The organism is Arthrobacter sp. BB-1 (assembly GCF_006151685.1).
Taxonomy (GTDB): domain Bacteria; phylum Actinomycetota; class Actinomycetes; order Actinomycetales; family Micrococcaceae; genus Arthrobacter.
The window spans coordinates 166,401-223,484 of record NZ_VDEV01000033.1 but is presented as its reverse complement, the minus strand read 5'-3'; the positions used below and the strand labels follow the sequence as shown (position 1 = coordinate 223,484).

The window sequence follows — 57,084 nt, the reverse complement described above, 5'->3', positions numbered from 1 at the left end:
ACGCCGAGCGAGAGTCCGATGACTACCGACAGGGCAAGGACCAGGATGAGGGTGAGGGTCATGACGCCTTGGCCTCGGCGTTTACCTCGGTGTTGACGGGCAGGGCAAGGATGGCGCTTTCGCGGGTGGGTTCCTTGGTGGCCTTGTTCCACGGCATGGCGGAGATGGCCTGGCCCATGGCGCAGGTGTTGGTGGCCGCCGAGAACGTCAGTCCGGTTCCGATGACGCCGGCGAGGGTCCGGATCTTCGGGGAGACGAACTTGCCGCCAGCCAGGCCCAGGACCACCAGGGAGCCGGCCACAAGGCGGACCTGCCGCTCCAGGTCCCAGCGGTCCTTGCCCTTGACGACGTCTCCGCCGGCCGCGGCGAAGCCGGGCGCCCCGCCGGTCAGAACGTAGGCGGTCTCAATTCCGGCCTTGGCAAGGCGCTGGCGGGCCTGCTCGGCGCGCACGCCGGACTGGCAGACCAGGACCACGCGGGAACCCAGCCGGGCGGCGAGCTCGTCGGTGTGCTCGGACAGCAGCGGCAGCGGCACGTTGTAGGAGCCGCGGATGTGCATGGACTCGAATTCTGCGGCGGAGCGCACGTCGATGACCATGAGGTCCTGGTGCTCTTTGAACCAGGACTGGAGGGTTTCCGGAGCGAGTGCGGTGACGGCGGTTGCCGTGGAAGGGGAAGTCATTGCTGGCCTCTCGATGGGGAATGGTGAATACCCCACCGAGTATTGCAGATACCCCCGGGGGTAGTCAAAACACCCCGAGGGGTATATAGTTGAGGACAAGAACCCCACCTACGGAGACTTCATGGAACTCGACTCGACTGAACTGGCCCCAGTGGTCAACCGCCTCAAGCGCGCACAGGGGCAGCTCGCCGCGGTGACGCGCATGCTGGAGGAGGGCCGGGACTGCAAGGACATCGTCACGCAGCTGGCCGCGGTATCGAAGGCCCTGGACCGGGCTGGCTTCGCCATCATCGCCAGCGGCCTGGAGCAGTGCATCGTCCGCGAGGACGCCACCATGGACAGGAAAGAGCTGGAGAAGCTCTTCCTCTCCCTCGCCTAACCAGGCGGTATCACAGAAACCGCGCCGGGTGCAGGTCCCCCAGACTGCCCCGGCGCAGTCCTCTTTAACGGGCGCAGTCCTCTTTAACGTCAGTAGCTGCCGGGGGTTTCGCTGCCGGGGCGCGGGACATATTTTGCAGCGAGGGCTTCGGAGCCCCGGGCGAGGAGGGCGACGTCGGCGCCCACCAGGATGAAGTCCGCACCTTTGTCCAGGTAGTGCTGGGCGGTGTCCGGGTTGAAGGCGTTGACCCCCGCCGGTTTCCCGGCTTCCCTCGCGGCCGCCAGGCAATGTTCGACGGCGGCGCGCACTTCGGGGTGTTCCTGCTGTCCCAGCAGGCCCATGGAGGCGGCGAGGTCGGACGGGCCCACGAAGATGGCGTCCACGCCGTCGACCTTCAGGATGTCCCCGACTGACTCCACCGCCGCCGTCGACTCGACCTGGACGGTGACACTGATCGTCTCGACTGCCCGCGCCAGGTAGTCCGGGACGCGGTTCCAACGGGCCGCACGGGCCAGGGCTGACCCGACCCCGCGCACGCCCTGCGGCGGATAGCGCGTTGCCGCCACTGCCGCCTCAGCCTCCGCCACGGAGTTGACCATGGGGATGAGCAGGTTCTGCACGCCCAGGTCCAGGTACTGCTTGATCATCACGGTGTCGTTGACCGGCGGGCGGACCAGGGTGTGGACCGGGTAGCCGTGGATGGCCTGGAGCTGGGCAAGGATGGATTCCAGGCCGTTGGGGCTGTGCTCGGCGTCCACCAGGAGCCAGTCCAGGCCGGACCCGGCGCACAGCTCGGCGATCAGCGGGCTGCCGGAGCATACCCACATCCCGGCCAGCGGACGGCCTGCCTTGCCCGTTTGCTTGGCGAGGGCGTCGCGGAAGGTGTTCCCTAGTGGAAGCGGCATGTGACGCTCCCCAGGGGCCCGTAGTCGGCGTGGATGGTGTCCCCCTTGTAAACCCAGAGCGGGCGGGTGAAGGAGCCGGCCAGGATGATGTCGCCGGCTTTCAGCGAATCCCCGTGGGCGGCGATTTTGTTGGCCAGCCAGTGCACCCCGTTGGCCGGGTGGTCCAGGACGCCTGCAGCCACCCCGGTCTCCTCCACGGTCTGGTTCTTGTACAGGATGGCGGACACCCAGCGGAGGTCCACCGCGTCGGGTTTTACGGGCCGGCCGCCCACTACCATCGCACCCATCGCCGCGTTGTCCGAGATGGTGTCCACGATGGTCCGGCCCTCCATCTCGATCCTGGAGTCGAGGATTTCGAGGGCCGGGACCACGTAGTCGGTGGCATTCAGGACATCAAAAATGGTGCAGCCCGGGCCCTTGAGCCCGTCCTTGAGGACGAACGCGAGCTCCACTTCCACCCGCGGGTGGGTGTACTGGTCCCACACCACGGAGCACCCGGTTTCCAGCACCATGTCGTCGAAGATGGCACCGTAGTCCGGTTCGGTGATGCCGGTGGCGGCCTGCATGGCCTTGGACGTGAGCCCAATCTTGCGGCCTACCAGGGTCCTGCCCGCTTCCTCGTTCCGGCGCCGCCACAGCTGCTGTACCGCGTAGGAGTCCTCCACGGTCATGTCCGGGTAGCGGGCTGTCAGTCGGGGAACGGGTTTCCGGTTGCGGCCGGCCTCAAGCAGTTCGTCCGCTATGGCCTCGATCGTGGTGGCATCCAGCATGGTTTAGACCTGCGCCCCCAGCTTGAAGCCCGTCCGGTCGCCTTCCGGGGAGCCGTCCTTGCGGGTGTAGGAGAAGCCGTCGGCGCCCACGGTGACCGCCATTTCGCTTTTCTCCTCGCGCTCGATGACGGGCTGCGGGTTGCCGTCCAGGTCCAGGACCAGGGAGGCCTCGGTGTACCAGGACGGGACCACGGGGTTGCCCCACCAGTCGCGGCGCTGGTTGTCGTGCACGTCCCAGGTGATGGTGGGGTTGTCCGGATCGCCCGTGTAGTAGTCCTGGGTGTAGATCTCCACGCGGTGGCCGTCCGGGTCCAGGATGTAGAGGTAGAACGCGTTGGATACGCCGTGCCGTCCGGGGCCGCGCTCAATCCGGTCGCTGATGCGCAGGGCGCCCATCTTGTCGCAGATCTGGATGATGTTGTGCTTCTCGTGCGTGGCGAACGCGACGTGGTGCATGCGCGGTCCGTTCCCGCCGGTGAGGGCCGTGTCGTGGACGGTCTGCTTGCGGTGCATCCACGCGGCGTACGTGACGCCGTCGGAATCCTGGATCTCCTCGGAGACCCGGAAGCCGAGGTCCTCGAGGTATTTGCGGCCGCGTGGGACGTCCGGGGTGACCTGGTTGAAGTGGTCCAGGCGGACCAGTTCACCGGCGGAGTAGAGGTCGTAGCGCTGGGTGAGGCGCTCCACATGCTCCACCTCGTAGAAGAACTCGTAGGGGAAGCCCAGCGGGTCCTCCACGCGGACAGAGTCACCGACGCCCTTGGTGAAGCCTTCCTTGCGGCGTTCGGTCCGGCAGCCGAGTTCCTTGTAATACGCTTCGGCGGCGTCCACCTCGGCGGGGGATTTCACCCGATACGCGAAGGCGGCGACGGCGGCAACGGGCCCCTTGCGGAGCACCAGGTTGTGGTGGATGAACTCTTCGAGGGTGCGCAGGTAGATGTTGTTCTCATCCTCCTCAGTCACGTGCAGGCCGAGCATGTCCACGTAGAACGCGCGGGACTTGGCGAGGTCGGTGACCACGATTTCCATGTAGGCGCAGCGGACAATGTCCGGTGCCGGGACGGAGGGGGTGGGGACGAAATTGGTCATGATGGTCTCTCTTCTTTGAAAGGTTCTTCCCCAACTGGGTCGCACTAAGTGTCGTTTTGGGTGCCCATAACGACACTTAGTGCGACCCAGTTGGGCTGCTCCGGCTTAGGCGCCGAATGTGGGGGTGTGGCCAAATTTAGGAGTATGCACAGGGCCGAGGGTGATGTGCACGGCCTGCTGGTCGGTGTAGAAGTCGATGGAGCGGTAGCCGCCCTCGTGGCCCAGGCCGGAGGCCTTGACGCCACCGAACGGGGTGCGCAGGTCCCGGACATTGTGGCTGTTCAGCCACACCATGCCGGCCTCGACGTTCTGGGAGAAGTTGTGCGCCCGGGTCAGGTTCTGCGTCCAGATGTAGGCGGCCAGGCCGTACTTGGTGTTGTTGGCCAGGGCGAGGGCTTCGTCGTCGTTCTCGAACGGGGTGATGGCCACGACGGGTCCGAAGATTTCCTCCTGGAAGATCCTGGCGTCGGGCGCGACGTCGGCGAACACCGTGGGTGCGATGTAGTTGCCTTCGGGCAGGCTTTCAGGCCGTCCGCCGCCGGCCAGCAGCCGGCCTTCGGACTTGCCGACCTCCACGTAGGAGGCCACCTTTTTGTAGTGCTCGGGGTGGACCAGGGCGCCCACCTCGGTCTTGGGATCGTGGGGGTCCCCGACCACGATGTTCTTGGCCCGGGCGGCGTACTTCTCGCAGAACTCGTCGTAGATGGCGCGTTCCACCAGGATCCGGGAGCCGGCGGTGCAGCGTTCGCCGTTGAGGGAGAAGACGCCGAACAGGGCCGAGTCGATGGCGGCGTCCAGGTCGGCATCGGCGAAGACAACGCAGGGGGACTTTCCGCCGAGCTCCATGGACAGGCCCTTCAAGTTCGCGGCGGCGTTCCGGAAGATCGTTTGGCCGGTGGTGGTCTCGCCGGTGAAGGAGATCAGTGGGACGTCCGGGTGCTTGACCAGGGCGTCGCCGGCTTCCTCGCCGAGGCCGTTGACAAGGTTGAACACGCCGTCGGGCAGGCCCGCCTCCTTGAAAATGGTGGCCCACAAGGACGCAGACAAAGGCGTGAATTCGGCCGGCTTGAGGACCACGGTATTGCCGGTGGCCAGAGCCGGCGCGAGTTTCCAGGACTCGAGCATAAACGGGGTGTTCCATGGGGTGATCAGGCCTGCCACACCGATCGGTTTGCGGTTCACGTAGTTGATCTGCGAGCCCGGGACCTTCATGGCGTCATCGAACTGGGCCACGATCAGGTCAGCGAAGAAGCGGAAATTCTCCGCCGCCCGGAGGGCCTGGCCCTTGGCCTGGGTGATGGGCAGGCCGGTATCAAAAGTCTCGAGTTCAGCGAGCCGGGACTCCTGCGCCTCAACGGCATCCGCGATCTTATTCAGCACCCGTGCGCGTTCGCGGGGCTTCATCCTGGGCCAGGGGCCGTTGGTGAAGGCTTCCCGGGCGGCGGCGACGGCGAGGTCGATGTCCTCTTTCTGGCCTGCCGCGGCGGTGGCGTAGTTCCGGTTGGACACCGGGTCCAGGACGTCGAAAGTCTTGCCCCCCACGGAGTCGACGAACTGGCCGTTGATGTAGTGCTGGATGTGGGTGGGAAGGTCCTGTGGCACGTAGTGGGTGGCGGCCTGTTCTGCAGTGAACGTCATTGTTGTTTCCTTACTGCTCTGGCGGGTCTTTGCTTTGAGGTTCAAATGGTCTTTGCCTGGGCGAGGTAGGCGTCGAGGGTGGCTGCCCGGTGTTGGCGGGCTGCTTTTTCGATGGTGTCGGCGTCGGCTCCGGTTTCGATGAGCTGGAGCAGGCCCTCGTGCTCGTCCACCGAGTCGCGGGCGCGGCCGGGGACAAAGCGGAACGTTGAGGACCGCAGTGCTGCCAGCCGGTTCCAGCCCCGGTGGACGAGGTCCAGGATGTGCGGGTTGGGGCAGTGCTCGAAAAGGACGCTGTGGAAGTCCTGGTTGAGCTGGGTGAAGCGGACGGGGTCAAAGTGCTGGAGGCACTCTCGCATCTCCTCGTTCACGGCACGGGCGCGGGCAATCGCCACGGCATCGATCAGCGGAGCGGACAGTGCCGTGGCAGCCCCCTCCACAATGCTCAGGGTCTGCATGGTGTAGAGGTATTCGGTGGGGTCGATCCCGGCCACGGTGGCGCCCACGTTGCGTTCGAACGTCACCAGGCCCTCGGCCTCCAGCCGGCGGATGGCTTCGCGGACAGGCACCACACTGAACCCGAGGTCCTTGGCGATGCTGCCCAGGACCAGCCGGTACCCGGGCGTGTACGTGCCTTCCACTATCCGGGCCTTCACGGCTTCGTAGGCCTGCTGGGACTTGCTGCCCGCGGGGGCGGGAAGTTCGGTCAGGGCTGTTTCAGTCATCAGAGCTGCCAACCGGTGTCATATTGTCCGCCTTCCACTCCTCATACCGCGCCTGCCACTGCGCGTTCATGGGGTAGAGGCCGTCCACGCTGTTTCCCTGCTTCACCATCTCGAAGATGAAGGCCTCTTCCTGCTCCTGGGTGATGCAGTCCTCCACGAGTTCTTCGGCGATGGCCGGCGGGATCACCAGGATGCCGTCCGAGTCGGCCACGATGATGTCGCCGGGCTGCACCGTCGTACCGCCGCAGGCAATGGTGATGTCCGTGTCCCATGGAACGTGGCGGCGGCCCAGCACGGCCGGGTGCGGATTCGCGAAATAGGTGGGCATGTCCAGCCCGGCCACGGCGGCGTAGTCACGGACACCGCCGTCCGTGATGATCGCCGCGGCACCGCGCACCTGGGCGCGCAGGGCCAGGATGTCGCCAACAGTTCCGGTGCCCTTTTCCCCGCGGGCCTCCATCACCAGGATTTCGCCCTCGTTCACGGAGTCGATCGCCCGCTTCTGCGCGTTGAACCCGCCGCCGTGGGTCTTGAAGAGGTCCTCGCGGTTGGGGACATAGCGCAGGGTGCGGGCCAGGCCGACGACGCGGCGGTCAGGGCGGGTGGCCTGCAGGCCGTCGATGCTGACGTTGTTAAGGCCCCGCTTGCGCAGCTGCGAGGAGAGAGTGGCCGTGGCGACGCTTTCGAGTTTGGTTTTCAGCCCGGGGGCAAGGGCGCTGGCAGGGGAAGCCAGCCCGGCAGCCTCGCGCGAACCCCACGCCTCTTCACGCTGCACGTCATCAACCTTCGGTCCGGCACCATAGTCAGCGAACGGCGTCGTGCCTTCCTCCACCCGGGTGACCAAGCGGCCCGTGGTGAGGTCACCCGCAGAAACTTCAACCTCCAGCACGTCCCCGGGCCTGGCCACGGAGGCGCCGGCGGGGGTGCCAGTGAGGATGATGTCCCCCTCCTCGAGCGTGAGCAGCTGGGACAGGTCCGCCACGAGCCGGGCGAACGGGAACAGCAGGTCCTCCGTGGTGTCATCCTGGACCAGCTGGCCGTTGTGCCAGGTGCGGATGCGCAGCCGTGCGGGGTCGACGGCGTCTGCCGGGATCAGTGCCGGGCCCACCGGGGTGAAGCCGTCGCCGCCCTTGGACCGGAGGTTGGAGCCCTTGTCCGCGTAGCGAAGGTCGTACACACCGAGATCGTTGCTGGCCGTTACCGCGGCGACGTGGCGCCACGCGTCGTCGAGGCCAACCCGGCGGGCGGGCTTGCCGATGATGAGCGCGATCTCGCCCTCGTAGCCCAGGAGTTCGCACCCGGCGGGCCGCTCTACCGAGCTGCCACTCACAGCGAGGGACGACGACGGCTTGAGGAAGTAGGAGGGCTGGGCCGGGGTGCGTCCCCGCTGGGCGGCGCGGCTGGGGTAGTTGATGTGCACCGCGATCACCTTGCGTGCCGCCGCGAGGGTGTCTCCGTTGACCTGCTCCAAAGCATCTCCTCATCGAGTACAAAATCGTATACGATCACTATCGCCTGCCGCCGGGCCCCAGTCAACCCCTTTTTCCCAGCAAATTCACCTCCCTTGTCGTCCGAGTCACAGGTGGCGTACTGTGGTGGTCAATCGCAGGGGTTTCTTATATGGAAACCCAAATTCTATTATCGAACAGCTCATTCAGCTGAAGCACCCACAACGAAGTGAGGAATCCCGTGCAGTTCCACCACCACGGTTACGTATCAGGAGACCCGCGGGTCAGGCCTGCGGCGGGAGTCGGAATCAACCGCCCTGCCGAACTCCCGGACGAAGTCGACGTTCTGATTGTGGGCACCGGACCTGCCGGCATGCTCGCAGCCGCCCAGCTGTCCCAGTTCCCCAATGTCACCACCCGGATCGTTGAGCGCCGGGAAGGCCGTCTTCCCATTGGCCAGGCGGACGGCATCCAGGCCCGGAGCGTGGAGACGTTCCAGGCGTTTGGTTTTGCCGAGCGGATCATCACCGAGGCATACAGGATCACTGAAATGGCGTTCTGGAAGCCGGACCCGGCGGACCGTTCGCGGATCGTCCGGGCCGCCCGCGCGGTGGATGACGAGATGGGAATCAGCGAGTTCCCGCACCTGATCGTGAACCAGGCCCGCGTCCTGGATTACTTCGCCGAATTCATGGCCAACTCGCCCACCCGCATGACGCCCGACTACGGCTACGAATTCCACGGCCTCGAAGTGGGCCAGGGGGAGTACCCGGTCACTGTGACCCTCGTCCACACCGCCGGCCCCAACGAGGGCCAGGAGCGCATGGTCCGCGCCAAGTATGTGGTGGGCGCTGACGGCGCGCGGAGCAAGGTACGCCAGGCCATCGGCTGCACGCTCGCCGGCGACCAGGCCAACCACGCCTGGGGCGTCATGGATGTCCTGGCCGTTACCGACTTCCCGGACATCCGCACCAAGTGCGCCATCCAGGGTGAAAAAGGCAGCATCCTGCTGATCCCCCGGGAAGGCGGCTACCTCTTCCGGATGTACGTGGACCTTGGCCAGGTGGACCCGGCCACCCACCACGCGGTGCGGAACACCACCATCGAGCAGATCATCCACAAGGCGAATGAGATCCTCCACCCCTACACGCTGGACGTGCGGAACGTTGCATGGCACAGCGTCTATGAGGTGGGCCACCGCCTGACGGACAGGTTCGACGACGTCCTCCCGGACCAGCGCGGCACGCGGACTCCGCGGGTGTTCATCACGGGCGATGCCTGCCACACCCACAGTGCCAAGGCAGGCCAGGGCATGAACGTTTCCATGCAGGACGGTTTCAACCTGGCCTGGAAGCTGGGGCACGTGCTGGAAGGCCGCAGCCCGGAGAGCCTGCTGTCCACCTACTCCGAAGAGCGCCAGGTGGTGGCGAAGAACCTTATCGACTTCGATAAGGAATGGTCCACCATGATGGCCAAGAAGCCCGAAGAGTTCGAGCACCCCTCTGACCTCGAGGACTTCTACGTCCGCACCGCCGAATTCCCGGCCGGCTTCATGACCCAGTACACAGCGTCCATGGTGACCGGGAGCAACGCCCACCAGGACCTGGCCACGGGCTTTCCCGTGGGCAAACGCTTCAAGTCGGCACCCGTGGTGCGGGTGGGCGACACCAACCCGATGCACCTGGGCCACCACGCCACTGCTGACGGCCGCTGGCGGATCTACGTTTTCGCCGACGCGGCGCCGGCCGGCGGGCACTCAAGCGTGGCGGACTTCGCCGAGTGGCTCGCGAACTCGCCGCAGTCGCCGCTGGCCGCGACGCCGTCGGACGCTGATCTGGACGCCTGGTTCGACGTGAAGGTGGTCTACCAGCAGCCGCACACGGCCGTTGACATCAACGCGGTTCCGGCGGTGTTCAAGCCGCAGGTGGGCCCGTTCAAGCTGACCGACTACGAGAAGGTGTACGCCACCGACCCCAATGCGGACATCTTCGACCTGCGGGGCCTGGACCGCGGGGGCGTGGTGGTGGTGGTCCGCCCGGACCAGTACGTTGCCAACGTCCTGCCGCTCACGGCGATGGCGGAGCTGGCGGAGTTCTTCGCCGGCCTCCTGAAGCCGCGCCAGGGGGCGGGTCAGCCGCTGACGGTCTGAGCAGTCCTGTACTCCGCGGCTGCGTAGACGCCCAGGATCCGCACCTCGGTGGTGAAGAAGTCCAGTTCCTCGAGGGCCAGCTTCAGCGGCAGGTCCTCGGGGTGGCCTTCGACGTCGGCCATAAACATGGTGGCGGCGAATTCATTGCCCACCATGTAGCTTTCCAGCCGGGTCATGTTCACGCCGTTCGTGGCGAAACCGCCCAGCGCCTTGTACAGGGCGGAGGGGACGTTGCGGACGCGGAACACAAAGCTGGTGACCGCCGGTCCGGGAAGCTCATCCCGCGCCGGTAGCGTCTTTTCCCGGGCCAGGACCACAAAGCGCGTGGTGTTGGAGGGATCGTCCTCAACCCGCTTGGCCAGGACTTCGAGGCCGTAGATCTGCGCGGCGAGCGGGGGAGCGAGGGACAGCTTGCGCGGATCGTTCCACTCGGCTACTTCCCGGGCGGACCCGGCGGTGTCTCCGGCGATGACGGGCTTGAGGCCGTGCTCGCGGATCAGCTTCCGGCACTGGCCCAGGGCGTGGATGTGGCTGTGCACCTCCGTGGCACCCTCGATAGTGCTGCCCGGGATGCCCAGCAGGTCGAAGTGGATGGGCAGGAAAAACTCGCCCACGATCTGCAGGTTGGACTGGGGCAGCAGGATGTGGATGTCCGCCACCCGGCCGGCAATCGAGTTCTCGATGGGGATCATGGCAAGCTCGGTCTCGCCGCTGGACACAAGCTCAAACGCATCCTCGAAGCTCGCGCAGGGCACGCTTTCCATGTCCGGGAACATATGCTTGCACGCGATATTGGAGTTGGCGCCGGGCTCACCCTGGTACGCAATCTTCGAGGCCATGATCCGTATGCTTTCACGCGTTACGCCCGGCTGCCCAACTGGGTAGCGCTAAGTGTCGTTTTGGGCGGTCAAAACGACACTTGGCGCTACCTAGTTGGGAGGGGACGGGACTAAACGGGAGTGACGCGCAGCCAGACGTATTGGCGGGGGAGGAGCGTGACGCCCTCGCCCATCTGCAGCGCGGCTTCGGAGAGGAGGTCGACGGCGGCCGTTGAGAATCCGGAGAAGGTTTCAGCGGGCAGGGACTGGGGCTGGTCGCTGAAGTTGGCCAGCGCCAGGACGCGCGTTTCGCCCCCTGCTGCTGCGCTTGCGGGGCGCTGGTAGGCAAGGACGGACCGGTTGCGGGTATCGAAATCGATCAGCGTGGTGCCGGCGAGTTCCGGGGTGGCGGCCCGGACGTCGATCATCCGCTTCAGGCCGGCGTACACCGCCCCCGCTGGCGTCGAAGCATCGTGCCTGAGGGCGTACTGCCCAGCAGGATAGTGGGGCCGGTGCACCCAGCGGCTGTCGGCGTCGTGCCCTTCTTCTTCCGCATACCCGTAGTCGTTGAGCTGGCCCACCTCGTCACCCAGGTACAGGAGCGGAATGCCCCCGGTGCTGAAGGCAACCGAGTGGGCCAGGAGGATCCGCTCCACCGCCTCAGCCGGGTCCACCTCCATGCCGCACAAGGACGCCGTGGTGCCTGAGATCCGGCAGTCACCGGTCTTGGGGTTGTCCTGGAAGGGGACGCCGCGGGCGAAGCTGCCCGGGAACCGGTTGACGTAGAAGGAGTTCAGGAAACGGCGGTGTTCAAAGCCGTTGACGCCGAGTTCCGCCGCGTCCTCGTCGGCGAACGTCCAGCCGATGTCATCGTGGCTGCGCACGTAGTTGACCCAGGAGGTGCCGGCCGGGATGTTGTGCCGCCGTTCCAGCGCCTGGGCCAGCAGCGAGACGTCCCGGGTGGCCAGGGATTCCCAGATGAGCGCCATCTGCAGCGGGTTGTAGGAGAGCTGGCATTCGGCCGGATCAATGTAGAGCGCCACCTCGTCCGGGTGCACGATCGCCTCGGATTTGAACAGCAGCGACGGCGCGGCCAGCCGGCACACGGCGTTGAAGGCCTGGAGGAGGATATGCGCCTCGGGCAGGTTTTCGCAGGGGGTGCCCAGCTGTTTCCAGATGAACGCCACGGCATCCATGCGCAGGATGTCCACGCCCTGGTTTGCCAGGAACAGCATTTCACCGGCCATGGCCCGGAAAACGTCCGGGTTGGAGTAGTTCAGGTCCCATTGGTAGGTGTGGAAGGTGGCCCAGACCCAGCGGCCGTCCTCCATCTGGATGAAGGATCCCGGGTGGTTCTCCGGAAAGATCTCGCGCACGTTCTGCTCGAAGGCGTCGGGCATGGTCCGGTCCGGGAAGATCCAGTAGTAATCGCTGAACTCCGGGTCGCCTGCGGCGGCCCGTCTGGCCCACTCGTGTTCGTCACTGGTGTGGTTGAAGATGAAGTCCACCACCAGGCTGATGCCGTGGGCGCGGAACTCGGCGGCAAGCTCACGGAGCTGTTCCATGGTGCCCAGCTTGGGGTTGACCTGCCGGTAGCTGGAAACGGCGTAGCCGCCGTCGGAGTGCGGCTCGGGCGCCAGGAACAGCGGCATGAGGTGGAGGTAGGTGAGGCCCAGTTCCTTGAAGTACGGGATATGGCTGCGCAAACCCTCCAGGCTTTCGGCGTACCTGTCCACGTAGCAGACGCCGCCCAGCATGTTGTTGGACAGGAACCAGCCGCTGTTGGCCTCCCGTTCGGCGTCCAGTGCCTTCAGCTCGGCCGGACGTTCCTCCCACGAACGTGCACCCTGGACCACCAAGGCGGCAAGCTGGTCCTGCCAGTCCGGCCGGGATCCGTACAAGGTGCGGAAGAGCCGGCATAGGTCGGCGAAGTGTGCGTCGAGCCGCTGCTGAAAGCCGTGGTCTGTGGCGATGCCCGCCTGCGCGAGGGCGCCGACCACGTGCTGCCGCACTGTTTCGTCCACACTGACGAATTCCTGCATTGAAGAACCCCTTCCGACCTCCCACCGGCGGATCCGGCAGGCACTCTACGGCAGTATGCCACGGCAGGTGCCGCGGTGCGGCCGGCGGGGGTGGGGCTAGGAGCGGCCGACGGCGGGCGCCCCGGTTTTGCGCGACGCTACGGTTATTTCCGCCACGCGTTCCAGGCGGGGGTTCAGGTTGTCGCCGCCGTACACCACGCCCCGCTGCCACCACAGCTTCAAACCTTCCGGCACCACTTCAAGGCATGCCAGGTTGTTGTCGAACCAGGGGCCCTTGATGCCCGACCAGCGGAACGGCGGGTCCGGAACCTTGGCCGACCGTGCCGCCAGCGCTCCGACCGGCGCGGCCAGCCCGTAGGACATGACGGCACCGAAGGACCGCATCAGCCGGGGGAGCGGATTGCGGATGGGTGAGCAGACAGCCTGGAGGATGCGGCTGCCCGAGGACCGGTCCACTTCGGAGACGTAGGAAAAGTGCACGTCGCCGGACAGGAACGTGACAGTCTCCGGTGCCGGACCACGCGTCCCCGCTGCCACCTCCGCGGCCATGGCGGCCACCCGCCGGAAGCTGTTTTGGAAAGCGGCCCAGTGCTCCAGGTCCGCAGCCTGGCGCAATTTTTCGCCTACCCGCGCCGGGAATTTCCCCCAGGCGCCTTCGGAGACTGCCTCATCCCAGGCTTCAAGGTGGTGCAGGCCCATCGGCAGGAGGAACGGCAAGGACGTGGCAACGAACAGATGGCGGAAACCGCCCTCCATCCGCCGGTCGAGCCAGGCCATCTCGGCGTCGTCCAGCAGCGCGCGGCGGTCCGGGTCCAGGTTCCGGGCGGCCCGGGAATCAACCACTATCAGGCGGGTGTCCCCAAAGTCCCGGTAGAAGCTCCACCGGTATGTCTCGGGATCCTTGTCCGTCCGTTCGGCCAGCCCGTCCAACTCGGCGCTGAGGTCCGGCTCATCGTCCCAGCGGTGGGAGGCAATCTTCTGCCAGATGGCGTCCGCCGCTCGCTCCCGGGGCGACAGGTTTCCCAGGTGCTGGTAGACCCAGTACGAGGCCAGGCCCGCCACAATGCGCCCATGCCACCAGGTGGTGGCCCGCATCGCCTCCTGCCAGGTCCGTGAGGCGTTCCAGTCGTCCCGGATGTCGTGGTCGTCAAAAATCATGGCGCTGGGCAGGGTGGACAGCAGCCACCTGTTCGCGGGGTCGGACCACGCCAGGTAGTAGAGGTGTGCGTACTCCTCGTAGTCCTTGAGCTCCTCGCCGGGAGGCGCCTTGATGTCACGCCGGGCCTTGATGAATTCCTGCATCTGGTCGCTGGTGGAATCCGCGTAGACCTGGTCTCCAAGGAATGCCACCAAGTCCGGCCACGGCTCCTTGCCGCCGGAACTCATTGCCAGTGCATACGCCCGCAGCGCGTCCACCCCGTGCCTCCGGTTTCCGGATTCGTCGTGCGGGACGCTGGTGCGGCAGGAGCCGTACGCCAGGCGGAGCGGCTTGCCGGGTTTGAGCGTGGCGATCACCGGAGCCGGGAAGCCGTCTCCGGGTTCCGGCCACGCATGCACTCCGTCGATTGCCACGGCATAGGGCGTCACGGATCCGGGATCCAGACCGTCCACTTCCACCAGGGCATAGTGGTGGCCGTGGACGGCGAAGGTCCGGGTTTGCCACTCCCCGGCGCCGGCGCGCACCGTCACCCGCGCGTTGTTCCGGGTTTCCAGCCAGATGCTCGCCGAGGTCTGGTCCACATACCGCATCATGGGTCCGAGCACCAGTGCTGGGGTATTCATCCCTCAGTTGTACCTGCTGGAACCGGCCCCGGCTATGGGAAAAACCGCAGCTGCGGGCCGCGGTCCCCATCCCGGAGGCCGGGCGCGGCTAGCCTTCGCCGAACCAGTCGCGGGCCGGGTTGGTGACCTCCGGCGCCGAGCGCTGCAGTCCGGGCTGGGCCGCCCACTTCACGCCGTTGGCCAGGACCCGCTGGATCTGGGGGTGGTGGTACACCGGGTATTCCTGGTCGCCGGGGCTGAAGTAGAAGATGCGCCCCTTGCCCCGGGTGAACGTGACGCCGGAACGGAACACCTCGCCGCCCGCGAAGGAGCTGATGAAGATCAGGTCGTCCGGGTCCGGGATGTCGAACAGCTCGCCGTACATCTCCTGCTCGGGGATAACGATGGGGCTGTCCACGCCTTCGGCAATCGGGTGTGATGGCTTCACTGTCCACACGAGCTCGCGCTCGCCGTCGTTCCGCCAGGCGAGTGAGCAGCTGGTGCCCAGCAGCCTGGTGAACACCTTGGCGAAGTGCCCCGAGTGGAGCACTATCAGGCCCATGCCGCCGAGGACGTGCCGGTGGACGCGTTCGACGACGGCGTCACTCACCTCGTGGTGGGCCATGTGCCCCCACCAGAGCAGGACGTCCGTCTCGGCGAGCACCTCCTCGTCCAGGCCGTGCTCATCGTCGGTGGCCAGGACCGCCGTCGTGATCTCCGCCTCCGGGTAATAGGAGCGGAGCCCCGCGGCGATGGCACCGTGGATGCCGTCAGGGTAGATCTCCCCGATGTGGGACGGCTCGTTGATGGCTTCGTGGACACCCTCGTTCCACACACGGATCCTCAGTTTGTCGTTCATTTAGAGCCGAACCTCCCTCTGTTCCAGCGCGGACTGGTAGCACGCGTCGATGATCTGTGCCCGGTAGAGCGCCAAGGATCCGTCATGCTCACCCCAGACTGCCTCGCCGCCCCGGACTGCCGTGACGAAGTCTTCCACTACTGCGTCGTGGGCGCGGCCCGGCAGTACCGGCGGGACGTAATCGGCGGATTCGCCGTCCTTGTCCGTGAACACCCGGAGCTGGCCGACGGGCGGGAAGGGCGCACCCTGCACCTTGAGCTCGGCGCCGCCGTCGGTTCCGTAAATAGTGAAGTCCAGGAGATCGTCCGTCTCACGGTAGGTGGCCCAGCTGGCTTCGATCACGAGGGTTCCACCGCCCTCAAGCCGGAGGAACGCCGAGGCGAAATCCTCCACTTCGAATGCATGGCTGGTGGCCTGCGCCGAGTAGCGGTTCCCGCCGCCCCTGCCCTGCGGGCCCAGCTCCGAATGGGTGGCGGCAGATACCGCCACCACTTTCGGTTCGCCCAGGAGGTGCAGGGCGTAGTCCAGGGCATGGACGCCGATATCGGCCAGCGGTCCGCCGCCGGCAAGCTCCGGGTTGGTGAACCAGCTGCCCAGCGTCGGGATGCCGGAGCGGCGCAGCCAGGATGCCTTGGCGTAGTACGGCCGGCCCAGCCCGCCGTCGTCGATGACACCCTTGAGCGCCTGGATGTCGCCGCGGCGGCGGTGGTTGAAGGCGACGTCGAGGACGCGCCCCGCCTTGCGGGCTGCATCCACCATGGCCTGGCCTTCGACGGCGTTGCGCGCGATGGGCTTCTCGCTCAGCACATGGATGCCCCGCTCCAACGCGGCGACGGCGATGGGTGCATGCAGGAAGGTGGGCACTGCCACGCTGATCGCGTCCAGGCCGCCGTGGTCAAGCATCTCTTCCCAGTCCGCGAAGGCGTTGGGAATGGAATATTCGGCCTGCAGGGAGTCGCGGAGTTCCTGCTCCATTCCGGCCAGCGAAACGATTCGTACGCCGTCCAGGGCGTGGTAGGCCATCAGGTGCTGCTGGCCGGCCCAGCCGATGCCGACCACGCCCACCCTCAGTTCCTCTGATCGCGGTTCTTCGCGGGAAGCGGCATGCTGTCCTGGGGACTGCTCGTGGCTCACGGATTTTCCTTATCTTGTGTGGTGTTACTGGTACTTGGGTTGGGGTTTCTAGCCTTTTACGGCACCGGCAGTCATGCCGGACACGATACGCCTTTGGCAAAGGAGCACAAGGATGACCAGAGGGACGGTGATAATCACCGACGCCGCACTGATGGTGCCCAGCGGCTGGTCAAACTCGCTGGTACCGCTGAAGAACGCGATTGCCACCGGAACGGGTCGGGACTCCGGTGAGGTGGTCAGCGTGACGGCCAGCAGGAATTCATTCCACACCGAGATGAACACGAGGATCGCGGTGGTTGCCAGGCCCGGGACAGCCAGCGGCAGGATGACCTTGCGGAAGGCCATAAACGGCGTGGCCCCGTCAATGTACGCCGATTCCTCAAGCTCGCGCGGGATTTCCCTGAAGAAGGACGTCAAGGTGTAGATGGCCAGCGGCAGCGCGAACGTCAGCTTCGGGATGATGAGGCCCAGCAGGGTGTCATAGAGCCCGATCTCCCGCCAGATGGAGAAGATCGGGGCCGCGATGGCGATGGCCGGGAACGTGGTGACCGAGAGGATCAGGGTCAGGATCAAGGCCTTGCGGCGCATCTTGAGCCTGGCCAGGGCGTAGGCGGCGAAGGACGCGAACACCAGCGCCACCGTAGTGGTGACGACGGCGATAATCACCGAGTTGCGCAGGGCCAGGAGGAACTCGGGGTTCTGGAACACCGCCAGATAATTCTCCAGGGTGGGCTGGCTCGGAAAGAGTTCCCCCTTGGACAGGCTGGGCCCGGTCTTCAGGGAGGTGTTGACCAGCCAGTAGAACGGTATGAGTGAAAAGCCCATAACCGCAACCACAAAGACCCACACGATGGGGTGCAGCTTCGCCTCGCCCCGGAGACGCCGCCTCGGTGCCTTGCGCTCGGCGGCCGGTGCCGCCGTCGCCCGCTGTGCTGTCAAGGTGCTCATTGTTCCTCCTTGGCCACTTCGCGGATGTTGCCCCCGGCGAAGCGGATGTAGACCACCGAAACGGCCATGACGGTGAGGAAAGTCAGGATGGACAGGGCCGATCCCTCGCCCACCAGGCGGTTTTCGCGGAGCTGGGTGTAGGCCAGCATCGACATGGACTCGGTGCCGTTGGCGCCGCGGGTCAGCACGAATGGAAGGTCGAAAACCCGCAGGGCATCCATGGTGCGGAAGATCGCCGCGAGCACAATCGCCGGACGCAGCAGCGGCAGGGTGATGTCGGTGAAGGTCTGCCACTTGCTGGCCCCGTCAAGTTCTGCTGCCTCGTAGGTCTCGGCGGAGATGACCTGGAGGCCGGCAAGGATGATCAGCGCAGCGAACGGCGTTGTCTTCCAGACGTCGGCCAGGATGATCACCGCCATGGCGTAGCCATGTTCGCCGAGCCACACCACATCCCCGCCAGGCAGACCCAGCATCGAAAGGACGTTCGTGACGAGTCCCAGGTTGGGCTGGAACATCGTTTCCCACGTGATGGCGCTGACCACCGTCACCACCGCGTAAGGCAGCAGCACAACGGTGCGCAGCAGCGCACGGCCCCTGAACGCCAGGTTCAGCAGCAAGGCCATGGCCGTCCCGAGGACCAGTTCGAGCGAGACCGAGAGTCCGGCGAAGAGGAAGGTCTGGCCGAACGCAGCCCACCATTGGGGGCCGCTGAGGGCGCTGATGTAGTTTTCCAGGCCCACAAACCGGGACAAGCCTGCGGTGCGAACGCTGTACTGGTTCAGCGACAGCCAGAGTGCGTAGCCAATGGGGACTGCCGCCACCAGGGCCATCAGGACCAGGGACGGGGCGGTCATCCGGAATGCGAGCCTCCGCTCCGCCCGGTCGCGGCCGTTCACGCCGCGCGTGGCCACCCCGTGACTGTTCCCGTTACCGGGGGAAAGGGACTTGGTGGCCATGGTCAGAAGCTCGCCTTTGCGGCCTTCAGCTCTTCGGCCATCGTCCTCACGGCGTCCTCGGTTGTGGCGGTGCCGGAGAGCACGGCGTACACGTTCTTGTAGATCGCCTGCGAGATCTGCGGGTAGACGGGGGAGATGGGCCGTGGCTTGGCACCCTTGACGGAGGCGAGCAGTTCGGTGGCAAACGGCATCTTCGCCAGGACATCCGCGTCCGAGTAGGCTGCCTCGTTGACGGGAGCCTGCGAGAAGTCCATGGCTACGTGCGTCTGCCAGTCCGGGGTGGTGGCGAAGTCGATGAAGGCAACGGCTGCGGCCTGGTTGGTCGAATGGGCCGAGATTGCCAGGTTCCAGCCGCCCAGGACGCCGGAGGCCTTGCCGCCTTCCCATGCCGGCAGCGGGGCGACGCCAAAGGTCCCGGCCAGCGGGGTGGCATTGAGGAGGCGGTAGACGTGCGGCCAGTTGCGCTGGTAGCCAAAGTTGCCCGATTCGTAGGCCAGGCGCGCGGGGTCCTCGTTGTAGGTCAGCACCGCACGGTCCGCCGCACCGTCCTTGAGGCCCTTCACCATGAAGTCAAGTACCTCACGGGTTTCGGGGGAGTCGATCTTGACCTCGCCCTGGCTGTCCAGCACTTCTCCGCCGGCGCTGTAGAGCATTTCAAGGAAGTTCACGGTGAGGCCTTCGTACTGCTTGCCCTGGTAGACGAAGCTGTTGCCCGGCGCCCCGGCTGCCTCACTGTAGAGCTGCTGCCACGTTTCCGGCTTGGCTACTTTGTCCTTCTGGTAGTAGATGAGCCCCGCGTTCGTGAAGAACGGGGAGGCCCAGTACTTGTCCTCGTACTTGGTGGTCTCAACGGTGGACGGAATGAGCCTGTCCATGTTGGCTTCGACGAGTTTGGTCTGGTCCAGGAGCCAGCCCTGCGAGGCGAACTCCGAGGTCCAGATGACGTCAGTGAGGAAGATATCGCATTCGGTGGACTTGCCCTCGAGCCGCTGCACGGCCTGCGTGCGGGCTTCGTCGGTGGTGGCCCCGATTTCGGTGTATTTGGCCGTGACCTTGCCGTTCGCCTTGGTGAAGGCCTCGGCCGTGCCTTTGTAGATGCCGGAGGCGTCTTTGCCGCCGCATACGTTGAGGTTGCCGGCTGCGCTGGCTGCCGACGACGGATCGGCAGCTGCCGCTTGGTCCGCGCCTTGGGGGGCCGCGCCACCGCCGCACCCGCTGAGCGCGAGGCCTACGGCTATTGCCGCAGCGGCGGCAACGGTGAGGCGCGGGGAAGTACGTCGAATCAAGTCCACAAGTGGCTCCTTTGCCGGGCTGGCGTCATTTTCGAGTTGCTTTGGAATCGATTCCAAGGTGTGCCGCGATGGCTGCTTCTGTTGTTTGGAATCGATTCCAAAGAAGTGTGACAGGCGCCACGCGAGGCTGTCAACCCTCCGTCAGCTGTTGGTGGAGTCCCTGACCACGAGCTCATGAGGGAGGAATGTCCTGCCCCTGCGGTGCGGGCCCGGTGTGGTCATCCTGGCGAGGAGGGCCTCAAAGGCCAGGCGGCCCATCTCGTAGGCCGGCTGCCTGATGGTGGTCAGTTCCGGGATGCACATTTCCGCCTGCACGGAATCGTCAAAACCTGCCACTGCGATGTCCTCCGGAACCCGCAGCCCGGCGTCGGTAATTGCGCGGACGCATCCTGCGGCTACCGTATCGCTGCCGCAGAAGACGGCGTCGGGAAGCGGCTCCGCCTTCAGGAGGTCCTTGGCTTGGACGCGCCCGGTGCGGAAGTCGAAGTCTCCCTCCACGAAGAGTATCTGGTCCGCGGGCAGGCCTGCCTCGGCGGCCGCCAGCCGGAAGCCCTCCTCGCGCAGCCGGCCGGAGCGTGCTGCCCTGTTGCCGATCATCGCCAGCCGGCGGCCGCCCGTCTTGATGAGGTGCCGGGTGATGTCGAAGGCGGCCTGGCGGTCATCGATGGCAACGCCGAAGGCGGCCTCGGCATTGGCGATCTCGCAGACCTGGACGACGCTTTGCTGCTCGGCCATGTCCCCGATGTCCTCATCGGGCATCGTTGGTGAAAACATCACCAGGCCGTCCACGGAGCCATTGCGCAGCATGTCCACCAGCTGCTGCTCCCGTTCGGGGTCCCCGGCGGTCGGGGCAATAAGGCTGACATAGCCGGAGAGTGCCGCGGCATCGCTGATCCCCCGGAACACTTCGCTGATGATGGGGGAATTGAGGTTTTTGGCCAGCGCCAGAATGCGCATGGTCCGGTCCCGCCGCAGGTCGCGGGCGGAGGCGAGCGGGCGGTAGTTGAGCTGGCGGATGGCCTCGGTGACCTTTTCCTTGCTGGACTCGCTGACGGCCGGACTTCCGTTCAGGACCCGGGAGACGGTGCCCACGGACACCCCTGCCGTCTTCGCGACGTCCTGCACTGTCGCTCGCGCCATCTCCGTCTTTCCTCCCGCGACCAGTGTTATGGGTCACCGCTGCCCCACCCGTGCCGCGCGTCGCAGCGGCGGGGGTGTCCCCAGCTTAGCCGCCCGCCCAAGGGTGCGTCCGCTGACGGGGGCCTTGTCCCACGGTTCGGCGGCCGGGGCGGCTGCCACCGGGCCGTTCCGTCCGGCCACCTATGATGGCTGTCATGACCGAACGCGCCCGGGACGAGGCTGCCGGAAAACTCGAGCGGGTAATCGCCGCCCAATTGCGGCACTACCGCACTTCCCAGGGCATGTCCTCTGCCGAGCTTGCTGCCCGCACCGGGATGTCCAAGGCGATGATCTCGAAGATTGAAACCGCCAGCACCTCTTGTTCCCTGACCACGCTGCAACGCCTCGCGGACGGGCTTAAGATCCCGGTGACTGCGCTGTTCCGCGGTGCGGACACGGACCGGGACGCCACCTTCACCAAGAGCGGGGAGGGCAGCCTCACAGTGCGCAGCGGCACCCAGCACGGGCACGAATACCGCGTCCTCGGCACCCTCAAGGACCGAACGGACGCGCTGGAGCCGACCCTGGTGACGCTGACGGACGCCTCGGACGTTTTCCCGCTCTTCCAGCACCCTGGGACGGAGTTCATCTACATGCTTGCCGGCAGGATGGTGTACGGGCACGGCCGGTACGAATACACCATGGAACCCGGCGACTCGCTCCTGCTTGACGGCGAGGGGCCGCACGGCCCCCTGGAACTCCAGGAGCTTCCCATCAAGTTCCTTGCCGTCGCTGCCAGGTAGGTCCCATTCCACGTCACGACAGGACATCGCCTGCGGCTGTGGTCCTCAGCTGTGAATGTTGGCGGTAAATGGCGGTCTTTCTGTGGCGCTAAGTCTCGCCCTGCTAGTCCGCAAGCGCTCTTGACCTCCTGTAGAACGCCGCTCGGGACATTCCGAGATCCCCCGCAACCTGCGCAGCGGGCTCGCCACCTTTGACCAGGCGAACAGCGCTCCTGATCTGACTATCAGTAACCAGGCGGGGCCTGCCGCCAAGGTCCCTGCCAGCTTCTCTTCGCAACATAGAGTCCATCGGTGTCGCTGTGTCGACGTCCCCCTCCGCCCAGGTTGAGGACGCGCAGGGCGGCGCCCCTACTGCGGAGTTCATCGGCAAACGCGAGCATGTTTTGGGTGGATCGCCTGAGCCGTTCCAGAGTCGTGATGACGAGGGTGTCACCCTCCATAAGGGCATCAAGCGCTCTTGATCAGGCTCTGGTCGCGGCGCGCGTGCTCCGGAGACGCCCTGGTCGATGTAGGGGTGATCGCGTCGAACGCCGGCGGCCAATAGATCCACCCGCTGCCGGTCCGTGGACTGCTGCCGTGTCGAAACTCGTGCACAGCCAATAAGCTTCGACATGACTGCCTCGGATGTGTCTCATAACTAATGATTTGTTCGCCGATTCGAGTAGAAGGTTTCGATACATAGTTATGAGAATCGCCGGACGCAGAGAAAGTCACATGATTTCACGGGAACTAGGATCCCGCGGGACAGGGCCAATGAGACGTCTCGTATCCCATGGGTTACGAGACGTAGGCTACCGCCAGATCTCTCGGGCTAGTTAGACCCGGGCAGTGAAAAGCTGCCTCAAATCTGGCGTTTCCTCAACACTGCTTCAGGGCGCTCCTGTCATTTCGGGGGATTGCATGAGTCGAAACTGATCTCCGTACAACTCTTCATTGTCACGGGTTCTGCGCCGGAGGAGACTTGAGGCGACGGCATCCCATCCAGGGCCGCCCGCGGGGCCACCCGGCTGCAGGGCCTCACGGTCCCCCTGTAGCGGCTTGGTGGATCGATGAGCTCCATGACACCCCTCGACGAGGCCACTCAGCGGCCGCGCCATCTCCTGCCCCTGGTAGCTATCGCACTGATTGGATGTCTCGGCGGCTGCCAGTATGAGTCCGACGATGCCCCCCTCCCGTCGGCCAGTACTGCGACTACGGAGGTTCGCACACCCCCACAGCTTCCGGCGGACGGCGGCGACACTCGCACGGTCCCACCTCTGCCGAAGAATGGCGACATCGACGCCGGCACATACCTCGTCCTCGTCCCCGGCTACACGGAGCCTTTCGAGATCACCGTCCCAGACGGCTGGAAGTCCTTCGACGGCGACAGCGTGATCAAGGACGACCCTGGTCACCCGGATGAATGGGCCGTTTACCTCACTTTTTGGCCCGCCGACTATGTGGCGACGGACGCATGCGCGTGGGTGGGCAAGCTCGCCGAGGTCGACTCGTCGCCTAAGGCCTTCGTCGATGCGATGGCGGCGCAGACGTCAACGGCAAGCACCCCTGCCGTCGAGGTCATGGTGGGCAATTACTCCGGCTTCGAGTTCGACCACTCCGTCGAGGGCGACGCGGACACCACAGCCTGCGACGGCGGCAAGTTATGCATCCACTCAGGATCCTCATACGAATGCTCACGCTGGTACTCAAGCGTGGCTGAGCGCGAGACCTACCGGGTGGTCGACTTGAATGGCCAGCGCGCTGTGATCGCGGTGAGCCAACTCCACGAATCGATCAACCCGGAGCTGACGAGAGAGGCGCGCGCCGTCTTCGACTCCATCGTGTTCAGGTCCGACAAGTGACCAGCCGATGCGATAGACGATCCCGCTCGCGGGCGCCGACTCCGTCTCTTAACCCACCTGGGTGTCTCATGGCCTCAGTGTCTCGAAACGCAAGGGTTTCGAGACACCGGAAGGTCGCAGATAAGGCAACCTCGCGGAGAGGTTCATCGGGCGGGGCATACGGGAATTAGTAAGGAGGACCGCGCTACGCCATGATTTTTTCAAACCAGCCGCGCGTCGACCGACCGGCTACCGGGACGCTGTGCGGGCAGGCCCTTTACGGGTGATGCCGGGCCCGGGGCTTTGGATAGCAAAGGGTCATCCGTGCCGAACTTTTCTCGCCTGGATCTGCTATTTTGCCTAGGGCCGCTAGCCTTGGCAGGTGGAAATTCGCGCGGTTCTTTTTGATCTTGACAACACACTGTTCGACCATCCGGCATCCGCCACCGCCGGGGTGGCAGGATTCCTCAAGCATCTAGGAGCTGAGTTTTCCGAGGAATTGCGCTTTTCTTGGTTCGAAATCGAACAGGCCTGCTACGACCAGTTCCTCCGAAAGGAGATTTCTTTCGATGAGCAGCGGCGTGAGCGGCTGCGCCGCTTCCTCCCCTTTGCCCGGGTTACGGTCCCCGAATCGGAAGGAATGCTTGACGAGCTCTTCCTGGCCTACCTCAGTAGTTATGAGAATGGATGGACGGCGTTTCCAGACGCCGTTCCCGTTCTGCGCGGACTACGCAAGGATCGTATGCCAGTCAGCGTCCTCACTAACGGAAATGACGACGGGACTGCTGACGTTTTAGTTGACTCGTGGGGTTGATAGTTTTAGGCGGCTAACGCCACGTTGTTGATTGTCTCAAACTCGATCGGGGGTAGTTTACCGAGGGCTTTCTGCCGTCGCCGGCGGTGGTAGGTTCGCTCGATCCAGGTGGTGATGGCCAAGCGTAATTCTTGGCGGGTATCCCACCGTTTCCGGTTCAGCACGTTCTTCTGCAAAAGGGCGAAGAACGATTCCATGGCCGCGTTGTCGCCGCACGCGCCGACCCTGCCCATCGAGCCATTCAAGCCGCTGGCGTGCAGCCCCGAGACGAACTTGCGGGACCGGAACTGACTACCCCGATCGGAGTGCACCACGGTCCCTGACGGGCTCCTGAGCGCCACGGCGTGGGCCAACGCGGCCACCGCCAAGGACGCTTTCATCCGGCCGTCCATGGAGTACCCCACGATCCGGTTCGAATGCAGGTCCTTGATCGCGCACAGGTAGAGCTTGCCCTCTCCGGTGGGGTGCTCGGTGATGTCCGTGACCCACTTCGTATCCGGCGCCGCGGCGCTGAAGTCCCGCTCGAGCAGGTCATCGTGGACCGGCGGACCAGCCTTACGCCCTCCGACCCGTTTGCGGTGGATGACCGAGAGGATGCCATTGGCCGAGCAGAGCCGCCAAATCCGGCGTTCACTGGCCACCGCTTTATCGCCGGCGTTGAGCTCGTCGGCGATGAACCGGTAGCCGAATGCCGGGTCATCAGCGTGGACGTCGATCGCAGCGTTGATGAGATGTGCTTCCTCCCAATCCCGAACCGGGACGGGGTTGGATTTCCACTTGTAGAAGTCCTGTTTGGAGAAGTTCAGTACCCGGCAGGTCACCGCGACGGGAACACCGTCAGCGGCAAGGTCAAGGACCAGCGGGAACATCATTTTGGGTTGATGTCCCTGGACAGATAAGCGACAGCCCGGCGCATGACTTCGGCTTCCTGTTCCAGAAGCTTGATGCGCTTTTTCGCTTCACGCAGCTCGGCGGATTCTTCCTTCGCGGCCCTGGTCTTGGGGCCCTCTTCCTCGTCAGCCTTCTTCAGCCAACGGTGCAGCGCAGCCGGTGAAACGCCGAAGTCCTTGGCGATCGTGGTCAGGGGCGCTTCGCCCTTGCGGGCAACCGCGACCACGTCACGGTGGAATTCTTCGGGAAAGGCCTTGGGCATGATGAACATCCTTCCACCCGCGAGGTTAATCCTCACAGGTCAGGAGTCAACCAAACCGTCAGCAGTCCCGACCAGCAGAGGGCGAAAGTAAAGAAAATAGGTCTCGAACCACTCGTGGACAGGATTTTCACTTCGGAACTGATCGGCCACGCCAAACCCGCATCAGAGGCCTTCCTAGAACCGTGCAAGGAACTGAATGTATCGCCAGCCCAGGTTCTATACGTCGGTGACAATTACACCGTCGACGTTGAAGGCGCCCGGAATGCCGGGTTACAAGCCGTACACCTCGCCCGGGGGAGCAACCCATCAGAGGGTTCAATTCAAAGCTTGGCGGAACCGCGTTCCATTCTTTCGAAGAATCCCAGCAGACGTTGTTAAGTGTCCGCGGCAGGTTCCCTGGGAGGGCGTGAACTACTGGTTCATTGCCGCGATCCTGGTTACAGCCGGATTTGTTGGAAGACTGCTCTACGTACGGGAAGCCTCCGCCGCATAACCCTAGGGTAATGAGAGGCCTTGGTGCCACGGGATCCATGGTTCCGCTCATGATCAGTCCTCCCCGCCAGGCAACACCCGGCGTGTCAGGCCAACCACGGATCCACCGCTATTCCGGCAGTCCCGCCGGCCGAGACCAGGGTGGAGGGAAGTCCGCGACAATCTGCTCGGTCAGAATCATGCCGCCGAAGTCAGCGCGTGCCTTTGCCAGTGTTTCCGGTTCGGGGTCGATAGTGGCATACCAGGGCTGCAGATCTTTGGCCTGCACGAGATGCTTTCCCCCGCCAAGGTCAGTGATGTTCCAGTCGGAGAGGTCGTTGGCGTGTTTCAGGTGGGCGTCGGTGAGGAGCTGGATTCCGTGGACATCGGGGATGTACTGGCCGTTCAGGTGCCTGTTGTAGCGGACGTGATGTTCCTCGACGTGAGGAAGAGCTGGCCCGGCACCGGCGAGGTCACTCCAGGAGATGGTGAGCGCTTTGCTATGTCGTATGAACGCCAGATCGGTGTCCACTGGGAACGCGGTCATGGCCCGGCTGACCTGGGCCAAGCGGTCCTGCCAGGACATCGTGTCGTCCATAACCCCGTAACAGGTCCGTCCCAGGGGACTCATCGAAGCTGATGTGAAGCGGCGTGGTTTGGACCGCAGGTAGGTCACGCCAGCCATGGCGAATTTGATCGCGCCGGCAGCCAGCACGGGCCCCACGTCAGGGTTCTTGGAGCGAATCTGATGGATGTTGCGGTAGAGGTAGACGTCGGCTCCCTCGAAGCGCCCCCACGCCGTGGCGGCGTCGCAGATCTGTGCCGTCAGGGCCTCCGGGACGTGCCAGGTGCGGCGTTCTTCCTCGGCGTCCAATAGGGTCAGATCCTTAGTCTGGTAGGACACGAACGCGGTCAGCTGCTGCGGGACCTGTCCGCCGCTCAACCATTCCGGGAAAAACGCCTCCGCAGCAGCGGTCACTCGTCCGGATTTCCCGAGCGTCTGCAAATGTTGGGCGAAAGCAGCCAACCAGGAGCGCACTCCCTCCTCGCGCCCTGCCCTGCTCAATAATGCCACCGGACCGGCATCCGAATCCGAGACTCCTCCCGCGAACACGTCATCCCAACCGGAGTCCAGAACGGCCTGGTTCGCCACCTGGACCGCAGCCTCAACTGCCTCAAAGACATCCTTCAAGCCACGGGGCCGGAACTGCAGCCACAGTTCTTCATACTGGGCCTTCCGCCACGCCTTAAACAGCGAAGTCCAGACAACCTCAACCTCGGCTCCCGGCATCCGCCCCCCCGATCCGCAGTTTTTCCACAAGTCTCCCGCGAACCTACCTGATTCCATTGAGTGAGGACAGGCCGATTCTGATGCCCACTCATACCTCAGTGTCCGAACCACCAGAATGAGTCCACCTATTACCGGGTGAATACTGACGGCAGAAATACGCCGCTGCCGGTAGTCGAGTATCCCGTTGGCGTTCCTAATCTGGGGTGTCTCAAAACCTTTCTGCCTCGAATCCCTATAGATTCAAGACAGCCAGCGAGCAGTGGTGCGACAAAGAGCGATCACAAAACGCCGCCATTTATCAGCAAACTCCACAGGCCCCAGCCGCACCCCCGATAACTCCTCGAGTAACCCTTCAGCGGGTTGGTTTTCGGCAGGTTAATCATCCAGTGCGGCAAGCCGCGCTCTCCGTCATCCAGATTTAACATTTCCTGCGCCCTCTTGAAACACCACTTTGACTACTGTGGTTCAACAATGTTTCATATCAAGTAACAGCAAGCGAACAGGACAGTTCCGATGACAAGTGTCGCGACACCTGAAGTACCAACAGAGGCACCCCTGGCGGAGGGCGCCGCCCGTATTTCCCTTGCAGACATCGCCAAGGCACACGACGTCCGGTTCCTCCTGGCCACCTTTGTGGACATGACGGGGAAGCCCTGCGCCAAGCTGGTCCCGGTGGAAGCCGCCGATGAACTCGAAAACGGAGCGATGGGTTTTGCCGGCTACGCTGCCGGCCTGATGGGCCAGAAGCCGCAGGACCCGGACCTGATCGCCATCCCGGATCCCGCGTCCTTCACCCCGGTTCCCTTCATCAAGGAGGGCCTGGCCATCATCCACTGCGACCCGCACGTGGACGGCAAGCCCTGGCCCTACGCCCCGCGCGTCATCCTCAAGAACACGCTCGCCCGCCTGGCAGGCCAGGGCATGCAGGCAAAAGTGGGCGCCGAGGTTGAATACTTCCTGGTGAAGAAGAACGACGACGGGACGCTGAGTACCGCCGATGACAAGGACGATTCGCCCCGCCCCTGCTACGACGCCCGCGGCGTGACCCGCATGTACGACCACCTGACCTCCATCTCCGGGGCGATGAACAGCCTGGGCTGGGGCAACTACGCCAACGACCACGAGGACGCCGCCGGCCAGTTCGAGCAGAACTTCAACTACGCCGACGCCCTCACCACCGCGGACCGTGTGGTGTCCCTCCGTTACATCCTGAACATCCTGGCCGGGCAGCGGGGCATGACCGCCACGTTCATGCCCAAGCCCTTCACGGACCGCACCGGTACCGGCCTGCACTTCCACCTTTCCCTGTGGCAAGGCGCCAGCGCGCTGTTCCCCGCAGAGGGAACGGACGACGACGGCCGCGGCCTTGGGCTCTCCGGCCTCGCCTATTCGTTCATTGCCGGCATCCTGGACCACGCCCCCGCGCTGCAGGCCTTCCTCGCCCCCACCGTGAACTCGTACAAGCGGACCGGCGCCACCACCAGCTCCTCCGGCGCCACCTGGTCTCCGCGGAAGGCCTCCTTCGGCGGCAACGACCGCACCCACATGATCCGGGTGCCGGACAACAAGCGGATCGAACTGCGCTCCGGTGACGGTTCAGCCAACCCGTACCTTGCCATCGCCACTGCCATTGCCGCCGGACTGGACGGCGTGGAGAAGTCGCTGGACCCGGGCATGCCGTCCGGGCCAGGGGAGTCCAGGCCCGCCGCGCATTCCCTCCCGGCCACCCTGCTCCATGCGGTGGAAGCGCTGCGCAAGGACCCGGTGATCCTGGCCAGCCTCAGCGGCGACCCCGCCGTCGGCAGCTATTACGCGGACGCCAAGGAAGAGGAATTCCTCACCTGGCACAACCAGGTCAGTGACTGGGAAATCCGCACGTACCTCACCTCAATCTGATCCCCTACCACCCAAGCAAAGGACCACTATGTGCGGAATCGCCGCGCTGCAGCTGCGCAACCCCTCGCTGCATCCCCGGATGGGCAGCCTGCTGTCCTCGATGCTCTGCCAGATCGTGGACCGCGGACCGGACTCAGCCGGCCTTGCCGTCTACAACACGCCCGGCCTCGTCCAGGAGGGCTCCTCCACCCTGAGCCTCCTGGGCAAGGACCAGGGAATGACGACGGCGGCAATCACCGCCGGCGTCGCGTCTCTCCTCCCGTCTGAAGCACAGGCAGCCGTCAAAGTGGTGGGCGATACCACCCTGGTGAGTGCCGCCGTCGGCACTGACCTGCTGGTGAAGGCCGTCAGCGAAACCCTGCCGGAGGCCACCATCATCGGCCGCGGCGAGCACGTTGCCGTGATGAAGAGCGTGGGCCACCCGATGGAGATCGCCGCCGAGCACGGCCTGGAGGCGATGGCCGGAAGCCAGGGCGTGTCCCACACCCGGATGGCCACCGAGTCCGCCGTCACCGCCGGCGGCTCGCACCCCTTCTCCGTTGCGGACGACCTGTGCCTGGTCCACAACGGTTCCTTCTCCAACCACGCCACGGTCCGCCGTGACCTTAAGCGCGAGGGCGTGGTGTTCGACTCGGAAAACGACACCGAGGTGGGCGCCCGCTACGTCGCCTCCCGGCTGAAGCAGGGCGACACCCTTGAGGAAGCCCTGGTGAACCTGGGCAAGGTCCTGGACGGTTTCTACACCCTGGTGGTCACCACCGCGGACAGCATGGCCGTGGTCCGCGACCCCATCGCCTGCAAGCCCGCCATCATCGCGGAAACGGACGACTACGTGGCCATGGCCTCCGAGTACCGGGCACTGGCATCCCTGCCCGGCATCAACAACGCCCGCATCTTTGAACCGGAACCCGGAAAGGTCTACACATGGTCACTCTGACAGCCCCCGAAACCCTTGCCCCTGCAGCTGCCAGCGCGGAACAGGCAACGGCCGTTGACCTGGCCGCCAGCACCGTCCGGGAACTCAACGAGGCTATCCACAACGCGGCAGACGGGAAGTCCTGGGTAGTGGCCAACCCGGGCGGGAAGCACAGCATGGCCGTCGGCATCGATGCGGATATCACGGTGACCATCGACGGCCACGCCGGGTACTACGCAGCCGGGATGCACCAAAAGGGGAGCGTGGCCATCAACGGCAATGCCGGCGTCGGACTGGCGGAAAACATCATGTCCGGGAAGGTCCACGTCAAGGGTGACGCGTCCCAGTCCGCAGCGGCCACCGGCCATGGCGGCCTGGTTGTAATCGACGGGAACGCCGGTGCCCGCTGCGGGATTTCGATGAAGGGCGTGGACATTGTGGTGGGCGGCAACATAGGCCACATGTCCGCGTTCATGGCCCAGGCCGGCCGGCTGGTGGTCTGTGGTGACGCCGGCGACGCGCTGGGCGACTCCATCTACGAGGCCCGGATCTACGTCAAGGGCTCGGTGGCCTCGCTCGGCGCCGACTGCATCGAAAAGCCGGTGCGCGAAGAGCACCTGGCCGAACTCGCGGAACTGCTGGCCGCTGCCGGCCGCACGGACAACCCGGCCGAATTCAAGCGCTACGGCTCAGCCCGGAACCTCTACCACTTCCACGTCGACAACTCGACTGCCTACTAGGAGGCCTTCATGACCATCACCTCCCTTCCCGCTCCTGCCGATATCGCTGCGCTGGGCCTCCGCGAGTCCGCCACGTTCGACCGCGCCACCATTGCGGACATCCAGCGTGCCGCCGCCACCGGCGTCTACGACATCCGCGGCTGGGGCGCCAAGCGCAAGGTCCCGCACTTTGACGACCTGCTCTTCCTCGGCGCCTCCATGTCCCGCTACCCGCTGGAGGGCTACCGCGAAAAGTGCGATACCGACGTCGTCCTCGGGGACCGGCACGCCACCCGTCCGCTGCACCTTCAGACCCCCGTGACCATCGCCGGCATGAGCTTCGGTGCCCTGTCCGCCAACGCCAAGGAGGCGCTGGGCCGCGGCGCGTCCGAGGTGGGCACCTCCACCACCACGGGCGACGGCGGCATGACACCGGAGGAGCGCGGCCAGTCCAAGCACCTGGTGTACCAGTACCTGCCCTCCCGCTACGGCATGAACCCGGACGACCTGCGCAAGGCCGACGCCATCGAGATCGTGCTGGGCCAGGGCGCCAAGCCCGGCGGCGGCGGCATGCTCCTGGGCCAGAAGATCACCGAGCGCGTGGCCGGAATGCGCACCCTGCCCGTGGGCATCGACCAGCGCTCCGCCAGCCGCCACCCGGACTGGACCGGCCCGGACGACCTGGAAATCAAGATTGGCGAGCTGCGCGAAATCACCGACTGGAAGACCCCCATCTACGTCAAGGTTGGCGCGTCCCGGCCGTACTACGACACCGCGCTCGCCGTGAAGTCGGGTGCGGACGTGGTGGTGGTGGACGGCATGCAGGGCGGCACCGCGGCGACGCAGCAGGTGTTCATCGAGAATGTGGGCATCCCCACGCTCGCCGCCATCCCGCAGGCGGTGCAGGCGCTGCAGGAACTCGGGGTGCACCGCAAGGTCCAGCTGATCGTTTCCGGCGGAATCCGCACCGGGGCGGACGTGGCCAAGGCCATGGCCCTGGGTGCCGACGCGGTGGCTATTGGCACGGCAGCCCTCATCGCGCTCGGCGACAACGATCCCCGCTACGCCGCCGAATACGCGGAACTGGGTTCCGCGGCCGGCTTCTACGACGACTTCCAGGACGGCCGCGACCCCGCCGGCATCACCACCCAGGACCCGGAGCTGTCCTCCCGCCTGGAGCCGGTGGCTGCGGGCAAGCGCCTGGCCAACTACCTGCGCGTCCTCACCATGGAGGCCCAGACCATTGCCCGGGCCTGCGGCAAGTCCCACCTGCACAACCTTGAGCCCGAGGACCTGGTGGCGCTGACCATCGAGGCCTCCGCCATGGCCCGCGTGCCGCTGGCGGGCACCAGTTGGATTCCCGGAGTGCAGGGGAGCTTCTGATGCCTGCGGCTTTATCCGACGCCTCAGATTATGTGGTGGTGGGCGCCGGACTGGCGGGGGCCGCAACGGCCTGGCAGCTGGCCTCCCGCGGCCACCAGATCACCCTGTTGGAGCGTGACGTTCCGGCCGCCCACGACGGCAGTTCCCACGGCTCCGCCCGGATCTTCCGCTACGCCTACCCGGATGCTTTTTATACCCGGGCCGTGCTGGAGTCGAAGGAGCTGTGGAACGGGCTGACCGCCGCATCCGGAAGCGAGCTGATCACGCCGTCCGGCGCCGCGGATTACGGCCCGGAGCGCAATCCGCGGCTCCTGGCCTCGGTGCTTGCTGCTGAGGGCATTGAGCACGAGCTGCTCTCCGCGGCCGACGCCCGCAAGCGCTGGCCGCAGATCGCCTTCGATACGGAGGTCCTCTGGCATCCCGGCGCCGGGGTGGTTGATGCGGAAGCCGCCGTCAACGCCATGGTGGGCCTCGCCGTCGGGCATGGCGCCAGGCTGCTGACCGGCTGGGAGCTGCACAGCGTGGAGCGGAACGGCAGCGGTTACCGGCTGCATTCCAGCACGGGGGAAACGGTGGACGCGGGCAATGTGGTGGTCAGCGCCGGCGGCTGGCTGCCGGGGTTGCTGGGGCGGTTGGCCCTGCCGGCGGGTTTCCTGGCCGGTCTTCCCGAGATCACGGTCCGCCAGGAGCAGGCGTTCCACTTCACATACAGGGATTACGACGGCGGTGCAGCCTCGGGTGCCGCTGCCTGGCCCACGTTCATCCACAAGGCCGCCGATATCCAGGCCTACGGCCTGCCGGGTGGACGCGACGCCGGCTTTGCCGGCCAGAAAGTCGCCGAATACAACGGCGGCAAGCTCATCCCTTCCGCGGCACACCAGACCGGTGAGGTGGACCCGGCCAACCGGGCGCGGGTGGTGGACTACGTCCGCCGCTACCTGCCCGGGCTGGACCCCGAACCGGATGCCGAGACCACCTGCCTGTTCACCAACACGCCGGACGAGGACTTCGTGATCGACCGGGCGGACAACCTTACGGTGCTCTCGCCGTGCTCGGGGCATGGTGCCAAGTTCGCGCCGCTCATCGGCCAGTGGGCCGCGGACCTGGCCACCGGTGCGGGGCCGGTTCCGGGCCGGTTCCGGGCCGCGACGTCAACACCTGCCACCATCCAGGACGGAAACCAGTGAGCATTCCACAAACAGTCCCCACGGCGGAGGCCTTGCCTTCCGGCCGGACGAGCGCCCCCACTGTCACCAGCCTGCTGCAGGACATCTCCACCATCGGCAGGGATGCATCCCGGGGCGGATATTCGCGGCCGGTGTTCTCCACGGCGGAAACGGACCTGCGCAGCTGGTTCATTGACCAGGCAGAACGGCGCGGCCTGGATGTCCACACCGACCACAACGGCATCATCTGGGCCTGGTGGGACACCGCCGCCGGCATTCGCCAGGACGCGGTCGTCACCGGCAGCCACCTGGATTCCGTCCCCGGCGGAGGCGAGTACGACGGTCCGCTGGGGGTCGCCTCGGCGCTGGTCGCCGTCGACCTCCTCAAAGCCCGCGGCCTCCGTCCCCGGAGGCCGCTGGCCATCGCCGTCTTTCCCGAAGAGGAAGGCTCCCGCTTCGGTGTGGCCTGCCTGGGGTCACGGCTCCTGACAGGCGGGCTGGATTCGGACAAGGCCCGCCGGCTGAAGGATCCGGACGGCAACACCTATGCGGACGTTGCAGCGGCGAACGGCCAGGATCCGCGGCTGGTCGGCGCCGACTACAAGGCCCTGCAACAGCTCGGCGTGTTCGTGGAACTGCATGTGGAGCAGGGGAGGGGCCTGGCTGACCTGAACCGGCCCGTGGCGATCGGCTCGTCCATCCTGGGCCACGGACGGTGGAAGCTCAGCATTTCCGGGCAAGGCAACCACGCCGGCACCACCCTCATGAAGGACCGCAAGGATCCCATGATCGCAGCGGCCAAGGTGATGGTGGCCATCCGGGACACTGCCCGCAAGTACCGCGATGCGCGGGCCACCGTGGGCCGGCTCCAGCCTGTCCCCGGGGGCACCAACGTCATTGCCTCCCGCGTGGACCTGTGGATCGACGTGCGGCATCCGGACGACTCCGTCACGGCAGCGCTGGTGGAGGCCATCGGGCTCACCGCCCAGGTCCTGGCCGCCGAGGAAGGCTGCGCTGCCAGCCTCACCACTGAGTCGCTCAGCCCCACCGTGCACTTCGACGCCGGACTGCGGGACCGGTTGCGCGCGTTGTTGCCGGACGCGCCGGTCCTGGACACCGGGGCAGGGCACGACGCCGGCGTGCTGGCTTCGCAGATCCCCACCGCCATGTTGTTCGTCAGGAATCCGACGGGCATCTCGCATTCCCCCGAGGAGCTGGTGGAGGACCGGGACGCGGAGGCGGGCGCGCTCGCCCTGGCCGACTCCCTGGCCGGGCTGGCAGGGGCGGCGCGGATCATCGCGTAACGCCGCCTTCGTCCCCTGAAGGCCTGGACGAAGGCCTGTTACGCAAACGCATCAAGGGGAGGGCCGCGATCCGGCCCTCCCCTTGATGGTCTTACGTGTCGCCCAAACTACGGGGCGGCCAGTTGGTCCAGCACGGTGAAGGGATTCTCGGCTCCCCCGTTCGGAGCCACCACGATCCTGCGGTCCAGGGTGTGGCTGCCGCCGGCGGGGATCTCAACCTGGAACTTGCTCATGATCCAGTTGCGGAAGCCGTATCCGGTGAACTTGCCGCTCTCCGCGGTGTAGACCAGGCCGTACGTCTGCTGGTCCGCACCTGTCCCGGTCTGGCCGATCCAGTTGCCGCTGGGCTCATAGCTGGCTGCCGTGCCCGTATTGATCACGGGGTGGCCGGCCACCCCGCTGCGCTGGCCGGTGCCGTCGTGGTCCATGGCGTCACCAACCCAGAGCGGGAGCGCTGCCTGGGTTGTGTTCCGGAATTCCGATCTCGCCGTGATCCACGGGTCCTCGGCGTTGGCCGAATAGGTGGTGGTCACCACCAGTCCCGGGTGCTCGGCGGAGGTGCCCGATGCCCGGACAACGGCGCGCTCGCCGGAGTTCTCCAGGATTTCCACGGAATCAGTGCGGACCTGGGTCTGCGCCCAGGCGTTCCCTCCCGTAGGTTCAGCTGTTGCAACGTACGGCAGGTTGATCCAGTCCAGCTGGTCCGGCTGGCCGGTGATGGCCATGTCCAGCGGCTTGCCGACGGTGGACTGGTCCAGTTGCGGATCATTGAACATCTTGGAAATGGCGAGGGCCAGTTTCCTGTTTTCGATCACGATGTCCTGGACGCCGGCTTCCACGAGGCTGCCGGTCAGGCGCTTGCCCGTGCTGGCATCCACGTTCACCGGGCGCAGTTCGAGGTCCACGGTGCGAGACTGCCCGGCCGGTACTTCGATCTGTTTGGTGGCTGTGGCCGAGCCGAGCTGGGCCGCCTGGACAGTGTAGGTGCCGGCGCCCTGTTCAAGGCCCAGCCGGTACGTTCCGTCAGTTGCGGTGGTGGTGGTGCCCGCCATGACGCCGTCACGCATCACTTGGACGCCGATGCCGGACGCTGCTTCACCGGTGCCCGCGTGGGTCACCCGCCCCGAAACAGAGGACCAGCGCTCCGCGGCAGTGCCGCCCGGCGTGAAGGCGTAGAGGTTGCCGTCCAACGCGCCCGCCACGACGGTGTTGCCGCTGACGGCCGGGCCTGCAGCCACCCAGGTGCCGATGTTGTGATGCCAGAGGGGCTGGCCGGTGCGGGAATCCAGGGCGTAGAAGTTCCCGTTGTTGGCTCCGACGAAGAGGGTGTCACCGCTCAGGGCCGGGGAGGTGTGCACGCCTCCCCGGTACTGCTCACCCGGAAGCAACCGGTCCCACAGCACTGCGCCGGTGGTGGCGTCCAGGGCGGTCACGGCGCCCGAGGGGAAGCCCATGTAGATGACATTTCCGGCAATGGTGGGCGCGGCGGGGGTAGCGTTGCCGTTGACCAGCGACGGGTGCTGGCTCCTGTAGGTCCACAGGGTCTGGCCGGTGGCGCCGTCCCGGGCAATGATGCCGTTGCCGGAGCCGATGTAGACGCGGCCGTTGCCTGCGGAGGGGATGCCGTCCTGCCAGCCGCCCAGGGTGGCAGCGCCCGTCCACAGCGGCTGGCCCGTGGCAAGGTCGTAGGCCATGACCCGGTCTGCCGTCTGGTTGCCCACGTAGACGCGGCCATCGGATACGGCGGGTGTTCCGTCGCTCATCGTGCTGCCACTCATGGGGGACGCCCAGACCCGCGAGCCGGTCTTCACGTCCAGGGCCAGCAGCAGCCCCTGCTTCGCCTCGCCGTGGCGCGTCTGGTAGGGGTAAAGGACCTTGCCGTCGGCCACAGTGACTCCGTAGTAGCCGTACGTGCGCTGGTTGTAGCCTTCGGGCGCGGGCTCCGGATCGTGCTGCCACTTCAGCTGCCCGGTGGCAGCGTCGACGGCGAAGAGGCTGCCACGGAGGGTGGGAACAAAGACCAGCCCGTCGGAGACGGCGATGCTTCCGTGCACCGAGGACGGCACCTTGTAGCTCCACAGCTGCTTCCCGGTGGCCTGGTCCACGGCGTGCACCGCGCTGTTGCCATCGCCGTTTTCATCACGTGTGCCGGCGTAGACCACGCCGTTGACGAGTGCGGGTGAACCCGTCAGGAAAGTGCCCTCCGTCCGGTAGGACCAGGCCAGGCGCTGTCCCGCATCAATGCGGTCCGCTGCGACGCCGGTGTGACCCTGGTCGCCGTGGTGCTGTGACCAGTCGGCGCCCTTCACCGGGGTGATGGCCTTTTCGGCGGTAAAGGTGAAGGTGGAGGTCTTGTTCCACGATGCTCCGGTGGCATCCGTGGCCTGCACCTCGACCGTGTGCTTGCCGGCCTTGCGGAGGTCACCCTGCAGGTCGGAGTGCCAGGTGAACTCTCCGGTGGATGCCAGCGGGCGCCAGTTTCCGCCGTCGATCCTGAACTGGACCTTGACGGGAGCGTCCGTTGTGTCATAGGCGTTGGCCTGGATGCCCGGAAAACCGTCCAGGGGGATGCTGCTGCCGTCAGCCGGGCTGGTGATGGTCAGGTCCTTCTCCGCGCCGTAATTGCGGACCGGGTTCTCGAAGGATTCGTCCGTCATGGAGACGTACCGGAAGCCGCGGGGTGAGTTGTCGATGGTGTAGGAGCTTGAGGTCGTCTGGACGTGCTTGGCGGTGCTGGCGAACGCACTGTCCGGCTCCACGTCGTTGGAGTGCTCGTGGCCCACCAGGATGAGCTGCGCCTTGTACTGCTCGAGCAGGGCGCCGTACTGGTCGTACATGTTCTGCGAGCCAAAGGGCACGTTCATCGGCTGGTGGGTCAGGACTACCAGCTCCTTGTCCCCGACGTTCTTTGCCAGGTCCTGCCTGGCCCACTCCAGCTGCTCGTCGAAGGGCGCGCTGCCGTTGTTCTCAAGCACCAGGAAGTGGCGGTTCCCGTAGTCGAAGGAGTACCACTCGGGGCCCACGTGGTTGCGGTAGTTGTTGATGCGGTTGGCGTAACCGGTGCCGGAAGTGTACTCGTGGTTGCCCACGGCCGGCCACACCGGAACCTTCGACAGGGAAGTGGCGGCCTTGTAGGTGTTGAATTCCGCGTCGGTGGCGTTGTTGGTGAGGTCGCCGCTTACCTGGATGAAGCCGAGTTCCTGGCCGGTGGCGTTGATTTCCTGGATTTGTTCCGGGAGCTGCGCATTCACATGCGGGTCGGCGATGTTGCCGAAGGTGAAGTTGCTGCGTTCAGACTTTGCATCCTTGGTCAGCGCGAAATCCGCGGTCTTCTTCTCGTCCGCTGCCAGCAGGCCCAGGTTGCGGTAGAAGCGGGGCGCCATGAATTCGTCCGTGCCCACGGAGTATCCCGCGGGCTGGGTGACGAAGACTATGTCTGTGTTCCGCCGCTCGGTGCGCGTTTCCAGGCTGTACTTGCCGTTCGCATCGGTTACCGCAACGGTCGCACCGTCGGACACCGAGACGCCGGGAAGGGCCGGCTCTCCCGGGTCGAAGGCGTCATTGCCGTTGCGGTCCTCGAAGACCGTGCCGGAGACCGCTGCGGATGGCGGGTTAAGCGCCTCGCCGACGGCGGTGCTCACCGGTGCGGCGATGACAAGGCCGCCGAGGGCGGCTGTGCTGGCATAGAGGGCCAGGCGTAGGTTGCGCTTCCCGGAACCCGCTTGGGGGTCGGGTGCCGGGCGTGTGAGTTTCATGCGAAAAGGAACCTTTCAATGAACCAGAAGAGACCAACAGCTGCGACCGTGATGGTCGCCCCACGCAACACCGGAACGGACCAGCCGCTCCGGCGCACGAGCAGGATCAGGGGAAAGGCGGCCAGGAGCAGCAGTGCCTGCCCCGCCTCAATTCCGACGTTGAAGCTGAGCAGGGACGTGACCAGGCTCCAACTGAAGTCATCGGTGACGCGGAGGGATCCGGCGAAGCCCAGTCCGTGCAGCAAACCGAAGACGAACACCACCGGCAGCCGCCGGCGCGTTGCGCCAAGCAGGTTTTCGATGGCCACAAAGGCAATAGACAGGGCGATCAGCGGTTCCACCACCACTGAGGGGATGTTGATCCAGCCGAGGAGCGCGCTGATGAGGGTCACGCTATGGGCCAGGGTAAACATGGAGGCCACCCCCAGCAGGCTCCGCAGGTTGGCCGCACCCAGAACCAGTGCGACGACGAACAGCACATGGTCCAAACCCGACAGGATATGTTCCACGCCCATGGCCCCGAAGCGGGCGGCTGCCGTTGCCACGGATCCGCCTCCCACGGTGAATTCCGCGTGGCCGCTGTCCAGGACCGTCTGGCCTTCCTGACCGCCCAGCGCGTACTCCACAACGTTCGAATGGTCGTCGGCCGCGGCGTCGGAGGCGCTGAAGACTCCGTATTTGATCTGGTACGAGCCCGGGACCGCCCCGCAGCCGTACGCGAGGTCCAGCTCGGCGTAGGGAACCCCGTCACGGCTCCTGATGGCAGTGCCTTCCAAAGCGGGCCTGCACGCTGCCCCGTCGAGGAAAATGGTGACGCGCTCCGAGAGGTACGCTTCGACGTTGCCCCGCGCGGCGGTCAGGAGGGCACCTCTCTGGGCGTCGTCGCTGGCCGACAAGGCTTCGGGCCCAAGGTCCACCGCCCGAGCGAGCATTTCGTATTCGAGGCTCAGGGCGTAGGAGACCTCTGCGCCGTTGGCCGTGATCTTCGAGTAGCCTGTGGAATCCCTGACATGGGCGTAGGCGGGAAGGCCCCCGGAGACCAGGAACACGGCGACCAATAACAGAAGCCCGGCGCCTCGGCGCAGCAGGGACATGGGTGGCACAGGGATGCTCAATTCAAGGTGCGGAGTAATGGGTAGTCCCAATCCACACCGTGCCACTAACAGGACTGTGAATGTGCAGTGAACGGCAGGGAGCCGGCGTGCGGACATCAGCTCAGGTTTGGCTCAAGGGGCCCTGCGTTGGTGCTGCCCGTCCCGCAGTTCCTGCCCTGCTCCTGCGATCAGCGGGACGGCTGAAACTCGGATGCGGATGACTGAAACGATGATTTAACACACCCGAAACCCACCCCTTCATGGCCGCCATACAGTTGGAACCAGACGGCAATAGCTGCCCTCCGATGAACGTGGTACTGACTCCGCGTCCCTCCTCCGGAGTGGCCTCAACGGGCGATTTCCGTTCTCTCTTCGCATCACGAAAGGGGTTTCCCATGGATTCGGGAAATGTCGCTTGGATACTGGCCAGCTCGGCGCTGGTCTGCATGATGATCCCCGCCCTGGCCCTGTTCTACGGGGGCATGGTGGGGTCGCGCCGCATTCTCAACATGATGATGATGTGCTTCGGCGGCGCCAGCCTGGTGGCCGTCCTTTGGGCACTGTTCGGGTACTCGATGGCGTTCGGGAACTCGGTAGGCGGACTGGGGCTGATCGGTGACGTCACCGAGTTCCCCGGCATGGGGCAGCTGCTGGCCGTGGATGAGGAGGCGTCCATCCCGGTCATCCTGTTCGCTGCCTTCCAGCTGTTCTTCGCCTGCGTCACCACGGCACTCGTGGCGGGCGCTGCAGCGGGCCGCATGAAATTCGGCGCCTGGATGCTGTTCGCCGGCATCTGGGCCACCATCGTCTACTTCCCCATCGCGCACTGGGTCTTCGCCTTCTCTTCGGCGGACGGCAGCGTGACCGGCGGCTGGATCGCCAGCGGGATCAAGGCCATCGACTTCGCCGGCGGCACCGCCGTGCACATGAACGCCGGTGCGGCCGCCCTCGCCCTGGCACTGGTGCTCGGCAAGAGCTCCGGGTGGCCGAAAGTGGAACACGCCAAGCCGCACAGCCGCCCGCTGGTGCTGGTGGGCGCAGGCCTCCTCTGGGTCGGTTGGTTCGGCTTCAACGCCGGCTCGGCGCTGTCCGCCGGCCAGTCGGCGTCGGTGGTCTTCCTGAACACCGCCGTCGCTGCCTCGGCAGGCCTCCTCGCCTGGGCCCTCGTTGAGCGGCTTCGCCACGGAGCTGCCACCAGCATGGGCGCCGCGTCCGGCCTGATCTCGGCGCTGGTGGCCATCACTCCCGCCTGTGGTTCTGTCAGCCCGCTCGGCGCTGTGGCCATCGGCGCGATTGCCGGGGCCGTGTGCTCGCTGGCCATCGAACTCAAGTTCCGCCTCGGCTTCGATGACTCGCTGGATGTGGTTGGTGTCCACCTGGTGGGCGGCATCCTCGGCACCCTGCTGATCGGCCTCTTCGCCACCGATGCTGCCCCGAACGGAGTCAGCGGGCTCTTCTACGGCGGCGGCGTGGAACTGCTGGGCGTCCAGGCGCTCGCAACAGTCACCGTGCTGGCCTACTCGTTCGGCATCACCTGGATCCTGGCGAAGATCCTCGACCGGACCATCGGCCTGCGCATTAAGCCGGAAGACGAGATGCGCGGGATCGACCTCGCCGCCCACTCCGAACTCGCCTACCTCACGGATGAAGATCCGGTGGAGCTGGGTTCCCCGCAGCGCAGCTAGCGGACCGACAAAATCCCGGATGCAGGCCATCCGGATGACGAGTCAGGCAGAGGGCCAACCTCCGGACCGGTGCCAGCAGCAGCTGGCTTATAGTTCCGGGGGCTGGCCCTTTGTCGTGCCTGATGTTCGGTGCAGGGACTCACCCATGTGCCCTGTCCTGTCCGCCATGGCGTGCCCGGAAGGCGTAGACCAGCAGGGCGATGCCCGCCAGGATCATGACGGCAACCACAACATAGTCCGCGGCGAGGAGCAGCGCCGTGGACTGCAGCGCGAAAATCATCCCGAGCACTGCAAGGACGGCGGCGGGAATCAAGGGCCACTTCATCCGGTCGGCCTGACCGGCCGATTGGACCGGAAGAACGGACAGCACGCCAAAGGTGGCGGCAAGGCCCAGGAACAGGACGGCGGCGGTGGGCATGCCCTGCACTTGCGGCGGGAGGGCCACGATGAGTGCCAGCGTGAACATCACCCCGCACGGGATCACGGCCCACCAGTTGGCTGGCTGGCGAAGGTAAACCGCGGCAAATCCGGCGGCCATGAACAGGAACAGGAAGCTCGCTCCCGCGGCACCCCCTGTGAGTTGGGTGACGGCAACCACCGCCGCCAGGCCCAGGAACACCGATCCGGGGATCGCCGCCCACCAGTACTCCCGGCCGCGGATGAAGAGGGACACGAACACAGCCCCTATCGCGGTGAAGATCATAATGGGCACATAGGCCGCGCTCTCGACCACGTCGAGCAGGTCCAGCAGCAGCAGCACGCCGACCGCAATCAGGATGACGCCGGTAATGATGCTTGTGTTTGCCGATTTCACTGTTTGCCTCCAGGAATTCGGCAGGCGCCCCAGCCGCTCTGCCCGTTTCAGGTTAAGGCGCAGCCCGAACCGTACGTAGGGCACAAAGCCCCGCCTTCACCGCTACTCCTGGAAAAGCCCCGCAAGGTCTTCCGCCGTGATGGCTCCGCCAGCCAGGGCGTCGCCCTCCATGACATCGGAAAACAGCTGCGACTTGCGGGCCTTCAGCGCCATGACCTTTTCCTCGATGGTGTCCTTGGCCACCAGCCGGTAGACCATCACATTCCGGGCCTGCCCGATCCGGTGGGTCCGGTCCACGGCCTGCGCCTCCGACGCCGGGTTCCACCAGGGATCCAGCAGGAACACGTAGTCCGCCTCGGTGAGGTTGAGACCAAACCCGCCGGCCTTCAGCGAAATCAGGAACACCGGCGCGCTGCCGTTCTTGAACTCGTTGACCACGTCCGCACGGTTGCGGGTGCCGCCGTCGAGGTAGCAGTACTCAATCTTTTCCTCGTCCAGCCGCTCCCGCACCTTGCCCAGGAAGCCGGTGAACTGGCTGAAAATGAGCGCGCGGTGGCCCTCCGCCACCAGGTCCTCCAGCTGCTCGAACAGCACGTCAAGCTTGCTGGAGCGCACGCCGGAGAGCGACGGGTCAATCAGCGAGGCGTCCAGGCTGAGCTGCCGCAGCAGCGTGAGCGACTGGAAGATGGTGAACCGGTTCTTGTTCACGTCCTCGATCAGGCCCAGGATCTTCTGCCGCTCGCGCTGCAGGTGGGTCTGGTACACCTTCTGGTGGCGCGGGTTCAGCACCACCTCCAGGATCTGCTCCTGCTTGGGCGGCAGGTCCTTGATCACCTGGTCCTTGGTGCGGCGCATCATCAGCGGACGGACCCGCCGGCGCAGCTTGTCCAGCTGGGCCCTGTCGCCGTTCTTCTCCACCGGCTTCTGGTAGTACTCGGCGAAGCGCTTGGGGCTGGAGAACAGCCCGGGCGCAACGATCGAGGTCAGGGCCCAGAACTCCATGAGGTTGTTTTCCAGGGGCGTGCCCGTGATGGCCAGCTTGAACGCCGCCGGCAGTTTCCGGGCGCACTGGTACGCCTTGGACTGGTGGTTCTTCACGAACTGCGCCTCATCCAGCACCAGGCCGGACCACGTGCGGGAGGCGTACGTTTCGTAGTCGATCCGGAACAGGGCGTAGGACGTGATCACGATGTCCACCCCGGCCAGGACCACCGCGGGATCCTGCCCGCTCTTCCCGAACGTCTCGCTGACGGCATGGACCTTCAGGCCGGGCGCAAAGCGCGCCGCCTCCGCGGCCCAGTTGCCCACCACACTGGTGGGCGCAACCACCAAAAAGGGAGCACCGGCGTCGGACGCGGAATCCTGCCCAGCAGCGGCCAGCGACAGCTCCTTCGCGGCGCACATCAGGGCCAGCGCCTGAACGGTCTTGCCCAGGCCCATGTCATCCGCGAGGATGCCGCCCAGGCTGTGCCGGTACAGGAAGGTGAGCCAGTTGAAGCCCTCCAGCTGGTACGGGCGCAGGTCCGCGTTAAGCGTGTCCGGCAGGGGGAGGCCGTCCATGCCACCCTCCAGCAGGCCGCCCACCGCGGACCGCCACGCGGCCGCCTGCTCGTCCACCACCCCCAGCTGGGCCAGCTCATCCCAGAGGCCGGCCTGGAAGCGGCTGATTTGCAGCGGCGCATCCTTGTTGTCCTGCAGCGAGCGGGCTTCCTCGATGAGCGCGCGCAGCTGGTGCAGCTCGGGCAGGTCCAGGGAGAAGTAGGCGCCGCTGGGCAGCAGCATCTTGGTCTGCCCGGCGGCCAGGGCGGAGAACACGGCGGCGAAGGAGACGGGCTGGCCCTCCAGCGAGATCTGGATGCCGAGATCGAACCAGTCGCGCTGCTCGGTGGCCTTGGTGGAGATGGAGACCACGGGTGCTTCCTCGGCCTCGCGGTACTCCGCGATCTCGCCCACGGTGTCCACCTCTACGTCGGGGGCCTCACGCAGGCGCGGCAGGACCTCCTCGGTGAAGGCCAGGGTGTCCAGGCCCTTCAGCTCGGCGGATGCCGCGAGCCGGGGAGTGCCCCAGCCGTCGGTGGCGGACTCGCCGAGCGCCGGCACCGTGTCCCACGGCTGGCCGACGCCTTCCAGGATGCGGGCTTCGGCGGCGTCGTCGCGGTAGCCGTGGTCGCCGGGGTGGCGCCAGAGGGGCTGGGCAGTGACCATGGTCCCGGTTTTGTAGTGCCACTCCCAGTGCAGCCGCACCCGGTGGTCCGCGCCGTAGTTTGCCAACAGGGACAGGGTGGGGACGGCAAGCGCCGGCAGCTCAACGGACTCGTCCCGGGCAGTCACCCGGGCCGTCTGCTTGAGCTTGGGGTAGAAACCTGTCAGGAAGCGCGATTCGTCCTTGGCCGGAATATGCAGGGTGCTGCCCGCCGTCACGAACGCCAGCAGCTCCTCGCTCAAGCCGCTTTCAAGCGGTGCAAGGGTGATGGTCCCGTCCGGGTCCGGGACACCCGGCAGCGACGCTTCCCCGGAGGTGAAGAAGATCCCGTGCGCCGGACGGCCGATGGTACCCACCGACGCAGGATCAACCTCCGCCCCCTCAACGGTGATAGTGGGAGCCAGCTCCAGCCCGCCGTCGGACGCCTGCTCCGTGGCAGGGGCTCCCGCAGCGGGTTCAGTCGCGGGGGTTCCGTAACGGCCCAGGTTAAGGCCGACGGCGGCAGGGACTTCGGCGAGCCGAACCGGCTCGCTGCCGCGGGAGTGAACCAGGGCGAGGCCGATCTTGCGGGCGTCCGCCAGCAGGCTCCACAGGTTCTTGCCGGCATAGGAGTTCAGGCCGAGCCAGAAGCCGGAGGAGTTGTACGTCCGGCCGGCAGCGGCGGAATGGCCGGCCAGGAACTCCTGCATCCACTCCACGTGCGCCGGGTTGCACTCGCGCCGGAAGTTCAGGTAATTCAGCGTGGTCCAGGAGACGTCGCCGCGGATCCACTTGCCCTTGGCACCCATGATGACCGGGCGGGCCTTGAGCTGGCGGACGCTGCGGAGCGGATCCCGCCGGCCCGTGTAGGAGAAATGCGGGGCGGGTTCTTCGACCTCGAATTGGAGCGCCAGCGGAACACCGGCGCCGGAGGGGGCGGTTCCCGGCTGCGAGATCAGCGGGCTGAGGGCCTGCTCCCAGTCGGAGAGGCCCGGTCCGGAGGGGTTGCGGGACACCTGAGCGGACGTTGACGGCGTCAGTAGCTGCACGCGGATGGCGGGGCTGTCCTCGGCGGCGAAGAGCAGGGCGGCCACGTGCTTGCAGTCCTTCCGGACCGGGCAGCTGCACACGCCCACGGTGCAGCTCCAGCCGCCGCCCTTGCGGACCAGCTTGGCGGTGGTGGAGTAGGGCACGTCGGCCCCGCCGCGGACCTTGCCCAGCATGAGCCCGGTGGCGGCGTCGAACGAGATGCCCGAGACACGGCTGCCCATGGCGTACGCCAGCCCGGCCGCCAGGGAACGGTCGTTGATGGCGGGGGTTTGTATTGCCAGTGCCGTACTTTCGTCCGGTTGGGATGGAATGGTGCGCGCTACTTTCAGCAGGCTGCGGCGGGGCCGCGGCCGGTGGGTGGTTATCTGATCCATCTTAGTTCGCCGGCAGGGCGGGGCGTGCCGCGACTCCAGCGGCTCCCGCGTGCCCGGCCTCTCCTCTCTGGCCCCTCCCGTCCGGGGCGGAAACTTCGCCGCCCCACAAACTTCGCCCGACGTTCATTTCTTCCTCAGCAAAGGGCCGGCCCGCCCGACGTAGCGTGAAAACGTACCCAGCACCACCCGTAAACAGCAGTGAGGATTGCCATGATCACCAGCCAGCAGCCCGTCGTCCTGACCAGCAGCAGCATCGATTCAAGCGACGAGGACGTCGTGGAGGCCAATGTCAGCATCGTGGATGCCATGCACACTGCCCTGCTCCGGACCGAGGAGATGTCCCCCGTGGCCGTCCGCAGCTACTACGTGGACTTTTACCTCACCCAGGCACTGGAGGGTGGTTTCGCCCAGTACGTGTTCACCGCCGTCGACAGGTCCGAAACGGACACGCTGATCCGCGAAGGCATGGCCGGCATGGGCGCCGCCGCCCACTTGGACCTTTTCAACAGGGCAGTTGAGGCGTTCGACGACCTCTCGGAAGAGGACGAGGAGCACTACCTCGACGGCGGGCTGGATGACACCGAGGACACGCCCGACGGCGTCCTCCGGATGGAGGAGCTCGACGGCGAGTTCGAGGAACTGCTGGAGAGCGAGAACATCACTGCCCTGAACGCGGCATGGCTGCGCGGCCAGAGCGAACTGCTGGTGCTCGACGACGAAGAGGTCGGCGCATACATCGAGCGTCTGGTGTCAATGATCCCCGACCTGCCCGAGCGCAAGGCCCAGGCCGAAGCGGAAGCGCTGGAGGAAGCCCCCGACTTTGAGATCATCATCCGCGAGCTCTGCAGCATCGCGGGGTATGAGCTCCTCAAGATCACCATGGGCGACCCTAACTACATGCACGACGGCGAGCGCGTCCTGGCGTGGCACTTCTCCACCGACCACGGCGATTTCCTCATGGTCGAGGAAGAGGACGAGGCCTTCATGATTAACCCGGAGACCCAGGAGATCGTGGCCGCGGTGGAGTTCGAGGAAGCCGACACCGAGATGGCCAACGCCTAAGGGCATTGCAGGCCCGGGCCGCCATCTGCCAGGGTGCCCGGGCCCGTCAGCTGTTCTGTTCCAACGCCGTGACCAGGATGTCCAGCAGTTCGTCGTCCACTTGGTCCGCGGAAGTCAGGCGCACCTTCCGGGTGAAGGGGTCGTCCGCGCGGGCCCTTGCCGCCTGGATCCTGCCTTCAGCCGGGGCGTCGAGCCGTAGGGTCACGTCCACTGCGGTATTGGTGGTGCGGGTGACCTGGGCAAACTTGCGCCGCGGGCTGTGCAGTGAGACGTAGCCCTTCCGCATCTGGACCTGCACGCCTTCGGTGGCGGACGCCCAGCCCAGGATGGCATCCGCGATGGGCCGCAACTGGGGGTGGTGGGCGTACTGGCCGTCGATCAGCTCATCGGCGTCCCGCAGCATGAAGTCCGGGTAGCCGAACATCTCCCATGACACTGCATACCGGGCGTACCCAGTGACCCCGAAGCTGTCCCGCATCCAGGTGCGGAGCCCGCCGTCGTCCTTGATTCCGGCGGCGCGGGCCTGCTCTACCCAGTGCGCAGTGTCCTTGCCGGTCTTCCGCAGAAGCAGCGCCCTGTTGTTGTCCACCATCAGCCGCCAGGTGCCGGCCTTCTTTGTCGCTTCCGGATCCGTGGGCATGGATCGATCGTAGCGCGGCCCGCTTCCGGCCGCCCGGCCGCCGGCGCAGCCCACGGCAGCAGGGGCCAAAAAAGAATTTCCGGCCACCCGTAACCTTTCCGCCGTCCCCTGCGATGTAGGAGGTGATGGGTCCGCCAGCAGGGCCCGGATTGAACGTGTTGTCTAGGTTTTTGGAGTCTCTTATGTCGTTGTTCACCGTTCTTGCCACCAGCAAAGTAGCCGCCGGAGTCCTGGCAGCAGGCACCATTGCCGTCGGCGGAACCGGCGCCGCCGCCGTTTCCGGTGTCCTCCCCGCCGAGGCACAGCAGACCGCCCACAACCTTTTCGGCGCACCGGCGCCGAAGGCCGCAGCAGAAGCTGCCGCGGACGCACAGGCAACCGCCGAGGCTGCCGCTGACGCCGCCGCCGGCACCGAGGCCTCCGCTGCTGCCACCGCCGATGCTGAAGCCGCAGGCGACGCCACCGTCACGGACCGCAACGTGTCAGGCCAGGCCTCCGCCTCCGCCGGCGCCAACACCGCCGTTGATGCCGCCGGCGCCGCAGCCCTGGGCCTGTGCACCGCCTTCACCAACGGCGGCCTGGACGCTTCAGCCGAGGGCTTCTCCTCGCTGGTGATCGCCGCTGAAGGCGAGGCGAACATCGGAAGCTTCTGCGCCGACGTCGTTGCCGAGGCTGACACCGCCGCCGAGGCCGGCGCCGCCGCCACGGGGTCTGCAGCTGTTGATGCTGAACTTCCCGAGGCGCCTGCTGTTCCGGCAGTTCCCGCGGTTCCCGGCGTCGACGGCGAGCCGGCCGTTCCCGCCATCCCCGCTGTCCCCGCCGAGGGCGGCAACGTAGTGGACGCCCCTTCCGTTTCAGTCCGCTAAGGGCCAGTCGCTAGTCTGTACTGCGGGAACGGCTTTGCACCGTTCCCGCAGTACAGAAGTCCGGGACTGCACGAACGCCAGCCGCACGCGCGGCGGTCTGCCCCGGCCAGATGCCGAATGACGGCAGGCAACACCATGGAGACTGGCAGTCCGAACCGGAAACCGGGACAGGCGTGAGCCGCGCCCCGGGATGGAGGAGCCGCTGGTGCTAAGCACTTTGGCCCAAGAAGAGACCGACATATTTGAGGGCACGGCCGGAACAGATCCGGCTGTGCTGTTCGGTGCTGCCTACCGGTCCTTCGCCGGCCCCGTCCAGGGGTACCTCCGGGCCCGCGGGGTGGACGATCCTGAAGCGGTAACGCAGGACGTGTTCCTTGCCTTCTATCCGAAAATCGGCGCTCTCACCGGCGGGCTCCAGGGCGCCAAGTCACTGCTTTTTTCCATTGCGCATGCGCGGATGGTTGATTACTACCGGCGGCTGGAGCGCCGGCCCCAGCTGAGCCCCTACGATCCCGAACAGGACGCACGGACCACGCCGTCCGCAGAACACACCGTGGAACTCCAGGGCGGTGCCGCCGCACTGCTGGACGGACTCAGCGAGGAACACCAGGAAGTACTGGCCCTCCGTGTCGTGGCAGACCTGTCCGTGGAACAGGTGGCAGGCATCATGGGCAAAAGCACGGGAGCCGTCAAGCAGCTCCAGCGCAGGGCACTGCACAACCTCAAGGCACAGACGCTTCAAAGAAACCAGGCGAAATCATGAGTGACACCGCAGCATCCCGCAGCGACGCGTTCGTCAGCCAGCTGCTCCTCGAAGCAGGCATGGACGACGACGGCCAGCTCCTCCCCGCGCTGCTGGAGCTTCGTGCGCTCGCGGACGCTGCGCCGGAGCCCTCCGCCGCGGTCGCTGCCCTGATGGCGCCTGCCGGGGCTGCGGCCCCCCAGGCCGCAACCCTTGATGAAATTCCCCGTACGGATGAACTGGCTGCACGCCGCCGGGCCAAGCGGCGCCTCGCGCTCACCACGGTCTCCGTGGCAGTCTCGCTGAGTGCGGGCGGCGCTGTTGCGGCGGCTTCGGACCAGGGGATCCGCGAGTCCTTCGCCCAGCTGGGCCACAGCATCACCTCGTTTGTCACCGGCTCCACGGGAGGACCCGCCGGCAACCAGGCCGAGGAACCCGCCGCACCCCGTCCGGCGAATCCCGCCGGCCCGGCAACCGCCCCGGCTGCACCAGCCCCCGGACCGGAGTCCGTTCCGGCCGGGGAACACCCGGCCGCTGCGCCGTCCGGCGGGCCCGCAGTCCCGGAGACGGCCCCCGGCAAGGCAGCACAGGACAAGCCCGCGGACGTCCCGGGGTCCGGCACGCTGCCCTCCGCCGTTCCGGAGGACCTCGCGGACGGACTCAGCCGTCCGCCGGTCGCGGTCCCTGGGCCGTCGGACATCCCGCTGCCCCGTACGCTGCCCCCTGTGCCGCTACCCTAAGCGCTGTTCTGAGGCTTGCCCTTAATAGGCCGCTGTGCCGCCTGCCTTGACCATGGCGCCCGACGGGGCGGCCAGGTACCAGACGTTATTGACCCCCTGGCCCAGGATGTCGCCGGGCTTGGTGTCCTTGGCGTAGTAGTACAGCGGCAGTCCCTCCAGCGTCACCTGCTTCTTCCCGTCCGGCGTCGCGATGGTGCCGAGCGTCCCCGTGACGCCATCCGCGGACGGCCGTTCGGCGGTTGTGGTGACCGGTGGCCAGGCCGCCAGGCACGCGTCCGTGCAGGCGCTGGTTCCCGAGTCCTTTACATCCTTCGTGAAGAAGTAGACGCTCATGCCCTTCGCATCCACAACGATGGCCCCTGCGGTTGAAGACGCCGTCTTGAGGTGGACGGCGGTGCTCGCGGTTGCAGGGGCCGCAGGTGAACCGGACGTGGCCGCCGGAGCGGTGGTTGCCGGTGCGGTTCCGGTGCTGCCGCCGCAGGCAGCAAGCGCCGCGGACAGGGCCAGGACGGCGAGGCCTGCGCCCAAGTTGTGTTTCATGGGGTTGCTCCTTGGCTGGGCCCGGCGTCGGATCACCGGACGCTAACCCGTACGACGCACCGGGACCAGGAATGGTTCACCCCCGCCTACCTGCGTGATGAACCTTCTGCCGGGCCGCGGCGTCTTTACGGGCGTATAAAAGAACTGTGGAAGAACCCCGGCAGGAGGGACGCCGTGCCGCTTGATGAGGACGTGGTGAAGTCCATCTACCGCGACCACGGCCCCGCCCTGCGCCGCTTTGTGCTGGGGGTTTCCCGGGATCCGCAGCTCGCCGAGGATGTGGTCCAGGAAACCGTGCTGCGCGTCTGGCAGCAAACGCCCGAGATCACCGGAAGCCTGCGCAGCTACCTGTACCGGACCGCCCGGAACATCATGATCGACAACTACCGCAGGGCGCAGCGCCGCCCCGCCGAAATGCTGGAGGGCGACGTTACCGAGCCGGCCGCCGTTATGGAAAGAGTGGACGAGCTCCTCAACCGGGTGCTGGTCGAGGAAGCCCTGGTCCGGCTCAGCAAGGAACACCGGGACGTCCTGGTGGCCCTGCATTACCGGCGCTTCACTGTCAACGAGGCCGCAGTCCAGCTCAACATCCCCAGCGGAACGGTCAAGTCGCGCGCCTACTATGCCGTGCGGGCGCTGCGCACCATCCTGGACGAGATGGGGGTGGAACGGTGAACAGCGCCGAACCGCACAGGCTGCTGGGCGCCTACCTCCTGGGCGGCCTGGACGCGCCGGACGTGGAGGCGTTCGAGGCCCACCTGCAGGAGTGCGGGACATGCCGGAAGGAACTTGCCGGCCTGGAGAAGATCCCCATGCTGCTGGACGCCCTCCCCGTGCCGGACGCCGTGGCGCTCACGGCTGCGCCGGGGAGGGCGCCGGATCCGCTGCCGTCCCCCGATCCGGTGCCGCTGCTCCGCAAACTGGCGCACCGCCGTCGGACATTACGACGGCGGTGGACGGCGCTGGCAGCCGCCGCGGCTGCCGCCTGCCTTGCCCTGGGCCTGGCCGGCGGTCCGCTCATGGTCCGGCCGCCGCAGCCGGACGCCACGTATTCCGTGCAGTCCGGCGGCGGCCTCCAGTTCAGCGTCGACCTCGCCCGGAAGACCTGGGGAACGGAACTCGCCGTGAACGGCAGCAGCCTCCCGGCCGACGGGACGTTGTCCCTGTGGGTCCGGGACCGCGACGGCGGTGAGGACCGGGCGTGCGCGTGGACGGCCACGCCCAGCGGCAGGGTCAAGATCACCGGGGCCACGCCGCTTCAGCTGGGGAGCATCGCAAGCGTTGAACTGCGCGACGCCACCGAACACGCCGTGGCGGTCATCACCGTCCCCTGAGGCCTGGCCCTGGCTGCGGCCTGCGTGGGGCATTAGTGGTTCATCTTGCCCAGCTTGGCCCGCACCATCATGAACACCCCGTAGCAGATCAGGCCTGCCCCCACGGCGGCCAGGAGGTAGACGCCGAGTGGCTGGTCGCGCAGGGCCCGGAGGCCGCCGTCGAGCCCGGTGGAGTCCTCCGGATGGGCCTGCAGGGTTGCGACGGCGATCAGCAGGCCGGTCAGCAGCAGTACCGTTCCCTTGGCCACGTATCCCGTGACTCCGAGGACCGTAACGGCGGTCCGCGCCGACGGGGAAGCCGGCATGACCAGGTGCTTTTCGAAGGATTTTTTCAGGCCGCGGATGCCGTAGACGACTCCCGTGACGGCGATGGCGGCGCCCAGCAGCACCAGCAAAGCCACACCGCCGGGTGCTTTCAGCAGGGTGAAGGTGAGATCAGAGGCGGCCTTTTGGTTGTCTGCGCCGGAACCTGTTCCCCTGGCGAAGGACATAAGCGTCAGCGCGAGCCCGGTGAAAACGAGGGCCTGGGCGCCGGCCTTCGCCTTCTTTCCGGCTTTTTCCTTGGTGGGCAGGCGGTTGTAGTCAAAGATGGCATCGCTGAGCTGCCAGAGTGCCAGCCCCGCGCAGGCCGCGAAGCTCGCCCACAGGAGGAACGGTCCTGCGGGCTGGGTGGCGAGCTCGGCAACCGCACCGCTGAAATCAGCGTTCCCCGTGCCTCCAAACGCCAACCGGATGGCGATCGCGCCGACCAGCAGGTGCAGGATGCCGCTCGCCGCGAACCCGGCCCTCGCCAGCAGTTCCAGGGTCCGCGAGTTGGTGACGTTCTCAGCCGCGTCGACGGCCTGCTTCATTTCCTTTTTGATGGCTGTTCCTTTGTGCATGTGCTGAGCTGGCGTGCGCCCCCCGCACACAGGGCAATCGTGCCACGCCAAGACAGTCCGGAACAGTGGCCGCCCCACGGCACCCGGAGTGGGTGCGCGGGCAGCCCGGCAACGGACGGCAGGCGATGGGGAGGAATCCCCATCGCCCGGCAACGGGCGCTGTGCAAGCATGTGACCAGCGACTGAACACGCACCAGTTCCTGCCGGGGGAAACACCATGACTTTTTACGGCGCTGACGTCAGCCAGCTGCGGGCATTGGCCAGGGCGGCCGATCAGGCGGCGTCCATGCTGGGCACCCGGGCAACGTCACTCCACAGCCAGATCCAGTCGGCACCGTGGAAGGGCGACGACGCGGAGCGCTTCCGGCAGGAGTGGAGCGGAAGCCACCGCCCCGGCCTGGAGAAGGTCGCCTCCAGCCTGCGGGAGAACGCCAGGCTCCTGCTGCTGCACGCGGAGGAACAGGAAAAGTCCTCCTCGGCTTCCCCAACCGGAGGCGGAAACAGCTTCTGGGGCAGCGTAACGTCGCTGGCCGGCCGGGCCGGGGGATGGCCGGCGGACCAGGCCGCTGCCGCCGCAGCCGCAGCTGAACATCGCCGGGAGCTGCAGGCGGACCTGGAGCAGTTGCTTGACGCCGGCCCGGTGGAGCAAGCCGCCTGGTGGGGCAGCCTGTCCGCGGCCGACCGGAGATACCTGATCGTGGGCGGGGACGGGGACGGGCCGTTCGCCGTGGACCTGATGCGCATGGACGGCGGAATCCCCTCGTCCGTGCAGGCGCTGGCGCGGGAACACCTCCAGGAGCTGGCCAAGGCGGACATCCCTGTCTACTCCGAGACGGGAACGGCGTCGATTGAGGCCCGGGTGGCCTGGGTCCACGGCGGCGCCGAAGTGGGGACGGAAGTGGTGGAGAACGTTGACGGCTCCGCCACCATGAAGGTCTACGGGAACATGGGGCTGGGTGTCAACGACACCGCGGGAGCCGCCGGGGTCACCCTCACTGGCCAGGTGTCCCGGGAATACACGTTCGGGAGCGTGGAAGAGGCCATGGCTGCCCGGGAGCAGATGTACCGGGACCTTCCGCCGGACAGCGTAGGCGAGATCAGGGATGTTGCTGGCAACCCGCCCGGCTACATCCTGGACACCATCAACGAAGCCGCCGGAGACAACGGCTCCACCGGCCAGGCGGACAAGGCCAAGGGCACGCTCTCCCTGGAGGCCGGGACGGAAACCGGCGCCGCCACCGGCTCCGCGAAGCTGGACCTGGGGTACGAACGGAACCTCACGGACGGGACCGCGACGGCGGCGGGCGAGGTTTCTGCCCAGGGCAAGCTGAACCTGGACGGCCGGGTGTTCGAGGCTTCGGGCAAGGGCGGGCTGCAGGTTTCCCTGGACAAGGACAACAACATCGACTCGGTGTCTGTATCCCTGGACGGAACGGTGGCGCGGGGGATCGAGGCAGGTACGGACGTCAAGGCGGCCAAGATCGAATCCTCGGTCAGCGTGGGGACACAGGGCACCGTGAAAATCGACGTGGACTACTCCCCGGAGAACAGGCCAGTCATTGACAGCTACCTCCGCAACGTCGCCCTGGGGAATGAGTACGACGCCGCCCGCGACGCCGCCAGGCTGTATGAGGCCGGGTCCGCAACCATCCAGGTCAATAACGTGGTCACTGCCTCCACCGGGGCGGGCCTCGACGTGAAGCTCGGCGAGGTGGAGGTCAAGACCGAGAACAAGGCAACCACCAACGTGTCCACGTACTATAAGGTGCCCAACGACACCAGGCTCGAGAGGCTGTGACCATGTCCGTGCACATCGAATCCCCGCTGGGGTTCACGGCAGACTTTCCGGAGCACACCCAGGTCCTGGCCGATTCCACGGCCGGCCCCAACACTGGGCAGTACGGTCTGTTGGGCGGCGTCCTGGTCACCGTTGTCAAGGACGATACCTCCGTGCACGGCGCCCCGCCGGCCACCGGCTGGGCCCACCTGATGTCGGAGTTCTACCTGGAGGAGCGGGGCGGGACCCTCTTGGCCGAGGGCGGACTGGACCTTCCAGGGAAGGCAGCATACGCCGTGGTGGTGGGCTACAACGACGCCGGAGGGTCGCCAAAGGTCGCGGCCACGGTGGGCGTGTGGCAAAACGCGCAGTTCATCGGCGTGGTGGTCATCTGGCCGTCCACCGACCCGTCCCTGGAGCCGCGGCTGGGCATGCTGAAGGAGATTGTGGCCGGCATCAGCCCGGCCTGACAGCCTTGTCCCTAGCGCCGGCGGTAACAGAGATCGAAGATCAGCCGCCCGGCCTCGTGGGCCTTGGCCTCGAAGCTGGTCCGGATCCTGCCTTCGAAACGGGGCGCCCAGCCTCCGGTCTCGTCGATTCCCTCGTTGGGTCCGGTGTGCTCGGTGCTCACCGGTGCACGGCCCTCCCTGACCGGCGCTCCGCCCACCACGGACTCGACGCCGGACTGCCACACCTGGGTCAGGGGGCTTTCCGGCCCCCGGCGCTCGCCGGTGTGCAGGTTTTCAAAATCCTTGGAACCCGCCAGGACATCCCGGACGTGGACGGCGTAGTTGGACCAGTCGGTGGCGATCCGCCACAGCCCGCCCGGCTTCAGCGCGCGGGCTGCGAGGTCCGCGAACTCTGGCTGGATGAGGCGGCGCTTGTGGTGCCGGGACTTGTGCCACGGATCGGGAAAAAAGACCCACAGTTCGCTGACGGAGCCCGCCGGGAGCATCGTAGCCAGGACCTCGGGCGCGTTGGCCTCCACCACCCGGACATTCCTGAGGCCGCGGCTGTTGATCTTGATGATGGTGTTGGCCAGGCCCGGGGTGTAGACCTCAACGGCCAGGAAATCGGTGTCCGGGTTCTGCTCGGCGGCGTGGCACACGGCATCGCCCAGGCCAGAGCCGATCTCCACAATGAGGGGAGCCTTGCGGCCGAACTCGGCTTCGGCGTCGAACGTGTAGTCGGGGTGGACCGAGGTGTTCGCAACGTGGCGCGGGACGTCCACCGCCCACCGTTCGGCGTGCTCTTCCCAGGCCGCCTGCCGGCGGCCCTGCAGGCGCGTGCCGCGGCGGACGAAGCTGACCGGCCGGCCGCCGTACGTGCCAAAGGAAGCCTGCGTCCCCGGGGTGACGGGCCTCGGGACATGCGGCTGCTGGGGGTTTTCTGGGGATTCGCTCATCCCTTCCAGAATAGCGGCGCCGGAGGGGAACAACTTATGGAGACCGCTCGAGGAACAGCCAGACGCCCACGTACACGGCAACGAGGGCAGTGGATAGGCACAACGACGCTACCGAGAACGTCCGGCCGGGGGTCCTCTGCTCCGACCGCTTCACAGCGTGGAATGCCAGGGCCAAGGAAGCTGACATGAGAACGGAAGGCAGACTCAGGATGAGGATGTCGACTGCCCATGGCGGCAAGGGAGACCAACGAAAGGAGAAGGCCAGCACTGCGACGAGCATATGCACGAGGGCAGTAACAAAGAGGGAGGCAGGGGCAGCAATTGCAAGGACCAGGCTGGCGGCAGCCGGCCAGATCACCGGGCGATCCCGGCATGAGGGTGTGAGGAGTGACGGCCCCGACGGTACTCCCTCCTCTGCGGATGACTTCGGATCAGGGCGTGGAGGGCCGGGACCGGGTTCAGGTGCTGCCACGATGTTCCTCCTCTGATTGCCGTGCAGCTGCTGGTTCCAGCGTAGGCGTGGGGCGGAACTGCCAGAAGGCACCGCGGTCCCTATGTGGATAACCCAGGGAGGCAACCCAGCCTGCAAGAATGGGCGGATGAGGGAAGCGACCGACGCCGAGGCAAGGAACCGCCGGGCTGGTGGCCCTGCGGCAAAGGAGCAACCAGGGTTCCTGGTGGACGCCGAGGTTGACGAGACCCCGGCACCGGCACCCACCCGGGTTGGGAGCCGCCGGCAGCTCGTGTACCTGGGGCTGTGCCTGGTCCTGGTGGGACTCAACCTGCGGACGGTCTTTTCCAGCTTCTCCGCGGTCCTTCCCGAGGTAACTGCCCAGGCTGCCCTCCCCGGCTGGGCTGTGGTGGTGCTGACCACTGTCCCCGTCACGCTCCTGGGCGTGTTCGCACCCCTGGCCCCGGTCCTGGCGAGGCGGTTCGGTGCCGAGCGGGTGCTCCTGGGCGCCATGGCGCTCCTCACAGCAGGACTGTTGCTGCGCCCCGCCGGACTGGGCCTGGCAGCAACAGGACAGGGCGCCGGCCACCTGCCCGCGCTCCTGGCCGGGACGGCTGCCTGCGGGGCAGCCATCGCCCTGTGCAACGTGCTGCTGCCCGGGCTGGTCAAGCGGGACTTCCCGCACCGGCTGGGCCTGATGGGCGGGCTCTACACCACCGCCATCTGCGCCTCCGCGGCGTTGGGCGCCGGCTTCACCTACCCGGTCTACACGGCTACGGGGGAGTGGACCCTGGCGCTGTGGTCCTGGGCGGTGCCTGCCGCCGTCGTGCTTGTGCTGTTCCTCCCCGTGGCACTCCGCCAGCCGCGCATCCGGCACCAGGCCGTCCGGGAGGGCGTGAACGTGTGGCGCTCCCCGGTGGCCTGGCAGGTGACCATCTTCATGGTGCTGCAGGCCATGATGTCCTTCAGCGTCTTCGCGTGGCTGGCGCCGATCCTGCGCGAGCGGGGCGTGGACGGGGGAGCGGCGGGACTGATCGTCTCGGGGTCCATCGTGCTGCAGATGCTCGGCTCGCTGTTCGCGCCCGCACTGGCCGCCAGGTTGAAGGACCAGCGCGCCATCAACACCATCGTTGCTTTGATGACCGGCGCCGGCTTCGCGCTGAGCGTCTTCGGTCCCCTGGAGCTTGTCTGGGTGTGGGCCGGCCTGCTGGGACTGGGCCAGGGAAGCCTCACCGCAGTGGCGCT

49 protein-coding genes and 1 pseudogene (2 of these 50 running past the window's edge) are annotated in these 57,084 nt (G+C 66.2%); 22 read left to right on the top strand and 28 right to left on the bottom strand.

What is annotated here, in order from left to right:
• Positions 1–62, bottom strand: the beginning of a protein-coding gene (locus FHJ30_RS18675) for a sulfite exporter TauE/SafE family protein (protein WP_139030738.1). Its footprint begins 841 nt before the window's first position; 62 of the gene's 903 nt are visible here — the first part of the coding sequence; the start codon lies at positions 60–62; its stop codon lies beyond the left edge, outside the window.
• Positions 59–682, bottom strand: a complete 624-nt coding sequence (locus tag FHJ30_RS18670; protein WP_139030737.1) for a rhodanese-like domain-containing protein — start codon at positions 680–682, stop codon at positions 59–61. Before FHJ30_RS18670 ends, FHJ30_RS18675 begins: the two co-directional genes overlap by 4 nt.
• Before the next feature lie 121 nt (positions 683–803).
• Here FHJ30_RS18670 and FHJ30_RS18665 point away from each other — a divergent pair, with 121 nt between their 5' ends.
• The gene (locus FHJ30_RS18665; RefSeq protein WP_104999301.1) at positions 804–1,061 is read left to right on the top strand and encodes a metal-sensitive transcriptional regulator; all 258 of its coding nucleotides are present in this window, start codon (positions 804–806) and stop codon (positions 1,059–1,061) included.
• An 89-nt stretch (positions 1,062–1,150) separates the two neighbouring features.
• Here FHJ30_RS18665 and FHJ30_RS18660 read toward each other — a convergent pair whose 3' ends face one another.
• From FHJ30_RS18660 to FHJ30_RS18635, 6 genes are all read right to left on the bottom strand, one after another.
• Positions 1,151–1,966 carry an HpcH/HpaI aldolase/citrate lyase family protein gene (locus FHJ30_RS18660; RefSeq protein WP_171059130.1) on the bottom strand — a complete coding sequence of 272 codons (816 nt, stop codon included), beginning with the start codon at positions 1,964–1,966 and terminating at the stop codon, positions 1,151–1,153.
• On the bottom strand, positions 1,951–2,736 hold the full coding sequence (gene hpaH / locus FHJ30_RS18655) for a 2-oxo-hept-4-ene-1,7-dioate hydratase (protein ID WP_139030736.1): 786 nt from the start codon (positions 2,734–2,736) through the stop codon (positions 1,951–1,953). The genes FHJ30_RS18660 and hpaH overlap by 16 nt, the downstream gene beginning before the upstream one ends.
• Positions 2,737–2,739: 3 nt before the next feature.
• On the bottom strand, positions 2,740–3,825 hold the full coding sequence (gene hpaD / locus FHJ30_RS18650) for a 3,4-dihydroxyphenylacetate 2,3-dioxygenase (protein ID WP_139030735.1): 1,086 nt from the start codon (positions 3,823–3,825) through the stop codon (positions 2,740–2,742).
• Between the two features lie 105 nt (positions 3,826–3,930).
• Complete coding sequence (hpaE, locus tag FHJ30_RS18645; RefSeq protein WP_139030734.1) at positions 3,931–5,463, bottom strand: 5-carboxymethyl-2-hydroxymuconate semialdehyde dehydrogenase; 1,533 nt, start codon at positions 5,461–5,463, stop codon at positions 3,931–3,933.
• 41 nt (positions 5,464–5,504) lie between these two features.
• Positions 5,505–6,185 carry a GntR family transcriptional regulator gene (locus tag FHJ30_RS18640; RefSeq protein ID WP_139030733.1) on the bottom strand — a complete coding sequence of 227 codons (681 nt, stop codon included), beginning with the start codon at positions 6,183–6,185 and terminating at the stop codon, positions 5,505–5,507.
• The gene (locus tag FHJ30_RS18635; protein WP_139030732.1) at positions 6,178–7,656 is read right to left on the bottom strand and encodes a fumarylacetoacetate hydrolase family protein; all 1,479 of its coding nucleotides are present in this window, start codon (positions 7,654–7,656) and stop codon (positions 6,178–6,180) included. Before FHJ30_RS18635 ends, FHJ30_RS18640 begins: the two co-directional genes overlap by 8 nt.
• Positions 7,657–7,874: 218 nt before the next feature.
• Between FHJ30_RS18635 and FHJ30_RS18630 the strand changes: the two genes are divergently transcribed.
• On the top strand, positions 7,875–9,782 hold the full coding sequence (locus tag FHJ30_RS18630) for an FAD-binding monooxygenase (protein ID WP_139030786.1): 1,908 nt from the start codon (positions 7,875–7,877) through the stop codon (positions 9,780–9,782).
• Here the strand turns inward: FHJ30_RS18630 and FHJ30_RS18625 are convergent.
• From FHJ30_RS18625 to FHJ30_RS18585, 9 genes are all read right to left on the bottom strand, one after another.
• Positions 9,764–10,621: a prephenate dehydratase gene (locus tag FHJ30_RS18625; RefSeq protein ID WP_139030731.1), complete on the bottom strand. Its 858-nt coding sequence runs from the start codon at positions 10,619–10,621 to the stop codon at positions 9,764–9,766. The genes FHJ30_RS18630 and FHJ30_RS18625 overlap by 19 nt on opposite strands.
• Before the next feature lie 110 nt (positions 10,622–10,731).
• The gene (locus tag FHJ30_RS18620; protein WP_139030730.1) at positions 10,732–12,642 is read right to left on the bottom strand and encodes an amylosucrase; all 1,911 of its coding nucleotides are present in this window, start codon (positions 12,640–12,642) and stop codon (positions 10,732–10,734) included.
• A gap of 96 nt (positions 12,643–12,738) precedes the next feature.
• Positions 12,739–14,424, bottom strand: a complete 1,686-nt coding sequence (locus FHJ30_RS18615) for an alkaline phosphatase D family protein (protein WP_139030729.1) — start codon at positions 14,422–14,424, stop codon at positions 12,739–12,741.
• Positions 14,425–14,512: 88 nt separating this feature from the next.
• Positions 14,513–15,262 carry a ThuA domain-containing protein gene (locus tag FHJ30_RS18610; protein ID WP_139030728.1) on the bottom strand — a complete coding sequence of 250 codons (750 nt, stop codon included), beginning with the start codon at positions 15,260–15,262 and terminating at the stop codon, positions 14,513–14,515.
• On the bottom strand, positions 15,263–16,396 hold the full coding sequence (locus FHJ30_RS18605; protein ID WP_139030727.1) for a Gfo/Idh/MocA family protein: 1,134 nt from the start codon (positions 16,394–16,396) through the stop codon (positions 15,263–15,265).
• A gap of 48 nt (positions 16,397–16,444) precedes the next feature.
• Positions 16,445–17,344, bottom strand: coding sequence for a carbohydrate ABC transporter permease (locus FHJ30_RS18600; RefSeq protein WP_139030726.1), 900 nt, complete (start codon positions 17,342–17,344; stop codon positions 16,445–16,447).
• Entirely contained in the window at positions 17,341–18,300 is a 960-nt protein-coding gene (locus tag FHJ30_RS18595) for a carbohydrate ABC transporter permease (RefSeq protein WP_171059129.1), read from the bottom strand. The genes FHJ30_RS18600 and FHJ30_RS18595 overlap by 4 nt, the downstream gene beginning before the upstream one ends.
• Positions 18,301–18,302: 2 nt before the next feature.
• Positions 18,303–19,592: an ABC transporter substrate-binding protein gene (locus FHJ30_RS18590; RefSeq protein WP_240793759.1), complete on the bottom strand. Its 1,290-nt coding sequence runs from the start codon at positions 19,590–19,592 to the stop codon at positions 18,303–18,305.
• Positions 19,593–19,733: 141 nt separating this feature from the next.
• A complete protein-coding gene (locus FHJ30_RS18585) occupies positions 19,734–20,732 on the bottom strand; it encodes a LacI family DNA-binding transcriptional regulator (RefSeq protein ID WP_139030725.1) in 999 nt (332 codons plus the stop codon).
• Between the two features lie 194 nt (positions 20,733–20,926).
• Here FHJ30_RS18585 and FHJ30_RS18580 point away from each other — a divergent pair, with 194 nt between their 5' ends.
• Positions 20,927–21,514: an XRE family transcriptional regulator gene (locus FHJ30_RS18580; protein WP_228404521.1), complete on the top strand. Its 588-nt coding sequence runs from the start codon at positions 20,927–20,929 to the stop codon at positions 21,512–21,514.
• A gap of 103 nt (positions 21,515–21,617) precedes the next feature.
• Here the strand turns inward: FHJ30_RS18580 and FHJ30_RS18575 are convergent.
• A pseudogene (locus FHJ30_RS18575) lies at positions 21,618–22,127 on the bottom strand (recombinase family protein).
• A gap of 445 nt (positions 22,128–22,572) precedes the next feature.
• Between FHJ30_RS18575 and FHJ30_RS18570 the strand changes: the two are divergent.
• Positions 22,573–23,355 (top strand): hypothetical protein, encoded by a 783-nt coding sequence (locus FHJ30_RS18570; protein WP_373683157.1) that lies wholly within the window; start codon positions 22,573–22,575, stop codon positions 23,353–23,355.
• A 361-nt stretch (positions 23,356–23,716) separates the two neighbouring features.
• The gene (locus tag FHJ30_RS18565; RefSeq protein WP_139030722.1) at positions 23,717–24,148 is read left to right on the top strand and encodes an HAD family hydrolase; all 432 of its coding nucleotides are present in this window, start codon (positions 23,717–23,719) and stop codon (positions 24,146–24,148) included.
• Positions 24,149–24,153: 5 nt separating this feature from the next.
• Here the strand turns inward: FHJ30_RS18565 and FHJ30_RS18560 are convergent.
• Positions 24,154–25,301, bottom strand: a protein-coding gene (locus tag FHJ30_RS18560) for an IS3 family transposase (protein ID WP_139030721.1) whose coding sequence is annotated in 2 segments (ribosomal slippage) — positions 24,154–25,031 and positions 25,031–25,301 — 1,149 coding nt in all. Because the reading frame shifts where the segments join, the coding sequence is not laid out codon by codon here.
• Between FHJ30_RS18560 and FHJ30_RS22050 the strand changes: the two genes are divergently transcribed.
• Positions 25,272–25,679, top strand: coding sequence for an HAD family hydrolase (locus FHJ30_RS22050; protein ID WP_139030720.1), 408 nt, complete (start codon positions 25,272–25,274; stop codon positions 25,677–25,679). The genes FHJ30_RS18560 and FHJ30_RS22050 overlap by 30 nt on opposite strands.
• 223 nt (positions 25,680–25,902) lie before the next feature.
• On the opposite strand, the gene FHJ30_RS18550 is transcribed toward FHJ30_RS22050, so the two are convergent.
• The gene (locus FHJ30_RS18550) at positions 25,903–27,063 is read right to left on the bottom strand and encodes a hypothetical protein (RefSeq protein ID WP_139030719.1); all 1,161 of its coding nucleotides are present in this window, start codon (positions 27,061–27,063) and stop codon (positions 25,903–25,905) included.
• A gap of 513 nt (positions 27,064–27,576) precedes the next feature.
• Between FHJ30_RS18550 and glnT the strand changes: the two genes are divergently transcribed.
• The 6 genes from glnT to FHJ30_RS18520 are packed head-to-tail and all read left to right on the top strand — an operon-like array spanning position 27,577 to position 34,447.
• Complete coding sequence (gene glnT / locus FHJ30_RS18545; protein ID WP_139030718.1) at positions 27,577–28,959, top strand: type III glutamate--ammonia ligase; 1,383 nt, start codon at positions 27,577–27,579, stop codon at positions 28,957–28,959.
• 28 nt (positions 28,960–28,987) lie between these two features.
• The gene (locus tag FHJ30_RS18540; protein WP_139030717.1) at positions 28,988–29,896 is read left to right on the top strand and encodes a glutamine amidotransferase; all 909 of its coding nucleotides are present in this window, start codon (positions 28,988–28,990) and stop codon (positions 29,894–29,896) included.
• Positions 29,884–30,615: a protein glxC gene (locus FHJ30_RS18535; protein WP_139030716.1), complete on the top strand. Its 732-nt coding sequence runs from the start codon at positions 29,884–29,886 to the stop codon at positions 30,613–30,615. Before FHJ30_RS18540 ends, FHJ30_RS18535 begins: the two co-directional genes overlap by 13 nt.
• A gap of 9 nt (positions 30,616–30,624) precedes the next feature.
• Complete coding sequence (locus FHJ30_RS18530) at positions 30,625–31,977, top strand: FMN-binding glutamate synthase family protein (protein ID WP_139030715.1); 1,353 nt, start codon at positions 30,625–30,627, stop codon at positions 31,975–31,977.
• Positions 31,977–33,164, top strand: coding sequence for an FAD-dependent oxidoreductase (locus tag FHJ30_RS18525; RefSeq protein ID WP_139030714.1), 1,188 nt, complete (start codon positions 31,977–31,979; stop codon positions 33,162–33,164). The genes FHJ30_RS18530 and FHJ30_RS18525 overlap by 1 nt, the downstream gene beginning before the upstream one ends.
• A gap of 2 nt (positions 33,165–33,166) precedes the next feature.
• Positions 33,167–34,447 (top strand): allantoate amidohydrolase, encoded by a 1,281-nt coding sequence (locus tag FHJ30_RS18520; protein WP_370633201.1) that lies wholly within the window; start codon positions 33,167–33,169, stop codon positions 34,445–34,447.
• Positions 34,448–34,554: 107 nt separating this feature from the next.
• Here FHJ30_RS18520 and FHJ30_RS18515 read toward each other — a convergent pair whose 3' ends face one another.
• Both FHJ30_RS18515 and FHJ30_RS18510 read right to left on the bottom strand, forming a co-directional pair.
• On the bottom strand, positions 34,555–38,202 hold the full coding sequence (locus tag FHJ30_RS18515) for a PQQ-binding-like beta-propeller repeat protein (RefSeq protein WP_139030712.1): 3,648 nt from the start codon (positions 38,200–38,202) through the stop codon (positions 34,555–34,557).
• On the bottom strand, positions 38,199–39,296 hold the full coding sequence (locus FHJ30_RS18510) for a HupE/UreJ family protein (RefSeq protein WP_171059128.1): 1,098 nt from the start codon (positions 39,294–39,296) through the stop codon (positions 38,199–38,201). The genes FHJ30_RS18515 and FHJ30_RS18510 overlap by 4 nt, the downstream gene beginning before the upstream one ends.
• 395 nt (positions 39,297–39,691) lie before the next feature.
• On the opposite strand from FHJ30_RS18510, the gene FHJ30_RS18505 reads away from it, so the two are divergent.
• On the top strand, positions 39,692–40,981 hold the full coding sequence (locus tag FHJ30_RS18505) for an ammonium transporter (RefSeq protein ID WP_139030710.1): 1,290 nt from the start codon (positions 39,692–39,694) through the stop codon (positions 40,979–40,981).
• Positions 40,982–41,120: 139 nt separating this feature from the next.
• On the opposite strand, the gene FHJ30_RS18500 is transcribed toward FHJ30_RS18505, so the two are convergent.
• A complete protein-coding gene (locus FHJ30_RS18500; RefSeq protein WP_139030709.1) occupies positions 41,121–41,795 on the bottom strand; it encodes a hypothetical protein in 675 nt (224 codons plus the stop codon).
• Between the two features lie 102 nt (positions 41,796–41,897).
• On the bottom strand, positions 41,898–45,338 hold the full coding sequence (locus tag FHJ30_RS18495; RefSeq protein ID WP_139030783.1) for a DEAD/DEAH box helicase: 3,441 nt from the start codon (positions 45,336–45,338) through the stop codon (positions 41,898–41,900).
• 273 nt (positions 45,339–45,611) lie between these two features.
• On the opposite strand from FHJ30_RS18495, the gene FHJ30_RS18490 reads away from it, so the two are divergent.
• Positions 45,612–46,463: a hypothetical protein gene (locus FHJ30_RS18490; protein WP_139030708.1), complete on the top strand. Its 852-nt coding sequence runs from the start codon at positions 45,612–45,614 to the stop codon at positions 46,461–46,463.
• Between the two features lie 46 nt (positions 46,464–46,509).
• Here FHJ30_RS18490 and FHJ30_RS18485 read toward each other — a convergent pair whose 3' ends face one another.
• Positions 46,510–47,103, bottom strand: a complete 594-nt coding sequence (locus tag FHJ30_RS18485) for a DUF5655 domain-containing protein (protein WP_139030707.1) — start codon at positions 47,101–47,103, stop codon at positions 46,510–46,512.
• A gap of 182 nt (positions 47,104–47,285) precedes the next feature.
• Here FHJ30_RS18485 and FHJ30_RS18480 point away from each other — a divergent pair, with 182 nt between their 5' ends.
• The 3 genes from FHJ30_RS18480 to FHJ30_RS18470 all read left to right on the top strand — a co-directional run bounded on the left by FHJ30_RS18480 (position 47,286) and on the right by FHJ30_RS18470 (position 49,451).
• Positions 47,286–47,969, top strand: a complete 684-nt coding sequence (locus tag FHJ30_RS18480) for a protein tyrosine phosphatase (RefSeq protein WP_139030706.1) — start codon at positions 47,286–47,288, stop codon at positions 47,967–47,969.
• A 190-nt stretch (positions 47,970–48,159) separates the two neighbouring features.
• Positions 48,160–48,732 (top strand): RNA polymerase sigma factor, encoded by a 573-nt coding sequence (locus tag FHJ30_RS18475; RefSeq protein ID WP_139030705.1) that lies wholly within the window; start codon positions 48,160–48,162, stop codon positions 48,730–48,732.
• Positions 48,729–49,451, top strand: coding sequence for a hypothetical protein (locus tag FHJ30_RS18470; protein WP_139030704.1), 723 nt, complete (start codon positions 48,729–48,731; stop codon positions 49,449–49,451). Before FHJ30_RS18475 ends, FHJ30_RS18470 begins: the two co-directional genes overlap by 4 nt.
• Before the next feature lie 21 nt (positions 49,452–49,472).
• On the opposite strand, the gene FHJ30_RS18465 is transcribed toward FHJ30_RS18470, so the two are convergent.
• Positions 49,473–49,991 carry a hypothetical protein gene (locus FHJ30_RS18465; RefSeq protein WP_139030703.1) on the bottom strand — a complete coding sequence of 173 codons (519 nt, stop codon included), beginning with the start codon at positions 49,989–49,991 and terminating at the stop codon, positions 49,473–49,475.
• A 174-nt stretch (positions 49,992–50,165) separates the two neighbouring features.
• Here FHJ30_RS18465 and FHJ30_RS18460 point away from each other — a divergent pair, with 174 nt between their 5' ends.
• Both FHJ30_RS18460 and FHJ30_RS18455 read left to right on the top strand, forming a co-directional pair.
• On the top strand, positions 50,166–50,666 hold the full coding sequence (locus tag FHJ30_RS18460) for a sigma-70 family RNA polymerase sigma factor (protein WP_139030702.1): 501 nt from the start codon (positions 50,166–50,168) through the stop codon (positions 50,664–50,666).
• Entirely contained in the window at positions 50,663–51,325 is a 663-nt protein-coding gene (locus tag FHJ30_RS18455; RefSeq protein ID WP_139030701.1) for a zf-HC2 domain-containing protein, read from the top strand. The genes FHJ30_RS18460 and FHJ30_RS18455 overlap by 4 nt, the downstream gene beginning before the upstream one ends.
• Before the next feature lie 32 nt (positions 51,326–51,357).
• On the opposite strand, the gene FHJ30_RS18450 is transcribed toward FHJ30_RS18455, so the two are convergent.
• Complete coding sequence (locus FHJ30_RS18450) at positions 51,358–52,206, bottom strand: DUF1206 domain-containing protein (protein WP_139030700.1); 849 nt, start codon at positions 52,204–52,206, stop codon at positions 51,358–51,360.
• 217 nt (positions 52,207–52,423) lie between these two features.
• On the opposite strand from FHJ30_RS18450, the gene FHJ30_RS18445 reads away from it, so the two are divergent.
• Positions 52,424–54,004, top strand: coding sequence for a hypothetical protein (locus FHJ30_RS18445; protein WP_139030699.1), 1,581 nt, complete (start codon positions 52,424–52,426; stop codon positions 54,002–54,004).
• 2 nt (positions 54,005–54,006) lie between these two features.
• Entirely contained in the window at positions 54,007–54,453 is a 447-nt protein-coding gene (locus tag FHJ30_RS18440; protein WP_139030698.1) for a hypothetical protein, read from the top strand.
• Between the two features lie 11 nt (positions 54,454–54,464).
• On the opposite strand, the gene trmB is transcribed toward FHJ30_RS18440, so the two are convergent.
• On the bottom strand, positions 54,465–55,388 hold the full coding sequence (gene trmB, locus FHJ30_RS18435) for a tRNA (guanosine(46)-N7)-methyltransferase TrmB (RefSeq protein WP_139030697.1): 924 nt from the start codon (positions 55,386–55,388) through the stop codon (positions 54,465–54,467).
• Between the two features lie 599 nt (positions 55,389–55,987).
• On the opposite strand from trmB, the gene FHJ30_RS18430 reads away from it, so the two are divergent.
• Positions 55,988–57,084: the 5' portion of an MFS transporter gene (locus FHJ30_RS18430; RefSeq protein ID WP_171059126.1), read on the top strand. The gene runs 223 nt beyond the window's last position; 1,097 of the gene's 1,320 nt are visible here — the first part of the coding sequence; it begins with the start codon at positions 55,988–55,990; its stop codon lies beyond the right edge, outside the window.

Bases quoted from the DNA above. Each gene is read 5' to 3' on its own strand.
- FHJ30_RS18670 (WP_139030737.1), bottom strand. From the start codon at position 682: ATGACTTCCCCTTCCACGGCAACCGCCGTCACCGCACTCGCTCCGGAA.
- FHJ30_RS18665 (WP_104999301.1), top strand. From the start codon at position 804: ATGGAACTCGACTCGACTGAACTGGCCCCAGTGGTCAACCGCCTCAAG.
- FHJ30_RS18660 (WP_171059130.1), bottom strand. From the start codon at position 1,966: ATGCCGCTTCCACTAGGGAACACCTTCCGCGACGCCCTCGCCAAGCAA.
- hpaH (WP_139030736.1), bottom strand. From the start codon at position 2,736: ATGCTGGATGCCACCACGATCGAGGCCATAGCGGACGAACTGCTTGAG.
- hpaD (WP_139030735.1), bottom strand. From the start codon at position 3,825: ATGACCAATTTCGTCCCCACCCCCTCCGTCCCGGCACCGGACATTGTC.
- hpaE (WP_139030734.1), bottom strand. From the start codon at position 5,463: ATGACGTTCACTGCAGAACAGGCCGCCACCCACTACGTGCCACAGGAC.
- FHJ30_RS18640 (WP_139030733.1), bottom strand. From the start codon at position 6,185: ATGACTGAAACAGCCCTGACCGAACTTCCCGCCCCCGCGGGCAGCAAG.
- FHJ30_RS18625 (WP_139030731.1), bottom strand. From the start codon at position 10,621: ATGGCCTCGAAGATTGCGTACCAGGGTGAGCCCGGCGCCAACTCCAAT.
- FHJ30_RS18620 (WP_139030730.1), bottom strand. From the start codon at position 12,642: ATGCAGGAATTCGTCAGTGTGGACGAAACAGTGCGGCAGCACGTGGTC.
- FHJ30_RS18615 (WP_139030729.1), bottom strand. From the start codon at position 14,424: ATGAATACCCCAGCACTGGTGCTCGGACCCATGATGCGGTATGTGGAC.
- FHJ30_RS18610 (WP_139030728.1), bottom strand. From the start codon at position 15,262: ATGAACGACAAACTGAGGATCCGTGTGTGGAACGAGGGTGTCCACGAA.
- FHJ30_RS18600 (WP_139030726.1), bottom strand. From the start codon at position 17,344: ATGAGCACCTTGACAGCACAGCGGGCGACGGCGGCACCGGCCGCCGAG.
- FHJ30_RS18595 (WP_171059129.1), bottom strand. From the start codon at position 18,300: ATGGCCACCAAGTCCCTTTCCCCCGGTAACGGGAACAGTCACGGGGTG.
- FHJ30_RS18585 (WP_139030725.1), bottom strand. From the start codon at position 20,732: ATGGCGCGAGCGACAGTGCAGGACGTCGCGAAGACGGCAGGGGTGTCC.
- FHJ30_RS18580 (WP_228404521.1), top strand. From the start codon at position 20,927: ATGACCGAACGCGCCCGGGACGAGGCTGCCGGAAAACTCGAGCGGGTA.
- FHJ30_RS18570 (WP_373683157.1), top strand. From the start codon at position 22,573: ATGACACCCCTCGACGAGGCCACTCAGCGGCCGCGCCATCTCCTGCCC.
- FHJ30_RS18550 (WP_139030719.1), bottom strand. From the start codon at position 27,063: ATGCCGGGAGCCGAGGTTGAGGTTGTCTGGACTTCGCTGTTTAAGGCG.
- glnT (WP_139030718.1), top strand. From the start codon at position 27,577: ATGACAAGTGTCGCGACACCTGAAGTACCAACAGAGGCACCCCTGGCG.
- FHJ30_RS18540 (WP_139030717.1), top strand. From the start codon at position 28,988: ATGTGCGGAATCGCCGCGCTGCAGCTGCGCAACCCCTCGCTGCATCCC.
- FHJ30_RS18535 (WP_139030716.1), top strand. From the start codon at position 29,884: ATGGTCACTCTGACAGCCCCCGAAACCCTTGCCCCTGCAGCTGCCAGC.
- FHJ30_RS18530 (WP_139030715.1), top strand. From the start codon at position 30,625: ATGACCATCACCTCCCTTCCCGCTCCTGCCGATATCGCTGCGCTGGGC.
- FHJ30_RS18525 (WP_139030714.1), top strand. From the start codon at position 31,977: ATGCCTGCGGCTTTATCCGACGCCTCAGATTATGTGGTGGTGGGCGCC.
- FHJ30_RS18515 (WP_139030712.1), bottom strand. From the start codon at position 38,202: ATGAAACTCACACGCCCGGCACCCGACCCCCAAGCGGGTTCCGGGAAG.
- FHJ30_RS18510 (WP_171059128.1), bottom strand. From the start codon at position 39,296: ATGTCCCTGCTGCGCCGAGGCGCCGGGCTTCTGTTATTGGTCGCCGTG.
- FHJ30_RS18505 (WP_139030710.1), top strand. From the start codon at position 39,692: ATGGATTCGGGAAATGTCGCTTGGATACTGGCCAGCTCGGCGCTGGTC.
- FHJ30_RS18490 (WP_139030708.1), top strand. From the start codon at position 45,612: ATGATCACCAGCCAGCAGCCCGTCGTCCTGACCAGCAGCAGCATCGAT.
- FHJ30_RS18485 (WP_139030707.1), bottom strand. From the start codon at position 47,103: ATGCCCACGGATCCGGAAGCGACAAAGAAGGCCGGCACCTGGCGGCTG.
- FHJ30_RS18480 (WP_139030706.1), top strand. From the start codon at position 47,286: ATGTCGTTGTTCACCGTTCTTGCCACCAGCAAAGTAGCCGCCGGAGTC.
- FHJ30_RS18475 (WP_139030705.1), top strand. From the start codon at position 48,160: ATGGAGGAGCCGCTGGTGCTAAGCACTTTGGCCCAAGAAGAGACCGAC.
- FHJ30_RS18470 (WP_139030704.1), top strand. From the start codon at position 48,729: ATGAGTGACACCGCAGCATCCCGCAGCGACGCGTTCGTCAGCCAGCTG.
- FHJ30_RS18465 (WP_139030703.1), bottom strand. From the start codon at position 49,991: ATGAAACACAACTTGGGCGCAGGCCTCGCCGTCCTGGCCCTGTCCGCG.
- FHJ30_RS18450 (WP_139030700.1), bottom strand. From the start codon at position 52,206: ATGCACAAAGGAACAGCCATCAAAAAGGAAATGAAGCAGGCCGTCGAC.
- FHJ30_RS18445 (WP_139030699.1), top strand. From the start codon at position 52,424: ATGACTTTTTACGGCGCTGACGTCAGCCAGCTGCGGGCATTGGCCAGG.
- FHJ30_RS18440 (WP_139030698.1), top strand. From the start codon at position 54,007: ATGTCCGTGCACATCGAATCCCCGCTGGGGTTCACGGCAGACTTTCCG.
- trmB (WP_139030697.1), bottom strand. From the start codon at position 55,388: ATGAGCGAATCCCCAGAAAACCCCCAGCAGCCGCATGTCCCGAGGCCC.